The organism is Allobosea spartocytisi, assembly GCF_014764685.1.
In the GTDB taxonomy this organism is placed as follows: Bacteria; Pseudomonadota; Alphaproteobacteria; order Rhizobiales; family Beijerinckiaceae; genus Allobosea; species Allobosea spartocytisi.
Genome location: NZ_JACXWY010000004.1, coordinates 277015 through 333237, shown reverse-complemented (window position 1 = coordinate 333237; position 56223 = coordinate 277015). Strand labels below are relative to the sequence as shown.

The 56223-nt window shown below is 67.6% G+C and carries 52 protein-coding genes and 1 other RNA gene (2 of these 53 cut by a window edge); 21 read left to right on the top strand and 32 right to left on the bottom strand.

Going from position 1 to position 56223, the window contains the following annotated elements; genetic code table 11:
* On the bottom strand, window positions 1–967 hold the 5' portion of the coding sequence (locus IED13_RS09105) for an ABC transporter permease (protein WP_191123974.1). The gene continues 785 nt to the left of window position 1, outside the view; the window shows 967 of its 1752 coding nt (coding positions 1–967); it begins with the start codon at window positions 965–967; its stop codon lies beyond the left edge, outside the window.
* Window positions 967–1284, bottom strand: a complete 318-nt coding sequence (locus tag IED13_RS09100) for a hypothetical protein (protein ID WP_133563151.1) — start codon at window positions 1282–1284, stop codon at window positions 967–969. Before IED13_RS09100 ends, IED13_RS09105 begins: the two co-directional genes overlap by 1 nt.
* A 261-nt stretch (window positions 1285–1545) precedes the next feature.
* Between IED13_RS09100 and IED13_RS09095 the strand changes: the two genes are divergently transcribed.
* Both IED13_RS09095 and IED13_RS09090 read left to right on the top strand, forming a co-directional pair.
* A complete protein-coding gene (locus tag IED13_RS09095; RefSeq protein ID WP_191123973.1) occupies window positions 1546–2136 on the top strand; it encodes a TRAP transporter small permease subunit in 591 nt (196 codons plus the stop codon).
* Window positions 2133–3554: a TRAP transporter large permease subunit gene (locus tag IED13_RS09090; protein WP_191123972.1), complete on the top strand. Its 1422-nt coding sequence runs from the start codon at window positions 2133–2135 to the stop codon at window positions 3552–3554. The genes IED13_RS09095 and IED13_RS09090 overlap by 4 nt, the downstream gene beginning before the upstream one ends.
* A 10-nt stretch (window positions 3555–3564) precedes the next feature.
* On the opposite strand, the gene IED13_RS09085 is transcribed toward IED13_RS09090, so the two are convergent.
* The gene (locus IED13_RS09085) at window positions 3565–4467 is read right to left on the bottom strand and encodes a thymidylate synthase (RefSeq protein WP_113252455.1); all 903 of its coding nucleotides are present in this window, start codon (window positions 4465–4467) and stop codon (window positions 3565–3567) included.
* Window positions 4468–4850: 383 nt separating this feature from the next.
* Between IED13_RS09085 and IED13_RS09080 the strand changes: the two genes are divergently transcribed.
* The 7 genes from IED13_RS09080 to IED13_RS09050 all read left to right on the top strand — a co-directional run bounded on the left by IED13_RS09080 (window position 4851) and on the right by IED13_RS09050 (window position 8511).
* Complete coding sequence (locus IED13_RS09080) at window positions 4851–5159, top strand: PepSY domain-containing protein (RefSeq protein WP_191123971.1); 309 nt, start codon at window positions 4851–4853, stop codon at window positions 5157–5159.
* 109 nt (window positions 5160–5268) lie between these two features.
* Window positions 5269–5559: a hypothetical protein gene (locus IED13_RS09075; protein ID WP_191123970.1), complete on the top strand. Its 291-nt coding sequence runs from the start codon at window positions 5269–5271 to the stop codon at window positions 5557–5559.
* Between the two features lie 57 nt (window positions 5560–5616).
* Window positions 5617–5994, top strand: a transfer-messenger RNA (tmRNA) gene (gene ssrA / locus IED13_RS09070).
* Window positions 5995–6050: 56 nt separating this feature from the next.
* Complete coding sequence (locus IED13_RS09065) at window positions 6051–6656, top strand: SspB family protein (RefSeq protein WP_112763995.1); 606 nt, start codon at window positions 6051–6053, stop codon at window positions 6654–6656.
* Between the two features lie 24 nt (window positions 6657–6680).
* Window positions 6681–8075 (top strand): class II fumarate hydratase, encoded by a 1395-nt coding sequence (fumC, locus tag IED13_RS09060; protein WP_038358814.1) that lies wholly within the window; start codon window positions 6681–6683, stop codon window positions 8073–8075.
* Window positions 8076–8089: 14 nt separating this feature from the next.
* The gene (locus tag IED13_RS09055) at window positions 8090–8287 is read left to right on the top strand and encodes a DUF4169 family protein (RefSeq protein WP_191123969.1); all 198 of its coding nucleotides are present in this window, start codon (window positions 8090–8092) and stop codon (window positions 8285–8287) included.
* A complete protein-coding gene (locus tag IED13_RS09050; protein ID WP_191123968.1) occupies window positions 8284–8511 on the top strand; it encodes a ribbon-helix-helix domain-containing protein in 228 nt (75 codons plus the stop codon). Before IED13_RS09055 ends, IED13_RS09050 begins: the two co-directional genes overlap by 4 nt.
* Before the next feature lie 71 nt (window positions 8512–8582).
* Here the strand turns inward: IED13_RS09050 and IED13_RS09045 are convergent, their stop codons facing one another.
* Complete coding sequence (locus IED13_RS09045; protein WP_191123967.1) at window positions 8583–12149, bottom strand: AsmA family protein; 3567 nt, start codon at window positions 12147–12149, stop codon at window positions 8583–8585.
* Between the two features lie 151 nt (window positions 12150–12300).
* On the bottom strand, window positions 12301–13740 hold the full coding sequence (locus tag IED13_RS09040; RefSeq protein WP_191123966.1) for an FAD-binding oxidoreductase: 1440 nt from the start codon (window positions 13738–13740) through the stop codon (window positions 12301–12303).
* A gap of 211 nt (window positions 13741–13951) precedes the next feature.
* On the opposite strand from IED13_RS09040, the gene IED13_RS09035 reads away from it, so the two are divergent.
* The gene (locus IED13_RS09035) at window positions 13952–14509 is read left to right on the top strand and encodes a thioesterase family protein (RefSeq protein ID WP_038360011.1); all 558 of its coding nucleotides are present in this window, start codon (window positions 13952–13954) and stop codon (window positions 14507–14509) included.
* A gap of 16 nt (window positions 14510–14525) precedes the next feature.
* On the opposite strand, the gene IED13_RS09030 is transcribed toward IED13_RS09035, so the two are convergent.
* From IED13_RS09030 to IED13_RS09020, 3 genes are all read right to left on the bottom strand, one after another.
* A complete protein-coding gene (locus tag IED13_RS09030; protein ID WP_191123965.1) occupies window positions 14526–15323 on the bottom strand; it encodes a potassium channel family protein in 798 nt (265 codons plus the stop codon).
* 166 nt (window positions 15324–15489) lie between these two features.
* Window positions 15490–16119, bottom strand: coding sequence for a class I SAM-dependent methyltransferase (locus IED13_RS09025; protein WP_191124037.1), 630 nt, complete (start codon window positions 16117–16119; stop codon window positions 15490–15492).
* A 35-nt stretch (window positions 16120–16154) separates the two neighbouring features.
* On the bottom strand, window positions 16155–17408 hold the full coding sequence (locus IED13_RS09020) for a BtaA family protein (RefSeq protein ID WP_260368407.1): 1254 nt from the start codon (window positions 17406–17408) through the stop codon (window positions 16155–16157).
* Between the two features lie 194 nt (window positions 17409–17602).
* On the opposite strand from IED13_RS09020, the gene msrB reads away from it, so the two are divergent.
* The gene (msrB, locus tag IED13_RS09015; protein ID WP_112763987.1) at window positions 17603–18043 is read left to right on the top strand and encodes a peptide-methionine (R)-S-oxide reductase MsrB; all 441 of its coding nucleotides are present in this window, start codon (window positions 17603–17605) and stop codon (window positions 18041–18043) included.
* Window positions 18044–18132: 89 nt separating this feature from the next.
* Here the strand turns inward: msrB and IED13_RS09010 are convergent, their stop codons facing one another.
* On the bottom strand, window positions 18133–19779 hold the full coding sequence (locus IED13_RS09010) for an acyl-CoA dehydrogenase family protein (protein ID WP_191123964.1): 1647 nt from the start codon (window positions 19777–19779) through the stop codon (window positions 18133–18135).
* Between the two features lie 115 nt (window positions 19780–19894).
* Between IED13_RS09010 and IED13_RS09005 the strand changes: the two genes are divergently transcribed.
* From IED13_RS09005 to IED13_RS08995, 3 genes are all read left to right on the top strand, one after another.
* Window positions 19895–22276, top strand: coding sequence for an ATP-dependent helicase (locus IED13_RS09005; RefSeq protein ID WP_210323552.1), 2382 nt, complete (start codon window positions 19895–19897; stop codon window positions 22274–22276).
* Window positions 22277–22337: 61 nt separating this feature from the next.
* Complete coding sequence (locus tag IED13_RS09000) at window positions 22338–22922, top strand: TetR/AcrR family transcriptional regulator (RefSeq protein WP_038358831.1); 585 nt, start codon at window positions 22338–22340, stop codon at window positions 22920–22922.
* Between the two features lie 135 nt (window positions 22923–23057).
* Window positions 23058–23543: a hypothetical protein gene (locus tag IED13_RS08995; RefSeq protein WP_191123963.1), complete on the top strand. Its 486-nt coding sequence runs from the start codon at window positions 23058–23060 to the stop codon at window positions 23541–23543.
* Window positions 23544–23579: 36 nt separating this feature from the next.
* On the opposite strand, the gene IED13_RS08990 is transcribed toward IED13_RS08995, so the two are convergent.
* Window positions 23580–23999, bottom strand: coding sequence for a winged helix-turn-helix transcriptional regulator (locus IED13_RS08990; protein WP_191123962.1), 420 nt, complete (start codon window positions 23997–23999; stop codon window positions 23580–23582).
* 103 nt (window positions 24000–24102) lie between these two features.
* Between IED13_RS08990 and IED13_RS08985 the strand changes: the two genes are divergently transcribed.
* Window positions 24103–24858: an SDR family oxidoreductase gene (locus tag IED13_RS08985; RefSeq protein WP_191123961.1), complete on the top strand. Its 756-nt coding sequence runs from the start codon at window positions 24103–24105 to the stop codon at window positions 24856–24858.
* Window positions 24859–24870: 12 nt separating this feature from the next.
* Here the strand turns inward: IED13_RS08985 and IED13_RS08980 are convergent, their stop codons facing one another.
* Complete coding sequence (locus tag IED13_RS08980) at window positions 24871–25263, bottom strand: VOC family protein (protein WP_133563125.1); 393 nt, start codon at window positions 25261–25263, stop codon at window positions 24871–24873.
* 87 nt (window positions 25264–25350) lie between these two features.
* Here IED13_RS08980 and IED13_RS08975 point away from each other — a divergent pair, with 87 nt between their 5' ends.
* Window positions 25351–26298, top strand: coding sequence for a 50S ribosomal protein L11 methyltransferase (locus IED13_RS08975; protein ID WP_191123960.1), 948 nt, complete (start codon window positions 25351–25353; stop codon window positions 26296–26298).
* A 55-nt stretch (window positions 26299–26353) separates the two neighbouring features.
* Here IED13_RS08975 and IED13_RS29085 read toward each other — a convergent pair whose 3' ends face one another.
* Window positions 26354–26482, bottom strand: coding sequence for a hypothetical protein (locus IED13_RS29085; protein ID WP_260368406.1), 129 nt, complete (start codon window positions 26480–26482; stop codon window positions 26354–26356).
* A 47-nt stretch (window positions 26483–26529) separates the two neighbouring features.
* Complete coding sequence (locus IED13_RS08970) at window positions 26530–26772, bottom strand: hypothetical protein (RefSeq protein ID WP_112763979.1); 243 nt, start codon at window positions 26770–26772, stop codon at window positions 26530–26532.
* A gap of 297 nt (window positions 26773–27069) precedes the next feature.
* On the opposite strand from IED13_RS08970, the gene IED13_RS08965 reads away from it, so the two are divergent.
* Window positions 27070–28905, top strand: a complete 1836-nt coding sequence (locus IED13_RS08965) for an aminopeptidase P family protein (RefSeq protein ID WP_210323551.1) — start codon at window positions 27070–27072, stop codon at window positions 28903–28905.
* A gap of 214 nt (window positions 28906–29119) precedes the next feature.
* Here IED13_RS08965 and IED13_RS08960 read toward each other — a convergent pair whose 3' ends face one another.
* The 4 genes from IED13_RS08960 to IED13_RS08945 form a co-directional block, all read right to left on the bottom strand.
* The gene (locus IED13_RS08960) at window positions 29120–29419 is read right to left on the bottom strand and encodes an AzlD family protein (RefSeq protein WP_038358841.1); all 300 of its coding nucleotides are present in this window, start codon (window positions 29417–29419) and stop codon (window positions 29120–29122) included.
* Window positions 29416–30132, bottom strand: coding sequence for an AzlC family ABC transporter permease (locus tag IED13_RS08955; protein WP_142021811.1), 717 nt, complete (start codon window positions 30130–30132; stop codon window positions 29416–29418). Before IED13_RS08955 ends, IED13_RS08960 begins: the two co-directional genes overlap by 4 nt.
* Before the next feature lie 26 nt (window positions 30133–30158).
* Window positions 30159–31022, bottom strand: a complete 864-nt coding sequence (locus tag IED13_RS08950; protein ID WP_191123959.1) for an AraC family transcriptional regulator — start codon at window positions 31020–31022, stop codon at window positions 30159–30161.
* 98 nt (window positions 31023–31120) lie between these two features.
* A complete protein-coding gene (locus IED13_RS08945) occupies window positions 31121–32365 on the bottom strand; it encodes an MFS transporter (RefSeq protein ID WP_191123958.1) in 1245 nt (414 codons plus the stop codon).
* 68 nt (window positions 32366–32433) lie between these two features.
* Here IED13_RS08945 and IED13_RS08940 point away from each other — a divergent pair, with 68 nt between their 5' ends.
* Complete coding sequence (locus IED13_RS08940; RefSeq protein WP_191123957.1) at window positions 32434–33426, top strand: AraC family transcriptional regulator; 993 nt, start codon at window positions 32434–32436, stop codon at window positions 33424–33426.
* 140 nt (window positions 33427–33566) lie between these two features.
* Here IED13_RS08940 and ligA read toward each other — a convergent pair whose 3' ends face one another.
* Entirely contained in the window at window positions 33567–35747 is a 2181-nt protein-coding gene (gene ligA, locus IED13_RS08935; protein ID WP_191123956.1) for an NAD-dependent DNA ligase LigA, read from the bottom strand.
* Window positions 35748–35984: 237 nt separating this feature from the next.
* Between ligA and IED13_RS08930 the strand changes: the two genes are divergently transcribed.
* The gene (locus tag IED13_RS08930) at window positions 35985–36776 is read left to right on the top strand and encodes a DUF2189 domain-containing protein (RefSeq protein WP_038358853.1); all 792 of its coding nucleotides are present in this window, start codon (window positions 35985–35987) and stop codon (window positions 36774–36776) included.
* Between the two features lie 397 nt (window positions 36777–37173).
* Here the strand turns inward: IED13_RS08930 and IED13_RS08925 are convergent, their stop codons facing one another.
* Window positions 37174–39282 (bottom strand): DEAD/DEAH box helicase, encoded by a 2109-nt coding sequence (locus IED13_RS08925; protein WP_191123955.1) that lies wholly within the window; start codon window positions 39280–39282, stop codon window positions 37174–37176.
* 231 nt (window positions 39283–39513) lie between these two features.
* On the opposite strand from IED13_RS08925, the gene aidB reads away from it, so the two are divergent.
* Window positions 39514–40338: an AidB family quorum-quenching N-acyl homoserine lactonase gene (aidB, locus tag IED13_RS08920; RefSeq protein ID WP_191123954.1), complete on the top strand. Its 825-nt coding sequence runs from the start codon at window positions 39514–39516 to the stop codon at window positions 40336–40338.
* On the opposite strand, the gene recN is transcribed toward aidB, so the two are convergent.
* The 8 genes from recN to IED13_RS08880 all read right to left on the bottom strand — a co-directional run bounded on the left by recN (window position 40339) and on the right by IED13_RS08880 (window position 50205).
* Window positions 40339–42021 (bottom strand): DNA repair protein RecN, encoded by a 1683-nt coding sequence (gene recN / locus IED13_RS08915; protein WP_038358859.1) that lies wholly within the window; start codon window positions 42019–42021, stop codon window positions 40339–40341.
* 58 nt (window positions 42022–42079) lie between these two features.
* Complete coding sequence (locus tag IED13_RS08910; protein WP_051987492.1) at window positions 42080–42943, bottom strand: outer membrane protein assembly factor BamD; 864 nt, start codon at window positions 42941–42943, stop codon at window positions 42080–42082.
* A 290-nt stretch (window positions 42944–43233) separates the two neighbouring features.
* On the bottom strand, window positions 43234–44181 hold the full coding sequence (gene lpxC / locus IED13_RS08905; RefSeq protein WP_038358860.1) for a UDP-3-O-acyl-N-acetylglucosamine deacetylase: 948 nt from the start codon (window positions 44179–44181) through the stop codon (window positions 43234–43236).
* A gap of 299 nt (window positions 44182–44480) precedes the next feature.
* Window positions 44481–46169, bottom strand: a complete 1689-nt coding sequence (gene ftsZ, locus IED13_RS08900; RefSeq protein WP_191123953.1) for a cell division protein FtsZ — start codon at window positions 46167–46169, stop codon at window positions 44481–44483.
* Between the two features lie 163 nt (window positions 46170–46332).
* Window positions 46333–47628 carry a cell division protein FtsA gene (ftsA, locus tag IED13_RS08895; RefSeq protein ID WP_038360020.1) on the bottom strand — a complete coding sequence of 432 codons (1296 nt, stop codon included), beginning with the start codon at window positions 47626–47628 and terminating at the stop codon, window positions 46333–46335.
* Window positions 47629–47660: 32 nt separating this feature from the next.
* Complete coding sequence (locus tag IED13_RS08890; protein ID WP_248311085.1) at window positions 47661–48590, bottom strand: cell division protein FtsQ/DivIB; 930 nt, start codon at window positions 48588–48590, stop codon at window positions 47661–47663.
* A gap of 5 nt (window positions 48591–48595) precedes the next feature.
* Entirely contained in the window at window positions 48596–49510 is a 915-nt protein-coding gene (locus tag IED13_RS08885; RefSeq protein WP_133563103.1) for a D-alanine--D-alanine ligase, read from the bottom strand.
* Window positions 49511–49743: 233 nt separating this feature from the next.
* A complete protein-coding gene (locus tag IED13_RS08880; RefSeq protein WP_133563101.1) occupies window positions 49744–50205 on the bottom strand; it encodes a MarR family winged helix-turn-helix transcriptional regulator in 462 nt (153 codons plus the stop codon).
* Window positions 50206–50356: 151 nt separating this feature from the next.
* On the opposite strand from IED13_RS08880, the gene IED13_RS08875 reads away from it, so the two are divergent.
* Window positions 50357–51247 carry an EamA family transporter gene (locus IED13_RS08875; RefSeq protein WP_191123952.1) on the top strand — a complete coding sequence of 297 codons (891 nt, stop codon included), beginning with the start codon at window positions 50357–50359 and terminating at the stop codon, window positions 51245–51247.
* Here IED13_RS08875 and murB read toward each other — a convergent pair.
* From murB to IED13_RS08850, 5 genes are all read right to left on the bottom strand, one after another.
* Window positions 51222–52148, bottom strand: a complete 927-nt coding sequence (gene murB, locus IED13_RS08870) for a UDP-N-acetylmuramate dehydrogenase (RefSeq protein ID WP_191123951.1) — start codon at window positions 52146–52148, stop codon at window positions 51222–51224. The two genes, IED13_RS08875 and murB, sit on opposite strands and share 26 nt — an antisense overlap.
* Window positions 52149–52186: 38 nt before the next feature.
* Window positions 52187–53593 carry a UDP-N-acetylmuramate--L-alanine ligase gene (gene murC / locus IED13_RS08865; RefSeq protein ID WP_038358871.1) on the bottom strand — a complete coding sequence of 469 codons (1407 nt, stop codon included), beginning with the start codon at window positions 53591–53593 and terminating at the stop codon, window positions 52187–52189.
* Window positions 53594–53609: 16 nt separating this feature from the next.
* Window positions 53610–54713: an undecaprenyldiphospho-muramoylpentapeptide beta-N-acetylglucosaminyltransferase gene (gene murG / locus IED13_RS08860; RefSeq protein WP_191123950.1), complete on the bottom strand. Its 1104-nt coding sequence runs from the start codon at window positions 54711–54713 to the stop codon at window positions 53610–53612.
* Window position 54714: 1 nt separating this feature from the next.
* Window positions 54715–55848, bottom strand: coding sequence for an FtsW/RodA/SpoVE family cell cycle protein (locus IED13_RS08855; RefSeq protein ID WP_038358876.1), 1134 nt, complete (start codon window positions 55846–55848; stop codon window positions 54715–54717).
* A 142-nt stretch (window positions 55849–55990) separates the two neighbouring features.
* Window positions 55991–56223, bottom strand: partial view of a TetR/AcrR family transcriptional regulator gene (locus IED13_RS08850; RefSeq protein WP_051987493.1) — the final stretch only. It continues 391 nt past the right edge of the window; only the last 233 of its 624 coding nucleotides appear in the window; the start codon falls outside the window, past its right edge; the stop codon is at window positions 55991–55993.

Below are 56223 nucleotides of genomic sequence, written 5' to 3'. Positions count from 1 at the left end.
GCCGAAGCCGCAGCAGCATGAGCCGGCCGCCGAGCCAGGCGAAGGGAACCATCAGGCGCTTCAGCAGGCGGGTGCGGCGCGCCAGGCCATAGACCCATGAGCGGGGCTTCCGCTGCCCCGCCGTCTGCTCGAAGCGGAACTTGTCGGCCCAGGCGACGATCGGGCGGAACAGGAGCTGGTCGTAGAGGCCGATCACCACGGCCATGGCGAGCACGGCCCAGCCCACGGCCAGGAAGTCCTGCTCCTTGATGGCGAGCGCGAGCCAGGAGCCGAGCCCCGGAAGCTGGACCGTCGTGTCGCCGACCGTGATCGCCTCCGAGGCGACGACGAAGAACCAGCCGCCCGACATCGACATCATGGTGTTCCACACCAGGCCGGGCATCGCGAACGGGGCCTCCAGCCGGCAGAAGCGCTGCCAGGAGGACAGGCCGAAGCCACGGCTGACCTCGTCCAGATCGCGCGGCACGGTCCGCAGCGACTGATAGAAGGAGAAGGCCATGTTCCAGGCCTGGCTGGTGAAGATCGCGAAGATCGAGGCGCATTCGGCGCCGAGCTGGCTGCCGGGGAACAGCCCCATGAAGAAGGTGACGGTGAAGGTCAGAAAGCCGAGCACCGGCACCGATTGAAGGATATCGAGCGCCGGAATGATCAGCATTTCGGCGCGGCGGCTCTTGGCCGCCAGGGTCGCGACGACGAAGGTGAAGATCAACGAGGCGATGATCGCCGCGAACATCCGCATCGTCGTGCGCAGCGCGTATTCCGGCAGCAACGCCGGATCGAGCGCGATGGGCGCGCTGGAAAGGCCGGCGAGCGGCGCATGCATCGCCGCCGCGCCATGGAACGTCAGCACCGCGAGTGTGGCGAGCAGCGCGAAGGCGGCGAGGTCGTAGAGATTGGGCAGCACCCGCTCGCGGGCGAGAGCGGCAAGGGCGCTGCCCCGCTCGGGATTGTTGGACAGGAACGGCATCACGGAACCTCGGCTGAATAACGACCGGCATGGCCGATGGAGAGCGCCGTGCCGCCGCGCGCCAGCAGCCCGGCATGGGGCAGGAAGACCCTGCAGCGCCTGCTGGCGCGAGATCGTCGGGCACCCTCCTCCCCACCTTCCGGCAGCCAGCAGCATTCCAGACGCCCGTCCACCTCGCTGACCCGCCATGCGGCCACGAGGCGCGAACGCCCGGCCCTCATGCGCGGCGCGAAGCGCAGAACCTGGGAAGAGACAGGCCGCGCCGGGCCGGGTCCGGCGGGAGCCACCGACCGGGGAAAGGCGAGGATATCGTTCATGACGTATCTCCTTCGACCCGCTCGAAGTCGTCCTTGGCGCCGGGCGACGTCCGGCGCGCTCCTGCATCGCAGGCGTGCGAGATCGCAAAGCGCCGCCGCAGCGGCCCGACGCGATCTCTCCCTCCTCGAAGAAGGGCCGTGCGATGTGAAAGGGCGCCGCCTCGTTGCGGCGACGTCACGCTGTTTGCGCGCTGTCGGGGGCGGGATCAATCGGACGAAGGCATCGCCAACTATACCTGGGTATAGAGGCCGCATCGCAGCTTGAAGCGCCTCGACAGCCCGGGCGGTTCGACAGGTGTCGATATCGCCCCGGCGCAGGCTTACTCGCGTCGCGGAATGATGTTTGATGGATGCCCGTTCCGGAGCGATTCCATGCAGGCTCTCGTTGACGCGCTCGATCGGGGCCTGGGCGCGATCTGCCTGACGGCCCGATGGCTCGCCTTGCCTCTCGTGCTTCTGCTGTTCCTGCAATGGCCGCTGCGCGATCTCTACAAGGGCTGGTCGCGTGAGGCGAACGATCTCGGGCAATGCGTATTCGCCCTTTACGTCGCGGTATCGCTGACGGCGGCCACCCGTTCCGGCGCCCATCTGGCCAGCGATGCCCTGGCGCATCGGCACGGGGAGAGGCTGCGTCGGGCACTGGAGGCCGGCCTCATCGCGCTGGGGCTTGTGCCCTGGTCGCTGTTTCTGCTGATCGTCGGCTGGCCTGCCCTGCTGACCAGCCTTCGCGGCCTCGAGGCCTTCCCGGATACCGGCAATCCCGGCTATTTCCTCATCCGCGCCTCGGGCTTCCTCCTGGCGGCCCTTGTCTTCATCTCTGGCCTGCTCGGTTTGCTGCGGAGGCGCGCGTGAACCAGTGGATCGGCCTGGCCATGCTCGCCGGGGTCGCGCTGGGCGCGATCGCGACGGGGTTGCCCGTCTGGGGCGTCCTGATCGGCCTTGCGACGATAGGCGCTGCCGCATCGACCGTGCTCGACCCGTCCAGCGCGGCGCTCTTCGCGGCGCTGCCGAGCCGCCTCGTCGGCCTGCTGGAATCGGATCTGCTGCAGGCCCTGCCGCTTTTCGTCTTCATGGGCGCGCTGCTGAACCGGCTGCCGCTCGCCCGCATCCTGTTTCGCGCGGGCTTGCGCCCCTTCGGCGGCGCACGCGGAGCGACGCTGGCGCTCGGCGCCATCCTGGGGCCGATGAACGGTTCCGTCAGCGCCAATGCGATCGCCCTGACGCGCGCGATCGAGCCGGCATTGGCCGAGCATGAGGTGACGCCCGCCGAGAGTGTCGCGTTGCTGACGGTGGCGAGCACGCTCGGCGTGCTCGTGCCGCCTTCCCTCGTCCTGATCCTGCTCGGCGATGCGATGATGACGGCTCACACCATCGCCCTGAATGCCACCGGCCGGGTCGATCGCATCGTCAACACGCAGGATGTTTTCCGCGGCGCGATGCTGCCGGCGGGGCTGTTTCTCGCGGCCTGCCTCGCCCTGGCGTTCCTGCGCCGGGAACCCGGCAAGCGCCTTCCCGCCCCAACGCTGAAGGAAGCGCTGCTGGCGCTCGTGACGGTCGGATTCATCGGCGGGCTCCTGCTGGGCGTCGCGCTCGGCTATTTCTACGCGGTCGAGGCGGCGGCGATGGGGGCCGTCGGCCTGCTCGGCGCGGGCTTGCTCAGCCGTCGACTGGACGGCGCGACGCTGAAGGCGGTTCTGGACGATACGCTGGCGATGACCGGCGCGCTGATGGCCCTGCTGGTCGCGGCGACGACCTTCACGCTCGTCTTCCGCGTGCTCGGGAGCGACCGGCTGGTCGCCAGCTGGATGGAGGCGGTGCCCGGCGGTCCTCTGGGAATTCTGTGCGCCGGCCTCATCCTGATTTTCATCGCGGCCTTCGTTCTCGACGCCTTCGAGATCATCTTCGTGCTGGTGCCGATCCTGCTGCCGCCGATCCTGATGCGGGTCGAGGATGCGCAATGGGTCGCGGTCCTGACCCTGCTCGTCCTGCAGACGAGCTTCCTGCTCCCGCCGCTCGGCTATGCGCTGACGATGACGCGGGCGGCGTCGAGCCGGCGCGCGCCGTTGCGGGCCGCCATGGCGTCGCTTGCCCCCTTCATCCTCGTGCAGCTCTTCGTGACGGCGGCGGTCGTCTGCTGGCCGCGCCTGGCGCATCTGGGCCAGCCGCCCGCGGCGGCCGTCGCGGCCCCATCCGAAGCCGACGCCGCCCGCCGCCTGCACGACATCACCCCTCCCGCCGACCTGCTGGAGATCGCGCCGCCGAAGTTTTGACTGGCCGAGATCAGACCGCGACGTCGGCCTTGATGGCCGCGTGAGGCGAATAGCCCTCGACCTCGAAATCCTCGATCCGGTAATCGTCGATGCTGGCGGCGTGCCGCGTCAGGCGCATCTTCGGGAAGGGACGCGGATCGCGGCTCAACTGCTCGCGAGCCTGATCAAGGTGGTTCAGGTAGAGATGCACATCGCCTCCGAACCAGACGAAATCGCCCAGCTTCAATCCCGCCTGCTGCGCGATCATCAATTGAAGCGCGCAGCAGTTCACCCAGTTGAACCCGACGCCGAGGAGCAGATCCGCGGATCTCTGGAAACAGAGGGAATTCAGCCGCCCATCCGAAGTAACGTGGTACTGATAGACCATATGGCAGGGCGGAAGAGCCATTTGGCCCAATTCAGCGACATTCCAGCCATGGAACAGCATGCGGCGGCTTGATGGATTGCTGCGCAGGGTGTCGATCAGATCCTTGATCTGATCGTGCTCGCGACCATCGGCCCCCAGCCATCGGCGCCATTGCTTGCCGTAGACGGGCCCAAGCTCGCCCCACCGCGCGGCAAAATCATCGTCTTCGGCAATGCGCTTCTCGAACTCCGCCTGGCCGATCTCCTCGCCGGTTTCGCGACGGTAGGTCGCGAGCGGCCAGTCGGTCCAGATCCGCACATTCTCGCGGACCAACGGCTGGATATTGGTCTGTCCGGTCAGAAACCAGAGCATCTCCTTGACCGCCGTCTTCCAGTAGACGCGCTTGGTCGTCAGGATAGGCACCGTCCCGTCCGAGAGGTCGAAGCGCGCCATGGCGCCGAAAATGGACCGCGTACCGACGCCGGTCCGGTCGAGCCGCTCGTCACCCCGTTCCAGCACATCGGAAAGAAGGTCGAGATATTGGTGTTCCGGGTGCCTGCGGCTCATTCCTGCCTCCTGAGATTGCGCGACGCCGAGCGCGGCAATCCTATACTTCCTGAGCGCCGTGCCGCGCCGGACGCAGCGTCCCGGCCGTGACTGACCGAGCCTCTTCCGACAGGTCGAGGCCCAGCCGATGCCCGGCAATGGCGCGCATGCCGGAGCGACATTCCTTGCGGATGCCTCGGGTCGGGCCGCGTTGGAGCCGGTCGTGACATGGGTGCATGACGAATCTCTGAGAAGCGGGCCACCATAGCCGGTCGCGGCGCCGCTGGCCCCGCCTCGCCGGCAAGCTTCCCCAACCTTTGCAGCATGTCGTGACAAGCCGTGTCCGGAACAATGCCCGGCGGCGACGGTTCCCTCATGGGCTGCCTGAACAGGGAGAGATGCGCATGCTCTCACGACGATCGATGGCGCTGGCCGCCATGGCCACGCTCGCGCTCTCGGCGCGGGCCATGGCCCAACCTTCCGGAACGCCGCCCAAACCGTCCGACAGGACGATCTCGATGGAGGATGCCCGCCGCATCGCCACCGAAAACGGCGTCGCCCGCATCGAGGAGATCAAGTTCGACGACGGCCACTGGATGGTCGAGGGCCGCGACAGTCTCGGCTCGGAGATCGAGATCAGGCTCAGGGCCAGCGACGGCGCCGTGCTGAAGCTGGAGCGGGAGCGACCCGCCTCCGCGAAGGCCGGCAACTGACGATCTGACGGGCTCACGGGATCGCGACCGGCCGTGAAGGCTCCTGTCCGAAACTTGCCTCAATCCACGCTACTCATCCCGCCTCCGATTCACGAGGTTCGATACGCGGATGAATGGCGCAGCTCGCCTGCTTGCGGTGGCTTTGTTCACGAGCGTGGTTGCCTTGCCGGGTCATGGCTCGCAGGCGGCGGCCCAAATCGTCGCCTTCGATAACGACCGGACGATTCCTGAAAGCACGATCTCGGAAAGCCGGGCGCGCGAGATTGCCTGGAGCGCCGGCCTCGTCCATGTCGAGGAGATCACGCGGACCAGCGACCGCTGGGAGCTGGCGGGGCGCACGGTCGATGACGACGAGATGATCCTCGACATCGACGTCAGAGATGGTCGAATTCTCAATTGAGGCCGGAAAGCCTCACTGCTCGGCCTTATCGATCCTTCCTGTCGAAATCGAGCCGGCGGTCTTTCCCCGCGCCGCGGCTATGCCTATATTCACGGTGCCGCTCGCAAGAGCGGCTATGGCGATAAACGGATTTCGGAATAAGCCTTTCGGACCCGGGGGCGGTACCCGGCGCCTCCACCAAAGCCCTGGCGACAGGGAGCCTTGCCGCAAGCGCGCAGGGCTTTGGCGGGGGCGAAATAGGATCGACGAGGGTGTAAAGGACTTCCTTTTGCTCGGCATGGTTCCGCCGTTATCGGGCCAAAAGCATAGTTGCCAACGACAACAATGCTCGGGTTGCTGTCGCCGCGTAATGCGGTGCTGGTTCCCAAACCAAAGCCCTTGCGTTTAGCCGCGTAAGGCGGGGCTCGGAGGCGCCTGGCAACAGAAGCCTCCACTTTCATTTTGGCCTGCCGGCTGTTCCCGCCGGGGAGTGAAGCGGAAACGTCGACGCAATGTCCAAGGATGTCCTTCGTTACGATCTGATGGTTCAGGAGGCGCTCAAGGGCGTCGTCCGCAAGATCCTGTCGGAGGCTGCGCGCGACGGGTTGCCGGGCGAGCATCATTTCTACATCACCTTCCGCACGGGGGCTCCGGGCGTGCGCCTGTCGCAGCGCCTGCGGGAGAAGCATCCCGAGGAGATGACCATCGTCCTCCAGCACCAGTTCTGGGATCTGAGCGCCAGCGACCATTCCTTCGAGGTCGGCCTGTCCTTCTCCGGCGTGCCGGAGCGGCTGCTCGTGCCCTTCGACGCGGTGACGACTTTCTTCGATCCTTCCGTCCAGTTCGGCCTGAAATTCGAGACGCAGGACACGCCCGAGGAGGCCGCTCCACCGGCCGAGGCCGAAACGGCCGATGCACCGGCCCCGCTGCCGGCCAAGCTCGTGCCGGCCGGCGTCCCCGTCCTCAAATCCAAGGCGGCCGAAGCGGAAACCGCCAAGGGCGGAACCAAGGACGGCGACGACAAGGCCGACGCGGCGACTGCGGCGAGCGAAGGCGAGGACGACAATCGCGGCACCGCCGAAGTCGTCAGCCTGGATTCCTTCCGGAAGAAGACCTGACGACCGAGCTGACGGACTGATCCCATGACCGAGACGCGCACCGAAACCGATTCCTTCGGCCCCATCGCCGTGCCGGCGGATCGCTACTGGGGCGCGCAGACACAGCGCTCGCTCGAGAATTTCAGGATCGGCGGCGAGAGCGAACGCATGCCGCTGCCGCTGGTGCATGCCTTGGTCCTGGTGAAAAAGACGGCGGCGCATGTCAACGCCCGGCTCGGCCTGCTCGACCAGCGCGTCGCCGGCGCGATCGGCCAGGCCGCCGACGAGGCGCTCGCCGGCAAGTTCGACGGGCATTTCCCGCTGGTGATCTGGCAGACCGGCTCCGGCACTCAGTCGAACATGAACGCCAACGAGGTTCTGGCGAACCGCGCCAACGAATTGCTCGGCGCCGGCCTCGGCGCCAAGAGCCCGGTGCATCCCAACGACCACGTCAATCGCGGCCAGTCCTCCAACGACGCCTTCCCGACCGCGATGCACATCGCCGCGGCGCTGGAGATCACGCGCAGGCTGCTGCCTGCCCTGCGCGGCCTCGAAAAGGCGCTGGACGCCAAGGCCGAAGCCTTCAAGAACCTGGTCAAGATCGGCCGCACCCATCTGCAGGACGCCACGCCCGTCACGCTCGGCCAGGAATTCTCCGGCTATGCGATGCAGCTCCATCTCGGCATCGGCCGTATCGAGGCCGCGCTCGGCGGGCTCTACGCACTGGCGCAGGGCGGCACGGCCGTCGGCACCGGCCTCAACACCCATCCCGATTTCGCCGTGCTCTTTGCCAAGGAAGCCGCGGCGCTGACCGGCCTGCCCTTCCGCAGCGCCGACAATAAGTTCGAGGCGCTCGCCAGCCATGGCGCGCTCGCCGCCGCTCATGGCGCGCTGGCGGCGCTGGCCTCCGACCTGTTCAAGATCGCCAACGACATCCGCCTGATGGGCTCCGGCCCGCGCTCGGGCCTCGGCGAGATCAGCCTGCCGGAGAACGAGCCGGGATCCTCGATCATGCCTGGCAAGGTCAACCCGACCCAGGCCGAGGCGCTGACCATGGTCGCGACCCAGGTCCACGGCAACCAGGCGACGATCGGCTTCGCCGCGAGCCAGGGCCATTTCGAGCTCAACGTCTTCAAGCCGGTGATCGCCGCCGCGTTTCTGCAATCCGTGCGGCTCCTGGCCGACGCGGCCGAGAGCTTCCGCGTCAACTGCGTCGAGGGCATCGAGGCCAATGAGGGCCAGCTCAAGGAATTGCTCGCGCGCTCGCTGATGCTGGTGACGGCGCTGGCCCCGGCGATCGGCTACGACAAGGCGGCCGGCATCGCCAAGGCGGCCCATCACAACGGCACGACGCTGCGCGAGGAAGCGCTGAAGGCGGGCGTCGCCGCGGACCTGTTCGACAAAACGGTCAAGCCCGAGAAGATGCTGCAGCCCGCCTGAACGGAGGCTTCGCCATGGCCGAGATCGTCAACCTCCGTCGCTTCCGCAAGCAGAAGGCGCGCGAGGATGCGGAAAAGACGGCCGAGCAGAACCGCATCGGCTTCGGCCGCAGCAAGGCCGAGCGCAACCTGAGCGAGGCCGAGCGCGAGAAGGCGAGGCGCCATGTCGAAGGCCATCGCCTCTCGCGTGACGACGAGCCGGAGCCGGCATGAATCCCGAGCGCAAGCGCTCGCTCAGCATCGCCGGCCACCGCACCAGCGTCTCGCTCGAGGATGAATTCTGGGATGCGCTGAAAGAGATCGCGGCGGGCGAAGGACGCAGCCTCGCCGCCCTGATCGCCGAGATCGACACCGCACGCGGCGACATCAATCTCTCGGCAGCCCTGCGGCTGCACACCCTCGCGCATTTCCGCCGGCTGGCCGAAAGCTCCGTCTGAGCGATTGCGAGCCATTTCAACGGCTTGATGAAGAACCTGGAATCAGCGCGCGAAGCGGCTGAATCGGTTTCTCAATTCAACGGCACGCTGCGCGGCGGTGGCACGGGCGCAATCTGGAAGGGTGGTGGAAGCGCCGAAGCCCCCTGCCCGGGCGGCGTCTGCACGGTGCCCTCCGGAGAGCTGGCGCGCGGCGCGCTCGGCAGCAGCAGTGGTCCAGGCTGCTGCGGCGCCGGGGCCGGTTGCGCCGCCGCCCGCTCGGCGGCAGCCCTGGCGCGGTCCTCGGCCTCGGCACGGCGCCGCGACTCCTGCTCTGCCTTCGCCTGTTCGATCTGTCGGCGCTGTTCCTCCGCCCGCCGCGCGTCTTCCTGGCGCTTCTCCTCCGCGATGCGCGCCTCCTCCTGCGCCTTCAGGAAGAGATTGAGCTGCCGCTCGTTCTCGCGCATCTCGCGTTCGGCCCGCAGGCGGCGCATATGCATCGACCGCTCGCGCGCATCCGCCTCGAAGGCCTCGACCCGTTCGATCTCGCGTGCCAGCGCCCGCGCCGCCACCGTGTTCGAGAGCGCGCTGACGTCGCTCTCTCGCTTAAGGTCGGAGAGCGGCCCGCGCCAGGCGATCCCGATCTGCGGCACATCGCCCGGCCAGCCTTTCGGCAACGGCCCGACCGGCTTCAGCCCGAGCCTGAGATCGGCGGTGAGCCCCCTGAGATCGACGGTGCCGCTCGCCTCGGCCTTCATCCCGTTGCGCTCGAAACCGAAGGGTTGCAGCCGGACAAGGCCGCCGGCGAGCGTAAAGGGCAGCGTCACATCGCCCAGCGTCCAGGCGTCGCGGTCGAGCGCCTCGGCCAGACGGTCGCGCAGGCGCGAGGCATCACTCTCGGAAGCGTCCTCGCCGGTCGCCGCGATGATGCGTTCATAGGCTTTGGGATCGAAGCGTGCGAGGCGCGTGCCGGCAAGCGACAGGCTGCCCGCGCCGCTCAGGCCCGCGATGAGCCGCGCCGGCGTCTCGCCCGAGCCGCCGAGTTCGAACAGCCCCGAGGCCTTGCCGGAGACCGCCCCTTTCGTCAGCCCCGCGAGATCGACGCCGGCCAGATTGATCCGGCCGTTAAGCTGGCCGAGACCGCCGTCGCGCCGCAGCCCGAGCCGCCCGGAGAGCTGCCCGCCGCCATAGCCTCCCGCAATGTCCTCGACCCTGAGTCCGTCCTGATCGGCTTTCAGCATGAAGCGGGCCTTTTGCAGGACGACCCCGTCGAGCAGCGTCAGCGTGCCGGCCTCGACCGAGAGTTCCATCTCCGGCAGTTCCGCCACGCGCCCGAAGCGCGCCGTCGACCAGAGCGAGCCCGCTGTCGGAGCGACCTGACCCAGCGCCGCGCCGATCAGTCCGCGCAGATCGGCTCCAGGCACGACGAAGCGCCCGCTATAGCGCCCCTCGCGCGGCAGCGTGAGCGAACCCGTAGCGGAGGCGCCTCCCAGATTCGTGGCGATGTCGTCGAGCCTGACGGCCTCGCCCGTCATCGCCAGCCGGGCATGGGCATCGAGCACGCCGTCCGGCAGCAATCGCGCCGGCCCTTCGGCGAGGATCTGGCCGGGCCCATCCGCCTGCACGGTGAGTTGCCGCCCGCCTGCGCCATCCTCGACGACGACCGAAAGCCCGGGCCCCGCCAGCGAACCGACCGCACGGCCACCGCTCAGATCGATCGTGAGCTTGCCCGGCCCGCCCTGCATCGGCGCCGGCAAACCGAGGGCCGTAAAGGCCTGCCTCCGGTCGGCGAGATCGAAGCCGAGCGTCGCCCGCTGCCATGTCCCGGCCCGGTCGAGTCGCCCGTCGATGGCGATTTTACCGGCATTCGCCGTACCCTGGGCCGAAAGACTGGTTTCGCCGGAGGCCGCCCGCGTCAGCCGAAAACCGGTGTCGAGCCGCGACAGCCCGTCTCCGACACGGCCGAGCACCTGGCTCACGCTGTCCGGCAGCAGCGGCCCGGCGAGCGCGGCCAATGTCTCGAAGCGCGGCGCCCGCACTCGCCCGGAAATATCCCCGCCCTCGGCGAGCAGCGCGCCGGAACCCGCCACGCTGACGCCACCGAAGCCATCCACCGAAAGCCGGCTCAACCGCCAGATCTCGCCCTCGCGCTTGAGATCGAGCGAAGCGGAGCCCGGAGGGGCATTTCTGAAACGCACATTGGCCAGGGACAGGTCGAGCGCGATATCGCGCGCTCCGAACGGCCCGGCGAGGCTCGCCCCGGGCGGCAGGCTGTTGAGGTCGAGCCCGTTCACCGTCGCCTTCGCGGCAAGCTTTGCATCCGTGATCTCGCCCGCGGCCTCCAGGCGCAACCCCGACGAGCCGGCGACCAGCAGCCGCTGGAAGGCGAGGCCGGAGGCGCTCCAGCTCCCGGCCGCATCGGCGTCGATCCGCCCGAGCCGGGCAACGAACTCGGCCAGTGCGGGATCGAGGCCATTGCGCGACAGCACCAGCGCGACGCGGCGCGCATCATCGGCCTTGACCGTCAGCCGCGCGGAAACCTCCGTTTCGCTCGCGCTGCCGCTGGCGCCGACCAGCGCGCCCGCAACGCGCAGCGAGGCGGTGGCGTCGGAGAGGCCCTGATCGTGCAGCTTCCCGCGTAGAGCGAGAGCCGAGAAATCCTCGCCGCGCCAGATCATCTGGTCGAGGTCGAGGCTGATGTCGAGGCTGCCCGGCAGGCCCTGCAGCGCCTGCATGAAGCCCTTGCGCTCGGCCAGCGCCGTCGCCAGCGCATCGGCATCGAGCCGCCGGGCCCTGAGCGCGAGCGAGCCCGTGCCGCCGGGCGGGAGATATTGCCCCTCGCCTTCCAGCCGCGCCGCGCCGCCGGCAAGGTCCAGCGTCAGCCCGGAGAGGTCGAGCTGGCGGCTGCCGCCACGCAGCCGGCCGGAAAGCGCGACCGCCCCGCCGGGCGACAGGTTGAACAGCCCGTCCGCCTCGGCTCCGACGCTGCCGCCGCCTTGGCGTGGAAAGAGCAGCGCCCCGTCGAAATTGAACTGCAGATTGTCGCCGGTGAGGAACGCTTTGGCCCGGAGCCGGCCGCCCTCATCCATCTCGCCAGTGGTGATGCGCAGCGAGTTGCCCGCCACCTCGCCCTCGAAGCGCCAGGGCCCGACGAGGCTCACCGCCGAAACCTCCGCCGCCACGGGAGCGATCGTCACCGGCGCCTTGCCCGGATCGCGCCAGATCACCGCCGAGCGGCTGATCGTCAATCGCTCAAGGCTGGCCTGTGCCGGCAAGCCGGCGCCGCTGCGCTCCGGCAGGCGGATCGCGCCGTTCGGATCGAGCGACAGGGACAATATGGCGCCGTCGAAGCGCGCTTCCGAGAAATGGAACTCGCCCCGCGCCAGCGAGGCCAGAGCGAGCTCGACAGTGGCGTTCTCGACCGTCGCCGAACTCGCCTCGCCCGGCGCGCCGATCCGCAGATCTCCCAGCGTGATCCGCGGCGAGGGCAAGAGGCGCAGGCGGATATCGCCCCCGACACGCGTCTCGACGCCGAGCGCCTCGCTCAGCCGTGCCTCGACCTGCGAGCGATAGACGCGCCAGTCGACGAAGCCGGGGCCGACCAGGGCCGCCAGCAGCGCCAGCACCAGCAAGGCGGCGAGAACTGTCAGAGTTTCACGCAACGTCCGCTTTCTGCCCCTTTCGCAACCAGCGGGCGGTGCCGGCCGAACCGGCGCCGCCATGCACGATCAAGCTGTCAGCAGAATGACGGCAAGTCGCGGCGAGATCACGACATTTCGGCGAAGCCCGCGGGCGGCGCAAGCGGCGGCGATGTCACAGAACGACGATTTTGCCGGGATTGAGGATGTTCTGCGGGTCGAGCGCACGCTTGATCGTGCGCATCACCGCGACCGCCTCCGGCCCATGCTCCTGCTCGAGATACTTGATCTTCTTCTGGCCGACACCGTGCTCGCCCGTGCAGGTCCCGCCCATCGCCAGCGCACGCTTCACCAGCCGATCGATGAAGGCTTGCACCCGCTCGACCTCGGCCTTGTCGTTGAGATCGACCAGCGGCTGCGTGTGGAAATTGCCGTCGCCGACATGGCCGGCGATCGGCGCGATCAGCCCGGATTCCTCGATGTCCCGCTTGGTCTCCTCGACGCATTCGGCCAGTCGCGAGATCGGCACGCAGACATCGGTCGCAACCGAGTCGAAGCCGGGCCGAAGCGCCTTCGCCGCCCAATAGGCATCATGGCGCGCCTGCCAGAGCTTGGAGCGGTCCTCGGCCTTGGTCGCCCACTCGAAGGGACCGCCGCCATATTCCGCCGCGATCTCGCCGAAGCGCTCAGACTGCTCGGCAACGCCCGCTTCCGTGCCATGGAACTCGACGAAGAGCATCGTCGTCTCCGGCAGGCCGAGCTTGGCGTGCAGGTTGACGCCGCGGATCATCACATCGTCGAGCAATTCGATGCGCGCGACCGGCAGGCCGGTCTGGATGGTCAGGATCGTCGCATCGCAGGCGGCCTTCACCGACGGGAACGGGCAGACGCCCGCCGCGATCGCCTCCGGGATGCCGTGCAGCTTCAGCGTCACCTCGGTGATGATGCCGAGCGTGCCTTCCGAGCCGACGAGAAGCCGGGTGAGGTCGTAGCCGGCCGAGGTCTTGCGGGCCCGCGTCGAGCTCTGGACGATCGAGCCGTCGGCCATCACCGCCTTCAGCGCCAGCACATTGTCCTTCATCGTGCCGTAGCGCACCGCATTGGTGCCGGAGGCGCGCGTCGCCGCCATGCCGCCGATGGAGGCGTCGGCGCCGGGATCGATCGGGAACATCAGGCCTTGGTCGCGCAGATGCTCGTTGAGCTCCTTGCGGGTAACACCCGCCTCGACCACCACGTCGAGATCCTCCGCATGGACGGCGACGATCCGCTTCATCTGCGACATGTCGATGCAGACGCCACCGAAGGGCGCGTTGACATGGCCTTCCAGCGAAGTGCCGGTACCGAAGGCGATGACCGGCACGCCATGCGCGGCGCAGAGCCTCACGATCTCCGAAACCTCTTCCGTGCTCTGCGGAAACACCACCGCGTCCGGCGCCTGGTTCGGAATCCAGGTCAGCGTATGGCCGTGCTGCTGGCGCACCGCGAGACTGGTCACCAACCGGTTGCCGAAGCGCGCGGCGAGCGCCCGCGTCACGGTCTCGACGGCTTCCCGCGAGGGAGGCAGCACGGCGGCGGCGCTGAAGGTTTCGGGAAGCGACGCGGCGGGCAGGCTCATTGTCAACATCCGGTTTTGGCGCTTAGAATTGGAACAGATCGGTTTCGCCACCGGTTACGATTACGAGATCGTTCCGGTGTGGTCGCTTTCTGCCCGCGCCAGACTCCTGGCACCGGGCAGGGCCGATGCACAGTAGAACACGCAACCGCCGGATGGGCAGTACAAATTACGCTGCCATGCCTTGAACGAAGCGCTGGACAGGGAGGCGCGGATGAAAAACGAGACGCGCGCCCCGGCGCTGTTCTTCGCACCCTTCGTCTCGTCGGCCATGCGCGTCGAGCCGCAATGGATCGACTATAACGGCCATCTCAACATGGCCTATTACCATGTGCTGTTCGACCGGGCGGTGGACGAGGTTTTCTCGCTCGTGGGCCTGACCCGCGACTATGTCGAGACGCGCCATGCCTCGACCTTCACGGCCGAATGCCACGTCCTCTACAAGCGCGAGCTGACCGAGGGCGATTTCGTCCGCGTCACGGCCCAGCTCATCGCCTTCGACGACAAGCGGCTGCATTACTATCTCGAGATGCGCCACGCCAATGAAGGCTGGCTCGCCGCCACCAGCGAGAACATGTCGCTGCATGTCGACATGGTCCATCGCCGGGTGACGCCCTTCCCGCCCGACATCCTCGCCAATCTCGCCCTGATGAAGGCGGCTCACAGCATGATGCCGCTGCCGGCCACGATCGGCCGCATCATCGGCATGCCGGAAAAGCGTGCGATCCAGGTCGAGGATCAGGCCGAGCCCGAGACCGAAACCCGGCATTGAACGGCGCGGGCAGCGCTCAGTCGCTGTCGTCGGGAATCTTGAGCTTGTGACCGCAGGCCTTGCAGTAGACCGCGTCCAGCTCATGCCGTTGCAGCGCGCATTCAGGGCATGGGAAGGTCACCTTGTTGGGCCTCACCAGCGCCTGCGCCAGCTTCACGAACAGGGAAATCCCGACGATCATCACGATGATCGAGGTCAGCTTGCCTGCGGTGCCCGGCAAGGTGATGTCGCCGAAGCCAGTGGTCGTCACCGTCGCGACGGTAAAGTAGAGCGCATCGACATAGCCCGCCAGACCGCCGGCTTCGCGGAAGAAGAAGGTGAAGACGAAGCCCGTGACCACGAAGAGAAAGGTCAGGATGTTGATCAGCGCGCGGGCGACGTTCTCCCAGTCGCGGTAGGGAGTCCTGCGCAATTGCGCCCAGATGACCCCCTTCTGTGAAAGCGACCACAGCCGCAGGATGCGCAGAAAGCCGAAATTCTCCAGCCACTGGGGTGCCAGCAGCGTCACCAGAATGAACAGGTCGAGAATGACCGCCGGCTGGCGCAGGAGCCGCAGCATGTTCGAGGACGCCAGGAACCGCGCGGCGATTTCCAGAGCCACGATGACGGCGACCGAATAGTCGATCCAGAGGAACGTCGAGGCGTCCCGCAGGACCGGCGTCGCGATAAAGAAAGCGATGATCAGGAGATCGACGATCGTCACCGCAAGCCGGAAGCGCAGCCCGGTCGGCGAGCGGCCGTGATAGAGCTGGCGCAGCCGGTCTCGGAATGTATCGAACCGGCTCTCGGGCCGTCGGGGATCGGCGCTTTCCATTCCAGGGACGATAGCGGGTCGCGAAGCCAGCCGCCAAGAACCCTCGTCATTGCGCGCGCAGGGCAGCAATCCCGGGGGATTGGGTGGAACGGCTCGGCCCAGCCCCTGGATCGCTTCGTCGCTTCGCTCCTCGCGATGACGCTGGTCCGGCCAGACGCGAAATGCCCTAGCCGCGCGGCATCTCCGCAACCGCATGCACCGCATAGCCGCGATAGGGCGCGCTCACCCGGCAATCGGCCCCGGCCGCTTGCGCCAGCTCGCGCATCACCGCCGGCAGGTCCTCCCGCGGCGCGACATGGAACAGCGCGAGCCAGCGCGACAGCACGTTCTTGAACGCGCTCGGCAAACCGGCCTGGTCGCCGAAATCGACGACATGCAGCGAACCGCCCGGAGCGAGCCGCCGCAGCGCCTCTGCCACCACCGGCTGCCAGGGCGGGATCATCGACAACGCATAGGAAATGACGATGCGGTCGAAGCCCGGCCGCCCGAACAGCGCCTGCGGGTCGAAATCGGTCGCGTCGGCCTGCGCCAGCCTAATCCGGCCGGTGAGCCCGGCGCGCGCGACGGAAGCCCGGGCCGTCGCCAGCATCTCGGCGGAGACGTCGAGCCCGTAGCACTCACAGTCCGGATAGCGCCGGGCGATCTTGATCAGGTTGCGCCCGGTGCCGCAGCCGATCTCCAGGATCGACGCGCCGGCCGGGGGCGCGAGCCCCTCGATCAGCTGGTCGCGGCCAAGCAGGTAGAATTTGCGGCTGGCGTCGTAGAAGTGACGTTGATGCCGGTAGATCTGGTCCATCAGCCCAGCGGCCGAGCCCGTCTCCCCGAACGCGCTCACGCCGCCTGCCCTGGCAGGGTGTAGAGATGGAAGCCGCCATAGATCGCGGAGCGGTCCTGGCGACAGAGATCGCGGCTGCGGGCCTCGTCATAGCGCCATTGGTCGAGGATCGCGGCCGGGACGCGGCCCGGCAGCAATCGCTCATCGGCCGCGGTCCGGAAGATCACCCTTGCGCCCGGCTTGGCCGTGCGCGTGATCTGCGACCACAGCGCCGTGAGGTCGGCATCGTTCATCCAGTCCTGCGCATCGAGCAGCACATAGGCGTCGCAGCTCTTCGCCGGCTGGTCTTCCAGGAAGGCCGTGATCGCGCTCTGGCGATAGCCGACCGCACCGGCCCGGGCCTTCACGGTCTCGAAATTCTGCGGCTGGAGATAGGGTGGCAGCGCCGCATCCGCCCCTTCGCCGTAGCGGCGTCCGAAGGCCTGCTGCGCGAAATAATTGTCCTTCAGGTCGAAACCGCAGGCGAGGCGCTCGAGCCTGAGCCGCAGCGCGCCGAGAATGCCGTCCTCGCCATCGGCCGCGAGTGCCTTGTACTGGGCCGGCGGAATGCCGAGGCCATAGAGCGAGGCCGGCTGGCGCACCAGCCAGCGCACCAGCCTGCGCTCGAACATCGGCGCGAGATGCCGGTCGTAAAGCTGCCGCTGCTCGGCGAGATCGCGCGCGGCCAACATCGCGCGGGGATTGCCGCCGAGCAATCGCGCCAGCAGATGGCCGGTGCCGATGAAGCGGCCGAGCAGCCCGTAGCGGTAGAAGCCGTTGGCGAAGAGGTTGATCCGGCGGCGCCCGCCGAGGCCGCGCCCCTCCCAGTAGCCGCGCGAGACAGCGTCGAGATGCGGCGCGATCTCGCCATCGTAGAAGGCGACGTTCTCGCGGCGGTCGGCCGCGCCGAAGAAGCGGCGGAAGGTCGAGTAATCCGTCATGCGCCCCAGCGCCGCGAGCTTCAGCCGCCCCAGCGCGATATGGGCACCGTTGAGATCGACCGCGCTGACGCGGATCGGCGCCGCGGTCAGATAGGAAAGGACGTTGCAGGAGCCGGACGCGATCGCGACGACATGATCGTCCGCCTTGAGCGCAAGCGCCGCCATGTCGACGACAGGGTCTTCCCATATCTGCGGATAGACGAGCCCCGAGAAGGCGCGGGTGAACATCCATTCCAGCAGGCCCGCCTTGGAGAGCCGTTTGCTGCGCTGGACCGCCGTGCTGAGGCCCAGCGTTGTCGTCCGCCGAACCGTCCGTGCCGATTGCGTCACTGGTTCCCGCCTCCCCTTTCAAGGTGGCGAGCCGACTAGAGGAGTCGCATGACGGTCCGGTGACGGGGCCCGCGCTGCCGCTATCGTGAAACAAGGTCCAGCGCCGAGGGGGCTGAAAATCGGCGGCCGAAAAGCCATATTGGGCCGGACCGAGCCGATGGCATCGCGAGCCATCCGCCGAGAAGGAGATCATCATGGGTCTGACGAGCATGTTCGGCGCCGAGAAGAAGCAGGCCGAAACCTTCCCCTTCCAGCTCAGCGATGCCGAATGGCGTGCGCGCCTGACACCCGAGCAGTATCGCATCCTGCGCGGCCACGGCACCGAGCGGGCGGGTTCCTGCGCGCTCAACTACGAGAAGCGCGCCGGCACCTTCTCCTGCGCCGGCTGCGGCCAGAAGCTGTTCAAATCGGGCAAGAAATTCGAGAGTGGCACCGGCTGGCCGAGCTTCGACCAACCGCTGGAAGGTGCGGTCGGCGCCAGCGAGGATCACAGCCACGGCATGCATCGGGTCGAGGTCCATTGCGCCAATTGCGGCGGCCATCTCGGCCACGTTTTCCCGGACGGCCCGCCCCCGACCGGCCTGCGCTACTGCATCAATGGCGAGGCGATGACGTTCGAGCCGGAAGCAGCTTGAGGCATTCGCGTCATGCCCGGGCTTGACCCGAGCATCTCGTGACGGAAAAGCGATGAAGAGATGCCCGGGTCAAGCCCGGGCATGACGTTTCAAGCAGCCGGTACCGCCCGCCGCGCCAGCGCCGCAGCGTCGACGCCCGGCGGCAGATCGCCGAACTGTCCCGACCAGCCACCATCCAGCCGCGTCGCGATGAAGGCATCCGCCACCGCGGCCGGCGCGAAACGCAACAGCAACGAGCCCTGCAGCATCAACGCCAGCTTCTCGGTCAATCGCCGCGCCTGCCCCTCATTGCGCATCATCTCCGGCAACTCGCCTTCCAGCCGTTTTAAAGCCGCATCGTAGCCCCGGTCCGCGCCCGCAGCCGCCATCAACTCCGCCCGCAATACATCGACAGCGCCCTCCTCGCGCGCCAGCGAACGCAGCACGTCCAGGCAGATGACATTGCCCGAGCCCTCCCAGATCGCGTTGAGCGGCGCCTCCCTGTAGAGCCGCGCCATCGGATTCTCCTCGATGAAGCCGTTGCCGCCATGGCATTCCAGCGCCTCGGTGACGACGGCCGGCGCGCGCCGCGTGATCCAGTATTTCGCGATCGGCGCCCCGACCCGCGCCAGCAGGCGCTCGCTCGGGGACTCATCTTGCCGGTCGAGCGCCGCGAACAGCCGGAAGGCGAGCCAGGCCGCGGCTTCCGCCTCGATGGCAATGTCGGCGAGCACGTTCTGCATGATCGGCTGGTCGATCAACGCCTTCTGGAAGGCGCGGCGATGCTGCGCGTGATGCGCCGCCAGCGAGACCGCCATCCGCATCAATCCGGACGACGCCGCCGCGATGTCGAGCCGCGAATTGTGGTTCATCGACAGGCCCGTGCGGATGCCCCGACCCGGCTTGCCGATGAGATGGCCGATCGCGCCCCTGAACTCGACCTCGGAGGAAGCATTCGAGCGGTTGCCGACCTTGTCCTTCAAGCGTTGGATCGCGACGCCGTTGCGCGATCCGTCCGGCAGCCAGCCCGGCACGACAAAGCAGGAAATGCCCTCGCCCGTGCGCGCCAGCGTCAGGAACACGTCCGAATGCGGCACCGAGAAGAACCATTTCCGTCCATGCAGCGACCATGTGCCGTCGCGATTATCCTCCGCATGCGTCTGCGTCTGCCGCAGATCCGAGCCGCCCTGCGTCTCCGTCATCGCCGTGCCGACGGTCGCGCCCGTCTTCAGATGCGCCGGCCCCTGCCGCGGATCGTAGCGGTTCGACGTGACGAGCACCCCCCACTGCGCCCACCGCCCCGCATCCTGCTTCAGCACCGGCACGGCGGCATAGGTCATGCTGATCGGGCAGCAGATGCCGCTCTCGGCCCCGTACCAGAGATATTGCAGGGCCGCCCGAGCCACTTGCGCACCAGGCTCCGGCCGGTTCCAGGCGAGCGCGTGCGTCTCCTGCCCGATGGCGAGCCCCATCAATTCGTGCCAGGCCGGGTGGAAGGCGATCTCGTCGATCCGGTTGCCGAAGCGATCGAAGGCCCGGAGTTCCGGCGTGTAACGATTGGCGAGATAGGCCAGCTCCTGCACCCGCGCCGAGCCCACGGTCCGCCCCGCTTCGTGCAGCCGCTCGCGCGCCCAATCGGCCCCGAAGGCCGAGACGATCCCAGGCAGCACCGGATCGGCGGCGAAGGCATCGTACTCGGCCAGCGCCGGCACCTGATTGCTGACCTCCCAGCTTTCCGCTCCGCCCTGTCCGGTCATTGCTGCCACCTCCCTGTGGAACAGGATATAAAATGATCGCTCCGGCAGGGCGCAATCCTGACATCGACGCCCTATATTCGCCGGAGAACGAATCACGCACGAGCAGCTTAGACCCTTGTCCGAGACCGACGCCTTTTCCGCTCCCCTGCCCCGCCCCGGCGGGCTGGCCGCGCGCGCCGCGGCACAGCCTGCGGCCGGCTATCTCGCGGGGCTGAACCCGGAGCAGCGCCAGGCGGTCGAGGCGACGGAGGGCCCGGTGCTCGTGCTCGCCGGCGCCGGCACCGGCAAGACGCGCGTGCTGACCACCCGCATCGGCCATCTGATCTCGACCAGCCGCGCCTATCCGTCCCAGATCCTCGCCGTCACCTTCACCAACAAGGCGGCGCGCGAGATGAAGGAGCGCGTCGCCCATCTCGTCGGCCCCGTCGCCGAGGGCATGCCCTGGCTCGGCACCTTCCACTCGATCTCGGCCAAGCTCCTGCGCCGCCATGCCGAACTGCTCGACCTGCGCAGCGACTTCACCATCCTCGACACCGACGACCAGATCCGCCTGATGAAGCAGGTGATCCAGGCCGAGGGAATCGACGAGAAGCGCTGGCCCGGCCGCATGCTGGCGGGCTTCATCGATAGCTGGAAGAACCGTGGCCTCTCCCCCAAGGACGTTCCCGCAGGCGAGGCCGCCGTCTTCGCCAACGGCAAGGGCGGCAAGCTCTACGCCGCCTATCAGGAGCGCCTGACCGCATTGAACGCCGTCGATTTCGGCGATCTGCTGCTGCACTGCCTGACGCTGTTCCGCGACTATCCGGACGTGCTCCAGACCTATCACGACCGCTTCCGCTATATCCTTGTCGACGAGTACCAGGACACCAACACGGCGCAGTATCTCTGGCTGCGCCTGCTGGCCCAGGGCCGCCGCAACATCTGCTGCGTCGGCGACGACGACCAGTCGATCTATGGCTGGCGCGGCGCCGAAGTCGACAACATCCTGCGTTTCGAGCACGATTTTCCGGGTGCGACCGTGATCCGGCTGGAGCGCAACTACCGCTCGACCGGCCATATCCTCGCCACCGCCTCCAAGCTGATCGCCCGCAACGAAGGCCGTCTCGGCAAGACCTTGCGTACCGAGGATGCACTCGGCGAGAAGGTCACCATCACCGGCGCCTGGGACAGCCAGGAGGAGGCCCGCCTGATCTCCGACGAGATCGAGGCGATGCAATCGAAGAAGCACAACCTCGCCGAGGTCGCGGTGCTCGTGCGCATCTCCGCCCAGATGCGCGAGATCGAGGAGCGCTTCGTCCAGGCCGGCGTGCCCTATCGCGTCATCGGCGGCCCGCGCTTCTACGAGCGCGCCGAAATCCGCGACGCGCTCGCCTATCTGCGCTGCGTCGTTTCGCCGACCGACGATCTCGCCTTCGAGCGCATCGTCAACGTGCCCAAGCGCGGCCTGGGCGATGCCACCGTCCAGCTTCTGCACAACCATGCCCGCGCCACCGGCTTCTCGCTGATGCAATCGGCCCGCGCCGCGGTCGAGAGCGACGAGTTGAAGCCCAAGGCCCGCACGGCGCTGCGCGAGCTGGTCGATGCCTTCGGCCGCTGGTCCGCCCGCGCCGAGCATATGCCGCAGGGCGAGCTCGCCGAGCTGGTTCTGGAGGAATCCGGCTATACCGAGATGTGGAAGAAGGACCGCTCGGCCGACGCCGCCGGGCGGCTGGAAAACCTCAAGGAACTCGTGCGCTCGCTCGACGAATTCCCCGACCTGCCGGCCTTCCTCGAACACGTCTCGCTGGTCATGGACGTCGGAGACGGCGAGGCCGAGGCGCGCGTCTCGATCATGACGCTGCATGCCGCCAAGGGACTGGAATTCGACACGGTCTTCCTGCCCGGCTGGGAGGAAGGGCTGTTCCCGAACCAGCGCGCGCTCGACGAGAGCGGCCGCGCCGGGCTGGAAGAAGAGCGCCGCCTCGCCCATGTCGGCCTCACCCGCGCCCGCAAGAAGCTGAAGCTCTATTTCGCCTCGAACCGCCGCATCCACGGCCTCTGGCAGACCAGCTTGCCCTCGCGCTTCATCGACGAATTGCCGGAGGAGCATGTCGAGGTCGAGCAGGCCCCGACCAGCTATTCGCAGGGCGGCTACGGCGCCTCGCGTTTCGACCGGATGGAAAGCTTTGGCTCCAGCTACAACACGCCGGGCTGGCAGCGCGCGCAAGAGAACCGAGCGAAGAACAGCGGCGGCGGCAGCGGCTTCTCGGAAAGCGGTCGCGGCTTTGGCTCGGGCGGCTTCGGCGGCTCGTCGCGCCAGCGCGGTCCACTGCTGATCGAGGGCGAGCTGACGGCGAAATCATCCGGCGAATCCGCCTATGGCGAGGGCGCCCGCGTCTTCCACGTCAAGTTCGGCCCCGGCTCCGTCGCCAGCGTCGACGGCAACAAGCTGACGGTCGATTTCGACAAGGCGGGCCGGAAGATGGTGCTGGATTCCTTCGTGCAGAAGGCGGGGTGATTTCTCCCCGCCGGGAGCGACGCCGCCTTGACGATCTACTTACTAGTAGGTAGAAAGCCGCATGGCCGCTTCGGGAACGACATCCGACGAAATCCTGCGTTGTGCCCGCTCCCTGCTGATCGAGGGCGGATATAACGGGTTCAGCTATGCCGACATCGCGAAGGTGGTCGGCATTCGCAATGCGAGCATTCACCACCACTTCCCCAGCAAATCCGACCTCGTCCGCACGCTCGTCGCACGATACCGGGAAGAGGCGGAGGCTGGGATTGCCGCTCTCGAACGCCAACTCCCTGACCCAGCCCAGCAATTGCGCGCCTATACGGGCTATTGGGAGGCCTGCATCGCCGATGCGAGCGCTCCATTCTGCCTCTGCGCGCTCCTCGCGAGCCAGATCCCGGTGCTTCCGCAGGAGATCGTCGTCGAGGTGCGCGCCCATTTCCGGGCTCTGTCCGCCTGGTTGACCTCGGTTCTCGAGCGCGGTGCCAAGCAGGGCAGCCTGCGTTTCGCAGGCACGAGCAAGGCCGAGGCGGAAGCCTTCATGGCCAGCGTGCACGGCGCAATGCTCTCGGCCCGCGCCTATGGCGACCCCAAAATATTCGGTGTCATCACACACCCGCTGTTGGAGCGCCTCACAGCACGACACTGAAGCCAACCGCCCCGGGGCGGCGCAAGACCGCGCGCTTAGGCCTACCGATTAGTAGATAGACATGACTTTCCATTCCCTGTCGCCATCGCGTTCTGACGCACGAGCAACCTCACCTCCCCATGAAAAGGGCACTCCATGTTCGGCATTTCATCTCTCGGCTGGGTGCATACGCTGGGCAGCCTGCCGGCCATTCCGGCGGCGGCTTACATGTTCACGGTCCATGGCCGGATCGTGCCGCGCTCGAAAGCGGGCGCGGTATATTTTGTTGCGATGCTGATCGGCGCAGCGACGGTTTTCCTCGTCGCGCATCAGCCCGTCAGTTACGGCGTCGGCGCAGTCACGCTCGTACTGCTCATCGTTGGCTATAGCGTCGGCCGCTTACCGATCTCCGGACGGGTCGCGACATACGTCGAAACAATCGCTCTCAGCCTGACGGCCTTCCTGCTCATGCTGCCGACCGTGACCGAAATCCTGCGTCGCGTCCCGGACGGCCACCCATTCGTCACCGACCTGAAATCCCCGCTCCTTCTCGGCGCGCAGGGCAGCATTCTCGCCGCACTCGTTATCGGATTGACCGTCCAGATCATCTCCCTGCGCAGGCAAGGCAAGACCGCCGCGTGAAGTCCCCGGCGATCCGGCAGCGCCGAGGCGAGGGCCTTACGCCCCGCCCTCCCGCTCGCGAAAAGCCTTCCGCGCCGCCGAAACCTCGGCATAATACGTCTCGGCCCAGACCCAGACGCCGCAGAAGGCGGCGCTGAGCTCCCGCCCCAGCTCGGTCAGCGTGTAATCGACATGGGGCGGGATCACCGGATGGACGGTGCGGATGACGAGCCCGTCCCGCTCCATCTCGCGCAGCGTCTTGGTCAACATCTTCTGGCTGATGCCGCCGACCATGCGGCCGATCTCGGTGAAGCGCAGCGTGCCGTGCTCCTCGAGCGCTTCCAGCACCAGCATGGTCCATTTGTCCGCCACCTGCGCGATCACCTGGCGCACCAGCGACTCCACCGCCGGGCTCACCGGCGGCAGCGCGCTGCTCCTGGCGTGCATCGCGCCCATGGCGCTTCGGATCGCCTGCATCCCACACTCTCCTTTTAGTGCGTATGGCACTTTCTGGCGCCTTCTTTCTTTTGAAGAGTACTGATGCCACCTCGTGAAGCGCAACCATTCAGAGGGCTTTGCGATGAACATCTCCGGAAACACCATCCTGATCACCGGCGGCGGCTCGGGCATCGGCCGCGCGCTGGCCGAGGCCCTTCACGCCAGGGGCAATCAGATCATCATTGCCGGGCGCCGCGAAGGCGTGCTCGATGAGGTCACCGCCGCCAATCCCGGCATGGCCTCGACGCTGCTCGACATCCAGGACAAGGCCGATATCGAGGCCTTCGCCCGGCAAGTCGTCGAGCGTTTCCCCAAGCTCAATGCCGTCCTCAACAATGCCGGCATCATGAAGCCCGAAAACGTCCCGGCCGCCGACAACCTCTCCATCGCCGAGGAGACGATCGCGACCAATCTGCTTGGCCCGATCCGCCTGACGACCGCGCTGCTGCCGCATCTCCTGAAGCAGCCGCGCGCCACGGTCCTGACCGTCTCTTCCGGCCTCGCCTTCGTGCCGCTGGCAGTGACCCCGACCTATAGCGCGACCAAGGCGGCGATCCATTCCTGGTCGACCGGCCTGCGCGAGCAGCTCAAGCACACCTCGGTCGAGGTCATCGAGATCGCCCCTCCCTATGTGCAGACCGAACTGATGGGCGCACAGCAGGCGGTCGATCCCGCCGCCATGCCGCTGGCCGATTTCACCAGCGAAGTGATGACGATCCTCGAAACGCAGCCCGAGGCCGGCGAAGTCATCGTCGAACGCTGCAAGCCTCTGCGTTATGCCGAGGCGACCGGCAGTTTCGCGCAGGTCTTCGCCGGGCTGAACGCACAGCACGCCTGACCAGCAGGCAGCCTATTCCGCACGATGGCAGCAGACGCAGAGCTTGTTGCCGTCAGGGTCGCGGACATAGGCGCCATAATAATCGGGGTGATAATGCGCTCTCAGCCCCGGCGGCCCCTCGCAGGTGCCGCCGGAGGCGAGGGCCACCGCGTGGCAGCGATCGACCTCGGCCCGGCTCGCGGCCAGAAGCGCTGTCATCGGCCCGTTGCCGGGAACGGCTGGCGAACCGTCGAACGGCCGGGTCAGGAAAAACAGCGGGCGCTCGGCTCCCTTGGGTTGCCAGGCCGCGGCCGCATGATCGGGATCGCGGAAGCGCAGCGGATGCCCCAGCACGTCGAACACGGCCGTATAGAAGGCCTCCGCCCGGCGGAAGTCGTTGGTTCCGACACAGATATGCGAAAACATCGGCTGTTCCCCCGCTCTGCCTCGGCATCAGCCTAGCCCGTCGATGACAGCCATGACATCCCTCATCCGCCCTGCTATGGGCAGCGCATGCGCGAAGGCCTTCTGCCAGCGACGGTCGCGACCGTCTTCGAACTCTCCACCTCGGGCGAGAAGGCCCGGGCCCTGACCGAATTGCTCGGCGAGATCTTCGATCCGACCGAGACCGCGATCTCGGCCTTCGAGATCGAGGAAGGTGTCACCACGCTTTCGCTCAACGCGCCGTGGAAGGTCGAGATCTATTTCGCCAACCACCCGGACGAAGCGGCGGTGCGCGACCTGCTGCGGCCGATCGTCGGCGATCTCGTCGACGAGACCCCGTTCAGCACCGTGAATACGCAGGACTGGGTGGCCAACAGCCTCGACGGGCTGAAGCCCGTGCGCGCCGGCCGCGTCCTCGTCCATGGCGCGCATGATCGGGATGTCGTGCGCATCAACGACGTATCGATCGAGATCGAGGCGGCACTCGCCTTCGGCACCGGCCATCACGGCACCACCGCCGGCTGCCTGCTGGCTCTGGATGCCGAGTTGAAGAAGCGTCGCCCGCGCCACGGGCTCGATGTCGGCACCGGCACGGGCATCCTGGCGCTGGCGCTCGCCAAGCAGATCAAGCGCAAGGTCGTTGCCGGCGACATCGACGCGATCGCGGTCGAGGTCTCCGCCCATAACGCCCGCCTCAACCACGCGCCGCACGCGCTCGATCTCTATGTCGCGCCAGGCTTGCGCCATGCCAAGGCGAACCGCACAGGCCATTTCGACCTGATCTTCGCCAACATCCTCGCCTGGCCGCTGAAGCGCCTCGCCCCCTCGATCGCCCGGGCCCTGTCACCGGACGGGACGCTCATCCTGTCGGGGCTGCTCGCGATGGATGTCGCCGGCGTGGCCTCGGCCTACCGGCACCAGAGCATCTACCTCGTCAGCCAATCGCTGCGCGAAGGCTGGGCGACGCTGACCATGAAAAAAGGCGGCGCAGCCCCGAGGCCCCGCCGCCCTGCCTGACCTCCGGCGCCGCGAGCTTCAGCAGCCCGGCGGCGCGCGGTCGTCAGCGTCGATCTCAGAAGTCGATACGGCCGTATTTGGCCTCGGCCTCAGCCTGCAGGCTGCGGGCGTCATGCCAGACGGCGACGGCGAACTTCGCCGCGTCGGCGATCTGTTCGGCGACATGCCTGATGAGGGCGATCATGCTGTGGCTCCGTTCGGTTGCGGCGCAGCGAGAGGCGCGCCGAAGATTCAGCGGTTGAAGGGCAGCGACCGGTCGTTGGACAGGCTCGCGAACGGAATCCCGCCGAGCACGATCCCCGCCTCATCGATGAGAAGATTGCGGGCCCGCAGCTCGCGAGCCGCCGAGCGCATGCGGCTTTCGATCATCGCGGCGTGGAGCCGGCGCAGCAGGCCGGGCTTTTCCGAGCGCGTCGTCGTCCCGGCCACCACGGGCACGGGCAATACGTCGGCATTGTTCAACACGTAGGTCATGGGTCCATCTCCGAAAAACGAAGGACAGTCCCGGTCGCTTCCTCGTTCTCTTATGCGACTAAAATGGGCTCATTTCGCACTTGCGAGAAGATGTGTTCGCATATGCGAGATATGCACAAAACGCATGCAACAAGTCCGATCTCGTTAATATTTGCGTAGATTGCATAACGAAATGGCACAATGCGGATCGGCGAGGCAGCGCGGTCCTACGGAAGAGGCATCGCCACGCCGACGCATTTGCACTGGTGCTTTCGCCGATGGAGCGCGACGATGGCGCACGCTATGCCGGACCCCGCCATGACCGAATCGATCATCCCGACCTGCCGCTTCCAGTCCTTCACCGAGCCGAGCGACCCGGCGCAGGTCGCCGGCCGTGTCGCCGCGCTGCGGCTGGCCCTGGCCGCGCAAGGCCTCGACGGCTTCGTCGTGCCGCGCGCCGACGAGCACCAGGGCGAATATGTGCCGGGCCATATGGCCCGCCTCGCCTGGCTAACCGGTTTCACCGGCTCGGCCGGCAATGCCGTGGTGCTGGCCGAGAAGGCGGCGCTGATCGTCGACGGGCGCTACACCATCCAATCGGCCGAACAGACCGATACCGAGGTCGTCACGCCCGTCCGCATGGAAGAGACACCGCTGGAGCGCTGGATCGAGCAGAACCTGCCGGCTGGGGGCAAGCTCGGCTACGATCCCTGGCTTCACACCACCGATGGCGTCGCGAAGCTGGAAAAGGCCGTCGCGGCCGCCGGCGGCACGCTCGTTCCCGTCGCGAGAAACCCGATCGACGCGCTCTGGAGCGACCGCCCTGCCCCGCCGGCCGCCCCCGTCAAGGCGCATCGCGCCGACTATGCCGGCGAGGACACGGCTTCCAAGCTCGCCCGCATCCAGAAGGCGCTGACCGAGGCCAAGGTCGATGCGCTCGTCGTCTCAGACCCGCATGCCCTGGCCTGGACCTTCAACATCCGCGGCGGCGATGTCGAGCACACGCCTTTGCCGCTGGGCTATGCCATCGTGCCGCGCGAAGGCCGCCCAACCGTCTTCCTCGCGCCCGAGAAGATCACCAACGAGGCCGGCGATGCCATCGGCGCGGTCGGCGAGATCGCGCCGCCGGCCGAACTCGAGCGGCAGTTGCAGAAGCTCGGCGCCGCCAAGGCCAAGGTCAGGCTCGATGCTTCGACCGCCGCCTCGGCGCTGGCGACGCTCATCCGCGAGGCCGGCGGCACGCCCGATGCCGGCGCCGACCCCATCGCCCTGATGAAGGCCCGCAAGAACGCGGCGGAACTCGCCGGCAGCCGCGCCGCCCATCTGCGCGACGGCGCGGTGATGACGAACTACCTGTCCTGGCTCGCCCGCGAGGCGCCGAAGGGCGGCCTCACCGAGATCGACGCGGTCGCGGCGCTGGAAAACGAGCGGCTGAAAACCGGCCTGCTCAAGGACGTCTCCTTCACCACCATCGCCGGCGCCGGCCCCAATGCGGCACTGCCGCATTATCGCGTCACGGCGTCCAGCAACCGGCGCATCGAGCCCGGCATCTTCCTGGTCGATTCCGGCGGGCAGTACGAGGACGGCACCACCGACATCACCCGCACCATCGCCGTCGGCGAGCCCACCGCCGAGATGCGCGACCGCTACACCCGCGTGCTCAAGGGCCATGTCGCGATTTCCCGGCTGGTCTTCGTCAAGGGCACTTCGGGTGCGCAGCTCGACGCCTTCGCGCGGCTGCCGCTCTGGCAGGGCGGCTTCGATTTCGACCATGGCACCGGCCATGGCGTGGGCAGCTATCTCTCGGTGCATGAGGGACCGCAGCGCCTCTCCAAGCTCGGCACCACGCCGCTGGAGCCGGGCATGATCCTCTCCAATGAGCCCGGCTACTATAAGGAAGGCCATTACGGCATCCGCATCGAGAACCTGATCGTCGTCGAGGAGCGCCATATCCCCGGCGCCGAGCGCACGATCTACGGCTTCGAGACGATCACCTGGTGCCCCTATGAGCGGGCGCTGATTGACAAGAACATGCTCGACGACGGCGAGATCGCCTGGATCGACGACTACCACGCCAAGGTCTGGGAAAAGCTTTCGCCGCTGGTCGCGGGCGAGGCCAGGGATTGGTTGGAGGCGGCCTGCCGGGCTTTGTAATCGGCTCTGTCATTCTCGGGCGAAGCACAGCTTCGACCCGAGAATCTCCAAACCGGCAGAGCGTCATTCCGGACAAGCCGCGAAGCGGCGCCGATCCGGAATCCATCGGAGTGCTCAGCACCCTATGATGGATTCCGGTTCTCCCTTCGGTCGCCCGGAATGACGAAGCGGGTCCTGAGATGCTCGGGCCAAGCCCGAGCATGACGACGGTGGATCAGATCACCATGCGGAATCCGACCACCGCAACCACGCCAACAGCCACCACTCCGAGCAGCGGCAGCCGCGTCGCGGCCAGCGCCGTGATCGCCGCCGCCGCCGTCTCGGCCCAGCCGGTGGCAAGCGCGCTGGGCGCGATCACCGCAATCAGCACGGCGGGCGGAATTGCGTCGAAGGCAGCCTGCGCGCGTGGCGAGAGATTCAGGCGTCCGACGAGCGCAAGCCCCGCCACACGGGTGGCGTAGGTCACGATCGCCATGCCGAGGAAGGCGAGGAGATTGATCGGATCGACACTCACGCCTCGGCCTCCTCGATCGCCACATTCCGAGGCTCGCTGCCCGCGGCGAGCCAGGCCGCCAGCAGGCCAAAGACCGCCCCCGCAGCGACATGCCAGGGCGGGCCAGCCAACCGATAGGTGACGGCCGAAGCGATGCCGGCGGCGGCCACCGTCCAGAAGGTCACCCGCCCCTTCCAGAAGGCGGCGACGAGGGCGATGAACAGCGCCGTGAAGGCGAAATCGGCGCCGAGCCGCTTGGGGTCGCCCAGCACCGCGCCGATCATCGCGCCGAGCGTCGAGTTGATCAGCCAGCCCGAGACGAAGGGGATGACCATCGCGAACCAATAGGCCGGCGTCAGGCGATGGGTGCGAGCACGCTTCTCGGCCAGCGCCCAGTTCTCATCGGCCATGTAGTAGAGCCCGAGGAATTTCTGCCAGCGGCTGAAGCCCTGGAGCTTGGGCGCGAGCGAAGCGCCCATCAGCACATGGCGGGCATTGATCAGCAGCGTCGAGAAGACCAGCGCGGCGACCGGCGCCGGGTTCGCCCAGAGCTCGATCGCGGCGAATTGCGCGCCACCGGCGAAGACCATGATGCTCATCAGGAAGACTTCGAACGGCGACAGCCCCTTGCTCGCCGCCACCGCCCCGAAGAGCAGGCCGATCGGCGCTGCTGCCACCGCGGCCGGCCAGATATCGCTCAGGCCGCGCCTGATATCGTCGCGCATCGTGGACATGGAGGTTTTCTTTCGAAGAGCCGGCTTCAGCCGGCATGCGCCGCCCGGAAGGCCCCGGGCGTGACGCCGAAGCGGGCCTTGAAGGCGCGGGTCAGATGCGGCTGGTCGCAGAAGCCGGTCGCCGCTGCGACATCGCCCGGCATCTCGCCGCGCCGCAGCCGCTCGCGCGCCCGCCTGACACGGACATCGACGAGATAGGCGTGAGGGGTGAGCCCGGTTTCCCGCCGGAAAGCGCGGATCAGGTGATGGCGCGGCAGGCCGGTCAGGCGCGCCAGATCGGCCAGCGACAGGTCCTCCTCGTAGCGCGCCTCGAACAATTCGCGCGCCTTGGCGACAGGCCCCTCCTCCGCACCGACGGCCCGAACCGTCAGATCGGCATGACGGGCCAGGCAATGCGCATAGAAACGCAGCAGCATCTCCTCGCCCGCCAGCAGGTCCTTGCCATCCTCGATCGCGCGATGCGCGACGGCGAAGAGCGCAGCGCCTTCCGCATCCTCGACGAGAGGCTCCGGAAAGAACGGCGTCCCGGTCGTCTCACGGCCGCTGAGCGAAGCCGCGACCTCGCGCATCAACCCGGTCTCGGGATAGGTCATGCGATAGCTGTAGCCAGGCCCATAGGGCTCGCCGTCATGGGTTTCCAGCGGATTGACGAAGGTGATCAGCCCCGGCCGCGCATAGTACCGCGCGCCACGCACACGGAAGGTCTCGCAGCCGGCCTCGATGGTGCCGATCACATAGCTTTCATGCTGGTGCGGCGCATAGGCATGGCGGCGGAAGGTCGCCGCGAGACAATCCAGCCCGCCGAAACGCTCGGCCGGAAACAGCTTCGCCCGCTCGCCGGCGACGAGCGGTTCGAGGCAGAGTGTCTCGCCCTGTGTGACTGCTTCCATGGCGCCAGCATAAACCCTCCCGCTGCGCCGCTGTCTTGAAGAAAAGTGATCGGGCACATCAACGCGCCCGATCTGTTTCGTTGCCGCGAGACAGAGCCTCAGATGGCGTGGGCGGCGGCTTTACCCCCGACGCGCTCGGGACTCTTGGCACCGAGCAGCAGCACGCCGAGCCCGCCGACCAAGGTCGCTATCGTGGCATAGGTGATGACGCCGAGCGTCCCGAAACCATCGACGAGCAGGCCGCCGAAGACCGCTCCGCTCGCGATCGCGACCTGGAAGGCGGCGACGAGCAGGCCGCCGGCCGATTCGGCTTCCTCCTCCGGCGCGACGCGGACCAGCCAGGTCTGGAAGCCGACCGGCAATGCGCCGAAAGCGAAGCCCCAGAGCCCGACGGCGACGGCCGAGGCAATCGGCGACGTGCCGGCGAACAGGAGGCTTGCGCCCATCAGCGCGATCAACAGCGCGCCGAAGATCACGGAAGCCTTGGCGCTACGGGCGGTGATCGCCCCGCCGAGGAAATTCCCGAAGAAGCCGCCGACGCCATAGGCCAGCAGCACCAGCGAGATCGCCTCGACCGACAGCTTCGGAATCTGTTCGAGGAACGGCCGGACATAGGTGAAACCGGCGAAATGCCCGGAAATCACCACGACGATGCCCACCAGCACCAGCGCGATGCTCGGCTGGCCGAGCAAGCGGAACAGCGTGCGGATATCGGGTGAACCGCGAGCCGGCAGACGGGGCAGCACGGCCATCTGGATCACCAGCGTCGCGACGCCGACCAGCGCCGCGAGCCAGAACACGACGCGCCAGCCCATGAGATTGCCGACATAGGCGCCGATCGGCGCCGCGCTGACGGTCGCGATGGAAACGCCGGTGAAGATCAGCGACATCGCCTTGGGCAAGGCGCTCGGCGGCACGAGCCGCATCGCGGTCGCCGCCACCATCGACCAGAAGGCGCCGAGCCCGATGCCGAGCAGGACGCGGGCGAAGAGCAGCGTCGGCAGATTGGTTGCGACGGCGGCGAGCGCGCTCGACAGGATCAGCAGGCCGGTCAGCGACCAGATCACGATGCGCCGGTCAACACCGCGCGTCACGATGGCCGCCGCAAGGCCGGCGATGGCGCCGACCACGGCGGTTGCGGTCACGGCCTGCCCGGCGGCGCCGACCGAGACGCCGATATCGGCGGCCATCGGCGTCAGCAGGCTGGCGGGCAGGAACTCGGCCGTGACAAGGCCGAAGACGCCGAAGGTCAGCGAGACGATCGCCGCCCAGGCCGGTTTTCCGCGCGCATCCTCGATAGGATCATCGAGGTCGAGCGCGGTGACGGAAAGGGAATCTGACATGGGAGTCTCCATGAGGAGGCCGGAAGATGGGCGTGGCTCTCTGGAGTTTCCATGCTATATTGTCTGGAATGAATGACCTTTCGTCCAAATATGTTGCATCGCACTCTGCCGACCATCTCACCGAGATGTTGCGCGGGCTCAGGCTCGACGGCGTCGACTACAATCGCTGCCAGATGGCCTCGCCCTGGGCCATCGCCTTCCCGCCTTGCCGCGCCGCGCGCTTCTACTTCATTGCCCAGCGCGGCTGCTGGCTGAAGATGCCGACAGGCGACTGGCTGGAGCTGCGCGACGGCGACGCCTTGCTCCTGCCGCGCGGGGGCGCGCATGTGCTGGCGAGCGCGCCGGCTGTGACGCCCTCGCCGCCTTGCGACTGCGCGGTGAAGCAGCATTGTGGCGATATCACCGAACTCGAGGGCGGCGGCAGCGACGGCGAGCCCATGCTGCTCTTCAGCGGCAGCATGACCTTCAACGTCGATGCCGACCATCCACTGCTGCGGCTGATGCCCGACGTGATGCGGATGTATGATTTCGCCGCCAACGAGCCCGGCATACCGCATTTGCTCGAGGCGATGGGCCGCGAGGTCTGCATGGACCGCGTCGGCGCCGGCGGCATCCTCGCCCGGCTCGCGGACGTCATCGCCGCCACCATCATCCGCGGCTGGGTCGAGAACGGCTGCGGCGAGGACAAGGGCTGGATCGCGGCGGCGCGCTGCCCGCAGATCGGCCGGGTGCTGGCGGCGATCCATGCCCATCCTGAAGCGGACTGGAGGGTGGAAAGCCTCGCCGAACTGATGGGCGCCTCCCGCTCCGGCTTCGCCGAGCGCTTCGCCAGCGTGGTGGGCGAGACGCCGGCCCGCTATGTCGCCCAGGTCCGCATGCATCAGGCCCGGCAATGGCTGGCGCGGGACAGGATGCGCATCGCCGTGGTGGCGCAGCGGCTCGGCTACGAATCGGAAGCCTCGTTCAGCCGCGCCTTCAAGCGCATCACCGGTTCGGCCCCGAGCCAGGTGCGGGCAGCGGGCGCCCCGCCGCCGGCGATCTTCACGGCGGCGGCTGAGTAGTCGGCGGGCGATCCAGTCTCCGTCATGCTCGCCCTTGTGGCGAGCATCCACGCCTTGAACACGACCTTCGACCAGCGAAGACGTGGATGGTCGGGACAAGCCCGACCATGACGGCAAACGTTACGGTCATGATTTCGGGCTCAGGCTCCGCCGCCTCCACCGATCAGCTCGAACCAGCCGGCCTCGTCGATCACCTCGACGCCGTGCTTGGCCGCGTCCTTGAGCTTCGAGCCCGCGCCCGGCCCCGCGACCAGCAGATCGGTCTTCGACGACACCGAGCCGGCCACCTTCGCGCCGAGTCGCTCCGCCATCGCCTTCGCCTCGTCGCGGGTCATCCGCTCCAGCGCGCCGGTGAAGACCACCGTCTTGCCCGCGACCGGGCTCGTCGTGGCGACAGCCTCCAGCGGCTGCGGCTGAACCTGCTCCAGCAAGCGGTCGAGCAGGTCCTGATTGTGCGGCTCGCCGAAGAACTGCAGCAGCGCCTCGACCACGGTCGGGCCGACGCCGTCGATGGCGTCGAGTTCCTGCCGTTGCGGCGAGGCCGGATCGGCCGCGGCGGCAAGCGTCTCGCGCAGCGCTTCGAAGGAGCCGTAATGGCGCGCAAGCAGCCGCGCATTGGTCTCGCCGACATGGCGGATGCCGAGCCCAAAGATCAGCCGGTTGAGCGGCGGCGTCCGCGCTGCCTCGATCGCCTCGAACAGCTTCTTCGCGCTGACCGCGCCGAAACCTTCCTTGTCCTTGAGCTTCTTGAAATTGGCCTCGTCGCGCCGGGCGAGCGTGAAGATGTCGGCCGGCTCCTTCACCGGCAGATCGGGGTCGCTGTGAAAGAACTCGATCTGCTTGTCGCCGAGCCCGTCGATGTCGAGCGCATCGCGCGAGACGAAATGCTTCAGCCGCTCCATCGTCTGCGCCGGGCAGATCAAGCCCCCGGTGCAGCGGCGCACCGCATCCTCCTTGCCGGAGCGCGGATTATGCTCGCGCACGGCATGGCTGCCGCAGGCCGGGCAGAGCGTCGGGAATTCATAAGGCTTGGAATCCGCCGGCCGCTTCGACAGATCCACGGCCTCGACGCGCGGGATGACGTCGCCGGCCCGCTTTACCGTCACCGTGTCGCCAATGCGGATATCGGTGCCGTCGCGGATCGGCAGCCCCTTGGAATCGAAGCCCTTGATGTAGTCCTCGTTGTGCAGCGTCGCGTTCGTCACCACGACGCCGCCGACCGTGACCGGCTTGAGCCGCGCCACCGGCGAGAGCGCGCCGGTACGACCGACCTGAATGTCGATGGCCTCCAGGATCGTGGTCGCCAGCTCCGCCGGGAATTTATGCGCGATCGCCCAGCGCGGCGCCCGCGAGACGAAGCCGAGGCGCGCCTGCAAGGCGAGATCGTCGACCTTGTAAACCACCCCGTCGATATCGTAGCCGAGCGTGGCGCGCTGGCTCTCGATCAGCCGGTACTGCGCCACCAGCTCGGCGACGCTCTCGCAGCGCTTCATCAGCGGGTTGGTGCGAAAGCCCCAGCGCTTGAAGGCCTCGACCACGCCCATCTGGGTCGGCGCCGGCAGCACCGGCATCTCGCCCCAGGCATAGGCGAAGAAACGCAAGGGTCGCGAGGCGGTAACGCTGACATCCAGCTGCCGCAGCGAGCCGGCGGCGGCGTTGCGCGGATTGGCGAATTCGGGCAGCCCCTTCTCGCGCTGACGCTCGTTGATCCCCGCGAAATCGGCATGGCCGAGATAGACCTCGCCGCGCACCTCGGCGATCTCCGGCACATCCGGCCCGGCGAGCGCCCCGGGAATTTCGGAAATGGTGCGGGCATTGACCGTGACGTCCTCGCCCTCCTCGCCATCGCCGCGCGTCGCCGCCGCGACCAGCTCGCCCTTCTCGTAGCGCAGCGAGAGCGAGAGCCCGTCGATCTTCGGCTCGGCGGTGAAGGCGATGCCGCCCGCCTCTTCCTTGCGGCCGAGGAAGCGATAGACGCGCTGGGCGAACTCCGCGACGGCCTCGTCCGAGAAGGCATTGTCGAGCGAGAGCATCGGCACGCGATGCCGGATCTTGGCGAATTTGCCGGATGGCCTGGCGCCGACCTTGCTGCTGACGCCGCCGCTCTCCTTCAGCTCGGGAAAGGCCTCCTCCAGCGCCACGAGCCGGCGACGCTTCGCGTCATAGGCCGCGTCGTCCATGATCGGCTGGTCGTCCTGGAAATAGGCGTCGTTTGCCGCCTGCACCTCGGCGGCGAGCCGCTTGTGCTCGAGCCTGGCCCGGCGCGGCGTCAGCTCGGCGACGGGCGTTTCGGAAGGGGCGTTGTCGTCTGTGTCGCTCATGCGGGAAGCATTAGGCGAGAAGGCGCTGTCGAGAAAGGGCAGCAGCGATCCCGGTGACTGCCGCCCATCCCCGGACCCCTTATCTCGTCACATCCGCGCGACGGCTTGCAACAAAACCCGCTTCGGCGTGTATTATCCGTGAACTGGGAATTGGAAGCTCGACGCCTGAAGGCCGTTGACGCCAAGGAACATGTCGACGGCTTTTTGGCGAACCGGGCCGGAACCGGGAGATACGCCATGGCCAATCTTGACGGCACCGTTCATCACCTCGGCAGAGCGGTGGAGCCACATGTCCACACCATCACGACGATGGATCTGCGCGATGCGCTCTGGCGCGGCTGGGAGGATTTCAAAGCGCAGCCGAGCCATCTCGTCTTCGTCGCGCTGATCTATCCGGTCGCCGGCGTGCTGCTCGCGCAGCTCACCGTCACCTACAACATCTTCCCCCTGCTCTTCCCGCTGCTCGGCGGCTTCGCCCTGCTCGGCCCCTTCGCGGCGATCGGTCTCTACGAGATCAGCCGGCGCCGCGAGCAAGGGCAGGATTCGTCCTGGCGCCACGCCTTCGACGTGCTGCAATCGCCGGCGATCGGGCAGATCGTGCTGCTCGGCGTGTTGCTGACCGGGCTCTTCCTTGCCTGGCTCGCCTGCGCCTGGCTGATCTACCGCGCCCAGCTCGGCCTGCCCGCCGATGTCTCGACGGCGGATTTCCTGCGCGCCACCTTCACCACCTTCGACGGCTGGATCATGATCATCGTCGGCAATTCGGTCGGCCTGCTCTTCGCCATCCTCGCCTTCTCGATCTCGGTGGTGGCCTTCCCGCTCATCATCGACCGCCATGTCGACATGCCGACGGCGGTCCGCACCTCGATCGCGGCGGTCGAGGCCAATCCACGCGTGATGATGTATTGGGGCCTGATCGTCACCGGGCTTCTGGTGCTCGGCTGTCTGCCCGTGCTGGTCGGCCTCATCGTGGTGATGCCGGTTCTCGGCCACGCGACCTGGCATCTCTACCGCAAGGTGGTGGCCTGAGCGGTCGGCCGTCCGACGCCTATGAGTCGGGAACGCGACGCGTCATCCCGGGCGTGCCGCCTTTGGCGGCGCCGATCCGGGATTCATGCCGGAGCCTTTCCGATCAAGGTTCAGGCGTGGATCCCGGATCTCCGCTTCGCTTCGTCCGGGATGACGCGCGTTTCGTGACCGTGGCTCCCGATTTTCCAGCGGGAACCTTTCACCCCTGAATACGGTTCATTTCCGTAGATCGGGCCTCACGGCCCACTTCAGTCAGGGGGCTTTCGTGAACAATATCATCTACCTCGTCGGCCTGATCGTCGTCGTCCTCGCCATCCTCTCCTTCCTCGGCCTGCGCTGAGCGGAGAGGTGCCGCCGGGGCTGAACGAGCCAGCCCCGTTGCGGGCGATGATGGCGATCAGCCGCGATCGTCGCGCCGGGGCTTCTTGCTCTTGAACGGCTTGCCGGCCGGCCCGCGCGCACCGGGCCCATCGTTCCTGACTCCGCCGGGCTTCCCAGAGAAAGCGGGCTTCTTGCCGGCATAGGGTTTTCCGCCATGCGGCTTGCCGGTCTCCGACCAGGGTGCGCGCGGCTCCGCCGACGGATCGCGGTCGCTGCGGACGGGATCGTAGGATTTCGATCCGCCGAAGGACTTGCCCGCTGCGGGCTTGCCGGCGAACGGCCTATCCGCGAAGGGTTTGCCCTTGCCCTCATAAGGCTTTTTGGCGAACGGCTTCTTCTCATAGCCACGCGCCTCGCGAGGCTCCCCGGCCACGCCTTCGTCTCGCGCCTTGCGCTGATAGGGGGCCGGAGCATGGCTCGCCTTCTCGGCGAAGGGCTTCGCAGGACGGCGCTCGTCCTCGCCCGTCACAGGCTCGATCATGACCTTGTCACGATCCACCGCCTTGGCGAGCTCGTAGAAGCGCTCCGCTACATCGGCATCGATCTCGACCTTGGTCTCGCGGTCGAAAATGCGGATCGCGCCGACCTCGTCGCGCGTGATCTTGCCGCGCCGGCACAGCATCGGCAGCAACTGACGCGGATCGGCGCCATCCCTGCGCCCGACATTGAGGCGGAACCAGACCGTGTCGCCACGCGGGCCGCCCTTGCGCGGCCCGTCGGCGCGGGGGCTGTCCTCGCGTCCGGCGGCGAAGCGCTCGCGCGGCGTCGCGTAATCGTCATGGCTGCGCACCGGCCGGCGCTCGTCGCGGCCGAAACCGGGATCGCCCGCCTCCTCGGCCGCCGGCAGGCGCGAACGATAGAGCCTGACCAGCGCCGCCGCGATCTCGCGCGCCTCGCGGCCGGCCATCAGCGCCTCGACCATGCCGGCATCATCCTCGCCCTCGTCGCCCGAGAGCATCGGATCCTTGAGCAGCCGCTCCTGATCGAGCGCGCGAATCTCCTCCGGCGTCGGCGGGCCGATCCACTCGGCCTCGACCTTGCCTTCCATCAGCAGCCGCTCGGCCTTGCGCCGGCGTGACTGCGGCACCAGCACGACGCTGGTGCCCTTCTTGCCGGCGCGCCCGGTCCGGCCCGAGCGATGCTGCATCACCTCGGCGTCGTTGGGCAGTTCGGCATGGATGACGAGGTCGAGCCCCGGCAGGTCGATGCCGCGCGCGGCGACATCGGTCGCGACGCAGACCCGTGCCCGCCCGTCGCGCAGCGCCTGCAGGGCGGCATTGCGCTCGTTCTGGCCGAGCTCTCCCGACAGGGCGACGGCGGCGAAGCCGCGCTCAAGCAGGATGGCTTCGAGATGGCGCACGGCATTGCGCGTGTTGCAGAAGACCAGCGCCACCGGCGCGTCGTGGAACCGCAGCAGGTTGACGACCGCGAGCTCCGCCTCCTTGGGATAGACGCGCACGGCCTTGTAGGCGATGTCGGCATGGCCGCGCCGCGCCGCTTCCACCTCGATGCGCAGCGCATCGTGCTGGTAGCTCTGCGCGAGCTGGACGATGGCCTTCGGGAAGGTCGCCGAGAACAGCAGGCTGCGGCGCCCCTCGGGGGTCGTCTTCAGGATGAATTCGAGATCGTCGCGGAAGCCGAGATCGAGCATCTCGTCGGCCTCGTCGAGCACCACGGCCTTGAGCGCCGAGACGTCGAGACGGCGACGCTCGATATGGTCGCGCAGGCGGCCGGGCGTGCCGACGACGATATGCGCGCCCTCGTCGAGCAGCATCGCCTCGCGGCGCGGGTCCATGCCGCCGACGCAGGAGATCACCCGCGCTCCCGCATGTTCGTAGAGCCAGGCCAGTTCCCGCTGCACCTGGAGGGCCAGTTCGCGGGTCGGCGCGATGATCAGCGCGAGGGGCGCTGCGGCCCGGCCGAGCTTTTCGCCGTCGCCCAGCAGGGTCTCGCCGATGGCAAGCCCGTAGGCGATGGTCTTGCCCGAACCGGTCTGCGAGGAAACCAGCAGGTCGCGGCCGCGCGCGGCCTCCTCCAGCACAGCGTTCTGCACCGGCGTCGGTTCGGAGTAATTGCGTTCGGCGAGCGCACGCGCGAGCGGCGGGCTCGTGAGGGAGAAGGACATGTGGAAGGCCTAAATCTGAGGCTCGAAACGCGAGAGGTCGCGAAACTGGGGGTGACGGGAAAGCGGCGCGGACAGCACCTGCAAGCCGTCAATCGAAAACGGCTCATAAAGCAAGACGCGCCAAAAGGAAATGGAGGATTCGCGCGCCCGGTGCAGGGCTGCTCCCTGCCGGGCAACATTGCCGCCCCCCGGTGCCGGCGGCTAGGCCAGCATCGGACAGGAGACACTGCGATGAGTGCGCAAGCCCACCGTTTCGGCGGATACGACGTCATCACCTTGCTCGACGGCATTTTCGAAGCGCCGTCGGACGTCATGATCCATCAGGCCGGCGAGTCCGCCCGCAGCGAAGCCATCGCCCGCTTTGGCAAGCCCAAAATCAGCATCGACGTGAACTGCTTCGTGCTGCGCGGCAAGGACGGCATCGCCCTCGTCGACGCCGGCACCGGCTCCGCCTGGGGCCCGGCGCTCGGCCATGCGCGCGCCGCGCTGGTCGCCGCCGGCATCCAGCCGGAGGAGGTCGATCGCGTCCTGATCACCCATCTCCATGGCGACCATGCGCTTGGCCTGTTCGATGGCGAGCAGCCCTGGCTGCCACGAGCCGAAATCATCGTTCCGCAGGCCGATCTCGGCTATTACAGCGACGAAACGAAGCGGGCCGGCACGCCGGACAACAAGCGCGGCGCCTTCGACATCACCGCGACCTTGCAGCGCCTCTATGCCGGCCGCATCCGGCCGGCAGCGCCCGGCGAGGTCCTTCCCGGCATCGAGCTGATCGCGCTGCCTGGCCACAGCTTCGGGCATAGTGGCTACCTCATCGGCGATGAAGCGCGCGCCCTGCTGCTCTGGGGCGACGCGCTGCATCTGGCCGAGGAGCAGGCAGCCGATCCCGATCTCGGAATCGTCTATGATCTCGACGCGGCGCAGGCCGCCCGCTCGCGCCGCACGATTCTGGAGCGTGCTGCGGCGACCGGCTGGACCGTCTCGGGCGGGCATGTCACCGGCTTCCGGCAGGTCAGGCGGCAAGGAGCCGGCTTCAAGCTCGTAGCGGCCGGCTGATCAGCCGCGCAGGCCCGCCGCCTCGAGCAGGCGCCCTGCCGCAGCCCGCGCCTCCTCGGTGATCGAGGCGCCGGCGAGCATCCGGGCGATTTCCTCGCGCCGCGTCTGGTCGACGAGCGCGGTGACGCGGGTGACGGTGCGCGAAGCCTCGCCCTCCCCCGCCGATTTCGCGATCAGGAAATGCTGCCCGGCCTTGGCCGCGACCTGCGGCGCATGGGTCACCGAGATCACCTGGACCCGGTCGGCGAGCCGTGCCAGCCGCTCGCCGATGGCATCCGCCACCGCCCCGCCGACACCGGTGTCGATCTCGTCGAAGACGAGCGTCGGCGCCGAGCCGCGTTCCGCCAGCACCACCTTCAGCGCCAGCATGAAGCGCGAGAGCTCGCCGCCGGAGGCCACCTTCATCATCGGCCCCGGCCGCGTGCCCGGATTGGTCTCGACCCAGAACTCGACGCGGTCGAAACCCTCCGGTCCGCGCGCGCTCTCGTCACTCTCGATGCGGGTGATGAAGCGGGCGCGTTCCAGCTTGAGCGGCGGCAACTCCGCCTTCACCGCCGAATCGAGCCGCGCTGCAGCCGTCTTCCGGGCCTCCGACAGCGCCTTGGCCTGCTTGGTGAAACCGTCCTCCGCCTGCCTCACCTCCGCCTCGAGCCGGCCGAGCGAGGTTTCGCTCTCGTCCAGCGCCGCGAGGTCGCTCGCCATGGTCGCCGCAAGCACGGACAAGCCATCGACCGGCACATCATATTTGCGCCCGGCCGCCCGCAGCGCGAAGAGCCGTTCCTCGATGCGCTCCTGCTCGCGCGGATCGTATTCCGCCGCGCGCATCGCAGCCCCGAGCGCCTCGCCGGCCTCTTCCAGCGCGACGATGGCGGTATTGAGCGCGGCGAGCGAGGGATCGACCAGCTCCGGCGCCTGCCCGGCCCGGCGTTCGAGCCGGCGCAGCACCGCCGCGAGCATCGGCACGGGCGAGCCCTGGCCGCCGACCGCCTCATAGGCTTCGTTGAGATCGCGCGCGACCTTCTCGGCCTGCATCATCGTCTGGCGCGTGGCGGCGAGTTCGTCCTCCTCGCCGGGCTTCGGCGCAAGCTTGCCGAGCTCCTCGACCGCATGGCGCAGGAAATCGGCCTCCTTGCGCGCGGCCTCGACGCGCAGGCGCTGGGCCTGCAAGGCCTGCCGCGCCCGCTTCAGCGTTTCGCTGGCTTGGGCGACAGCCTGCGCCTGGCTTTCCAGCCCGCCGAAACCGTCGAGCAGCGCCCGGTGCTGGGCCGGGTCGGTCAGCGCGCGGTCGTCATGCTGGCCGTGGATCTCGACGATCGCCGCGCCGACCATGCGCAGGATCTGAACCGAAACCGGCTGGTCGTTGATGAAAGCGCGGGTGCGCCCATCGGCATATTGCACGCGCCGCAGGATCAGATCGCCGTCGGTATCGATCTCCTGCGCCTGCGCGAGCTTGCGCGCCTCATGGGCGAGCGGCAGGTCGAAGACGGCGCTGACCTGCCCTTGCGCCTCGCCATGGCGCACGAGCGATCCGTCGCCGCGCCCGCCGAGCGCCAGCGCGAAACCGTCGAGCAGGATCGACTTGCCCGCGCCGGTTTCGCCGGTGAGCACGCTCAGCCCGTCATGGAAGCTCAGATCGAGCCTGTCGATCAGGACGATGTCACGGATGGAGAGCTGCGCCAGCATCGGCGTTCAGCGCGCGTTTCGGAGCCGGCAGGGTCGCCTCTGGCTCATGCGAGCTCCGTCAGAGGGAACCCAGCCCGACGATGCCGCCTACAGCCTTCTGGAAGCCGTCGAAGGCGCGGCTGATATAGGAGCCACGGTCCTCGCGCGGTTCCAGGCCGCCGCTCTGCAGCAGCTTGTAGGCGTCCTTGTACCACGGGCTGTCCGGGAAGTTATGCCCGAGCACGGCGGCGGCGGTCTGCGCTTCGTTGGTGATGCCCAGCGCCATATAGGCCTCAGTCAGGCGCTCCAGCGCCTCTTCGACATGGCGGGTGGTCTGGTACTTGATGATGACCTCGCGGAAGCGGTTCACCGCTGCGGTGTAATTGCGCTTCTCGAGATAATAGCGGCCGACATTCATCTCCTTGCCGGCGAGCTGGTCGCGCGCCACCAGGAGCTTCTCCTTGGCGTCGAGCACGTATTCCGACTTGGGATAGCGGGCGACGAGCTCCTCGAAAGCCTGGATCGCCTGCCGTGTCCGCTCCTGATCGCGGGTCGTGTCCGGGATCTGGTTATAATAGGACATCGCCATCAGGTACTGGGCATAGGCCGCATCGGGGCTCGCCGGGTTCTGGGCGATGAAGCGCTTGGAAGCGGTGATCGTCTCTTCCCATTTCGAGGCCTGGAAATTGGTGTAGGCCGTCATCAGCAGGCCCTTGCGGGCGTAGGGCGAGAACGGCGCCGACTTGTCGATGTCCTCGAACTTCTTGGACGCGCCTTCGCTGTCGCCGTTCTGCAGGCGCGCCAGACCCTCATTGTAGAGCTTGTCGGCCGGCGTTGTGGGGGTCAGGTCGGGCTTGTAGACCTCGGGCCTGTCGAAGGGGTTGAGCGAGGACAGCGTATCGCAGCCGCCGAGCAGCATGGCAGCGCCGAGCGCCAGGGCCATGCCCTTGCGCGGAGATACGCCGCGATGGATTGCCGGTAGGCTTTGCCGCGTCACGCTCACGTCGTCTTCCTCTTTCGATCGTCCCCGCCTGCGGGAAGCATGCCTTACCTCAGACGCCTCCCGCGCGCCACTGCCGAAAGCCGGTTAAGGCTCGATTCCGCAGCACTGCGGCATCTCGGACAAAAAGCGGGCGAAGGAAAGGCGAAACGACGCTGATCGACGCGACCAAGGCATTTCTTCGACAGAAAAACGCTACCGCTTTTCGGCGAAGCGCTCCGGCTCGCGTGATTTCAGTGGAGATCGGGCGCGTAGGCGGCCGGAGCAACCGCCGACATCTGCACGGCGCGGGCCGGCGCGAAGACCGGCTGGGATTCGACGATCGCGAAATTCGCGCGGTCGGCGAAAAGCGCCTCGAGGATGCGGACATTCATCCGGTGACCGCCGCAATAGGAGCGGAACTCGCCGATGATCGGATAGCCCGCCAGCGCCAGATCGCCGATGGCGTCGAGCACCTTGTGGCGCACGAACTCGTCGCCATAGCGCAGCCCCTCGGGATTGATGACCTTGTCGTCGCCGATCGCGACCGTGTTGTCGAGCGAGGCGCCGAGCGCGAAGCCGGCCTTCCAGAGCTGCTCGACATCACGCATGAAGCCGAAGGTGCGCGCCTTGGAGATCTCGCTGGCATAGGCCTTGGCGTCGAGATCGAAGATCTTGCGCTGGCGGCCGATCACGGCGGTATCGAAATCGATCTCGACATCGAGGCGGAAGCCCTGCTCGGCCGGCATCAGCTCGGCGAAGGCACGGCCCTGCTCGATCCGAACCGGCTGGAGAACCTTGAGGTAGCGGCGCGGCGCAGCGAGGGTCACGAGGCCGGTGGCCTCGATCGCGGCGACGAACTCCCTGGCGCTGCCGTCCATGATCGGCATCTCCGGCCCGTCGATCTCGACCAGCACGTTGTCGACGCCGAGGCCCGCGCAGGCCGACATCAGATGCTCGATCGTCGAGACCGAGGCCGGGCCGCGGTCGCCGATCACGGTGCAGAGCTCGGTGGCGCTGACCTTGGTGTGCTTGGCGTGGATGAGCTGGGGCGGCATGCCCTCGATGCCCGTCCGCAGGAAGACGACGCCGGAATTCGCGCTGGAGGGCTTGAGGCAGATGCTCGCGGGAGCGCCGGAATGCACGCCGATCCCGCTCAGGGTCACCGCAGCCCGCAAAGTCGTCTGCCGATCGAAGTTCATTCCGGTATCCAATCCTGATCGCTACGACCGATGTCCGCTGCCCATGCAGCGATCGCCGGCGGCGACATTCCCGAAGTCGGCATCGAGCCGGCTACCGGTAGGCCAATCTCTTGGTGCGGCCGCAACATAAGCCTTAGAGGCGGCCTCTCAAAATCACGCTTTCTTTCGCTGTGTTACAGCCGGAAAGCTTTGAGGGCGGAACAATAACAGACTGAAAGATAACGATTTTTTAACAGCGAAAATCCCGCCGCGCAGCCTGCGCGACGGGATTGGTTACAAGGCCGCGACGGGCCGGGAGATCAGTTCGCCTGGCGGCGCAGGAAAGCCGGAATCTCCAGCTGGTCTTCTTCGCTGTTGCGAGTCGGCGCGGCACGGCCATGCGGATCGAGCTGGCCCTGGGCCGGGCGCGAGGCCGGCGGCGCCGGGCGACGCATATACTCGGCATGGGCAGCGCTCGGCGCGGCCGCCTGCGGCATGGCCGGGGCCTGGCGCGCCGGAACAGGCGCCGGCGCGGCGTGCTGCTCCTCCTCGTCCTTGCGGCCGAAACCGACCGAGGCAAGGCGCTGCATCAGCGACATGCGCTTCTGCTCGACGGCGCTCGGCGCCTGCGGCACGGGCTGCGCGCCGCGCTGGGCGTGGAGCTGGGCCTGGCCCGGAGCCGGCAGATCCTCGATCCGCGGCATGCGGGTCGGGCGCACCGCGCGCTCCGGCGCCGGCGGAATGAAGCTCTCGTCGAAATGCAGGCTCGGCTCGGCCGGGGCGTGCGGCTCGGGCGCCGGAGCAGCGACCATCATCGCACGCGGCTGCATCGGCTCGATGCGGATGTCCTGCGTGACCTGCGCGGCGGGAACCGGCTCGGCGAGCGGAGCGGCACGAGCCGTCTCGATCACCGGCGCGGGCTGCTGGGTGGGACGGGGCGCCTGCGTCGCGGCATTGCTGCGCAGGCGGGCCTCCTGCTTCAGGCGCTCGGCCACCTGGGCAATGCGGGCTTCGGTCTCGTCGGACTCGCCGACATGCGAGAGCGGCTTGTCGATGCCGGTCGCGACGACCGAGACGCGCACCGTGCCCTCGAGCGATTCGTCGAAGGTGGCGCCGACGATGATGTTGGCCTCGGAATCGACCTCCTCGCGGATGCGGGTGGCAGCCTCGTCGACCTCGTACAGCTTCATGTCGCGCCCGCCGGTGATCGAGATCAGCAGGCCGCGCGCACCCTTCATCGAGATGTCGTCGAGCAGCGGGTTGTTGATCGCGGCCTGGGCTGCGGTCAGCGCGCGCTTCTCGCCCTGCGCCTCGCCGGTGCCCATCATCGCCTTGCCCATGCCGCGCATCACTGCGCGCACGTCGGCGAAGTCGAGGTTGATGAGGCCGGGACGGACCATCAGGTCGGTGATGCAGGCGACGCCCGAATAGAGCACCTGGTCGGCCATGCCGAAGGCGTCGGCGAAGCCGGTCGTCTCGTTGGCGACGCGGAACAGGTTCTGGTTCGGGATGACGATCAGCGTATCGACCGCCTCGTTGAGCTCGGAGATGCCGGCTTCCGCCATGCGCATGCGGCGCTGGCCCTCGAACTGGAAGGGCTTGGTGACGACGCCGACGGTCAGGATCCCCATGTCGCGGGCGACGCGGGCGATGGCCGGGGCAGCGCCCGTGCCGGTGCCGCCGCCCATGCCGGCGGTGATGAAGACCATATGTGCGCCCGCCAGGTGATCGCGAATCTCGTCGATGACTTCCTCGGCCGCGGCCCGCCCGACTTCCGGCTGCGAGCCGGCGCCGAGGCCCTCGGTGACCTGGAGGCCCATCTGGATGATGCGCGAGGAGCGCGAGAGCGCCAGCGCCTGCGCGTCCGTGTTGGCGCAGACGAAGTCGACGCCGTCGAGACCGGCCTCGATCATGTTGTTGACCGCATTGCCGCCCGCACCACCGACACCGAAGACCGTGATCCGGGGCTTGAGTTCCCGGATGTCCGGGGCTTGCAGATTCATCGCCATGATTGCCTCTTTTGATCCCTTTGACCGGCGCCTGGCGGGAGCCGTCGATTGCTACGTTTGACGCCGTGCCCGCTGACGCGGGCGGTACTCACTCAATTCTGGAACTTGGCCGGTCTTGCAGTAGTGATCCGGGAAAACCCGTTTCCGCTTTTCCGCGCCAAGTTCAGAAACTGTCCTTCAGCCACCGCCCGACGCGCGAGAAATAGCCGTCCGTCCCGGTCGCGAAATAGCGCCCGCCGGCGGCGCGTGGTTCGAAATGCTCGACATGCGCGACCTGCGGATAGACCAGCAGGCCGACCGCCGCCGCAAAGGCCGGCCCCTTGCCGGCTTCGGGCAATCCCTTGATGCCGAGCGGGCGACCGGTGCGAACTTGGCCCCCGAGAATGCGCCGCGCCACCTCGGGCAGGCCGGTGAGCTGGCAGGCTCCGCCGGTCAGCACGACGCGGCGCCCGGCCTGGGCCGAGAAGCCGGCATTGTTCAGCCGATCGCGGACCAGTTCGAGAATCTCCTCGACCCGCGGCTTGATGATGCGCACCAGGTGCGACTTGGCGAGATGGTTCGGCATGTCGCGCTCGTCGTCGTCGACCTGCGGCACCGCGATCATGTCGCGTTCGTCGGAGGCGCTGGCGATGCAGGAGCCGTGCAGCGTCTTCAGCCGCTCGGCCGCCGAGACACGGGTGGAGAGCCCGCGCGCCACGTCCATGGTGATATGGTTGCCGCCGACCGCGATGGCGTCGGCATGCATCAGATGGCCGCCGGCGAAGACGCCGAGGCTCGTCGAGCCGCCGCCGAGATCGACGACGACCACGCCCATCTCCGCCTCGTCATCGACCAGGACCGAAAGGCCGGAGGCATAGGGCGTCGCGACGACCGCCTCGACCTCGAGATGGCAGCGCTCGACCGCCAGCATGACGTTGCGCGCAGCCGCCGCCTCGCTGGCGACGACATGCATGTCGACGGAGAGCTTGCCGCCGATCAGCCCGCGCGGATCGAGCACGCCCGGCACGCCGTCGAGCGCATAGCCGGTCGGCAGGGCATGGAGCACAGCCTTGCCGGGGCGGATCGCATGGGTCGCGGCGGTGGCGAGGACGCGCTTGACGTCGGCATCTCCGACCGAGCCGGAGCGCAGATCGACGCCGGCCGCATAGTGCTGCGAGCCGATGCGCCCGCCGGTCAGATTGACGATGACCGACTGCACCTCGACCTTGGCCATGCGCTCGGCCGCATCGACGGCGGCGCGGATGGCGCGCTCGGCACTTTCGAGATCGATGATCGCGCCGCCTTTGAGGCCGAGCGAGCGCTGATGGCCGATGCCGATGATACGCGCGACATGGGTGCGCCCGCGCAGCCGCTCATTGGCCTCGGCCGGGTTCAGCTCGGCGATCAGGCAGACGACCTTGCTCGTGCCGATATCGAGGATCGACAGCGTCGCACTCTTGCGCGCCGAGAGCGGACGCATGCGCGGGGTCAGGCCTTGGGAGGTGAAGTGGTTCACGCCTCCCCTCCCTTCTTCTTGGTCTTGGCGCGGTTCTTCAGCATCTCGGCACGGGCGGCGGCAGCCTCCTCGGAGAGCCGCATCACCACACGGTCCGGCTGGCGCAGGTCGATGGCGAGGACGTCCTTGTCGAGGATGCGGTCGTTGCTCTCCAGCGAAGCGAGCCGCCCGATCGCGGCCTCCGGCTTCGCCTCGGGCAAGCGCACATCCATGCCGTTATCGAGCTTGAGGTCCCAGCGACGGTCGGACACCAGCATGCCGGCGCGGATATGCTCCGCCAGCGGACCGGCCTCCTTGCGCAGCGCCAGATATTCGCTCGCGCGGATATTGGCATTCTTGCCCACGACCAGCGGCAGGAAGGCGAAGCGGCCATCATCCATCTTGTCGATCACCGTGCCATCAGCCGCGATCACGAAAAGCTCGCCCTTGACCTGCCAGAGCGCATAGGGCTCGCGCTCGGTCAGCGAGATCGAGATCTCGCCCGGATAGAGCTTGCGCACCTGCGCCTCGCGGATCAGCGGGTTGGCCTCGAGCTGCCGGCGCGCCTCGTCGGCGTCGAAGAACATCAGCGAGGTCTTCGAATCGATGCCGGCGGCAACGAGCACCTCCTGCTCCGACAGCCCCCAGAGGCCCGAGATCGTGACGCGGTCGATGCCGAAGCCGAGCATGCGCGCGATCATGTGCTGCGGCGCGCCATTGGCGTCCTGCATCGCCTGATACTGGCCACCGATGACGAAACCGCTGCCGAGGCTGAGCGCGAGGTAGCCGAGCGCGAGCCAGGAGCCGATGCCGCGCGGGATGCGCTCGGCCAGGGGCGTGGCCGAGCGGCGCGGGCGCCGCATCCAGCGTCCCTGTCGCTCACTGCCGATCAGCAGTTGCGGGCCGGTAGCCGCGACCGGCTGGCGCGAGGAGGTTTTCGCCGTCATCGCTTTCACCGATCGAGGGAGGCGTCCTGCACCATCCATTTGACGAGCTCACCGAAATTCAGGCCCGCATGGGCAGCCAGTTCGGGCACCAGGCTGGTCTCGGTCATCCCGGGCTGCGTATTGACTTCCAGCCAGACGAGCGTGTCGCTCTCGTCGTCGTAGCGGAAATCAGATCGGCTGACGCCCCGGCATCCGATTGCTTGATGCGCCGTTAACGCACACTCTTCGATCTGCTGGTAAATTTTCGGTAAAATTTGAGCCGGACAGATGTGGATCGAGCCACCTTTTGCGTACTTCGCGTCATAGTCGTAGAATTCACCAGTTGCGGCTTGTATTTCGGTCACACCCAGCGACCGGCCGCCCATCACGGCGCAGGTCAGCTCGCGCCCGGCGATGAAGGTCTCCGCCAGCAGCATCTCGCCGCAAGGCCAGTCCGGCCGGGCGATCTCCTGCGGCGGGTGCTCCCGCCCCTTCTTGACGATCACGACGCCGACGGAGGAGCCCTCGTCGACCGGCTTCAGCACATAGGGCGGCGGCAGGACATGGCTCTTCGCGGCCGCGAATCGCGAGACGTTGACGCCATGCGCGACCGGGACGCCAGCCGCCTTCACCACTGTCTTCGCCCGGTCCTTGCGGATCGCCAGCGCCGAGGCCAGCACGCCGGAATGGGTATAGGGAATGCGCAGGATCTCGAGCACGCCCTGTATCGTACCGTCCTCGCCGAAGCGGCCATGCAGGGCATTGAAGGCGACATCCGGCTTCAGCTTCGCCAGCACCTCGGCGATATCGCGCTGCACGTCGACGCGGGTGACGCGATAGCCCTGCCCTTCGAGGGCGCGGGCGCAGGCCGCACCGCTGTTGAGGCTGACCTCCCGCTCGACGGACCATCCCCCCATCAGCACTGCAACATGTTCGATCATCGGAGCCCCGCGCCGCTGCGTTGGGTCCAACCTCGTTAAACTTGGTTAACAGCTCGTTAACCAAGACGAACGCGGCGTTAAGGGGCGGCATCGGCGTTTTGGAGCAAGACCCTGCGGAACCCATTCGCGGCGGGATCGAGCACATGTGTTTTCAATGAAACGCGGGTCATCCCGGCTGGAGCGAAGCGAAGCCCCGGGATGACGGCAGTGCTTCTTCTGAGAATCAGCAGCCGCTAGCCGATCTTCGCGAGCAGCCGCCTCAGCTCCGCCCGCTCCTCCTCTGAAAGCGCGCTGACCAATCGTTCCTCGGTCGCGACATGGCTGACGACGATTCGCTCCGCCAGCGCGAAGCCGGCCTCGGTCAGCACGACGCGCAGCGCCCGCCGATCCTCCGGGTCCGCGAGCCGGTCGATCAGCCCCCGCTTCTGCAACCGATCGAGACGGTTCGTCATCGCAGAGGTCGAGATCATCATGTCCTGGGCGAGCTCGGACGGCGACAGGGCCTGCCCCTTCCCCTGCCGGCGCAGGGTCAGCAGCACGTCGAAACCAGCAAGATCGAGATCATCGGCCGCGAGATTGGCAGCAACCCCATCGCGCACCCGGTCCGCAGCACGCCACAGGTCGCCGCAAACAGCCATGACGCTCGTGTCGAGGTCAGGCCGCTCGCGCCGCCACTGTGCGAGGATCGAATCCATCGCACCACCCTGAGGCCCGGGTCGATCCCGCTCCATCTTCGCTCCTTGCAAATATTTTCACGTGATATATTTTGATATCGAAATATATCACGTCGAACAAAGATAGCGTCGGCGCATGCGGAAGCCAAGCTCTGCGGCACCGGAGGTCGCCATGTCGCTCAACCTGAACAGAACCCTGCTGACCACCATTCTCGTGCCTTGCCTCTGGGGTTCGACCTATATCGTCTTCACCCAGACGCTTCCGGTCGATCACCCACTGCTTGTCGGCGCGTTGCGGGCGCTGCCGGCCGGCCTGCTGCTGATGGCCCTCGGCCCCGGCCTGCCGCCACGCGACAAGCTGTTGCCGCTGTCCGCTCTGGGTCTCGCGAATATCGGCATCTTCTTCGCACTGCTTTTCGTCAGCGCCGCGCGCCTCCCCGGAGGGCTCGCCGCGACGGTCGGGTCGACGCAGCCGCTGATCGTCGGCCTGCTGGCCTGGCCCCTGCTCGGCCGGCGCCCAGGCCGCGGGCAGATCCTCGCAGCGCTCGCCGGCCTCATCGGTGTCGCCTTGCTGGTGCTCGATCCGCAAGCGAAGCTGGATGCCGTCGGCATCGTCGCCGGCCTCGCCAGCGCCGCTTCCATGGCGACGGGAACGGTCCTGATCGAGCGCTGGGGCAAGATGGGCTCGCCCCTGGCGCTGGCAGCCTGGCAACTCACCCTGGGCGGGCTGATCCTGCTGCCGGTGGCGCTGTTGGTCGAAGGGCTGCCGCCAACACCGACGATCCTGAACGGAATCGGCCTCGGCTATCTTGTGCTCGTCGGCACGGCCCTCGCCTATTGGCTCTGGGTCAGGGGCATCACCACGCTCGGCGCCAGCGTCGCCTTCCTCGGCCTGCTCAGCCCGACGGTCGCGACCATTCTCGGCGCCGTCCTGCTCGGGCAGTGGCTGGGAGGTGTCCAGCTCCTCGGCATCGCGGTCATCCTGGGCTCGACGATCACGGGCATGCTGCTCTCGCGCCGGGCCGCGGCAGCGGCTGCTAGGCCGCAACCCCGATCCGCTTGATCTCCCACTGCAGCTCGAAGCCGGAATTCTCCTTCACCCGGCGGCGTACCTCCTCGCCGAGCCCTTCGACATCGGCCGCCGTCGCGCCGCCGGTGTTGATCAGGAAATTGCAGTGCATCTCCGACACCTGCGCCCCGCCGATACGCAGGCCGCGGCAGCCGGCGGCGTCGATGAGCTGCCAGGCCTTGCCGCCTTCCGGGTTCTTGAAGGTCGAGCCCCCGGTGCGCTCCTTGATCGGCTGCGCCGCCTCGCGCGCCTGCGTCACCCGGTCCATCTCGGCCTGAATCGCAGCCTGCTCGCCCGGCCGCCCCTGGAACAGAGCGGAGGTGAAGATGATCTCGCGGGTCGCCTCCGCGCTGTTGCGATAGGTGAAGCCCATCTGCGCATGGCTGAGCTTCACGAGCTCGCCCTTGCGGGTGACGCCGCGCGCCTCGACCAGCACATCGGTGGTCTCGCCGCCATGGGCACCGGCATTCATCCGCAGCGCCCCGCCGATCGAGCCGGGGATGCCGCGAAAGAAGGCGAGGCCGTCGAGCGAAGCGTCGGCCGCCGCGCGGGCCACCTTGACGTCCGGCACCGCCGTCCCGGCCCGGAGCCGATCGCCCGGTTCGACAGCGATTTCGGTGAAACCCTTGCCCCCAAGCCGGATGACGAGACCGGGAATCCCGCCGTCGCGTACGATCAGGTTGGAGCCGAGCCCGATCACCGTCACCGAGATATCCGCCGGCAGCTTCGAGAGCAGATAGGCGAGATCGTCTTCGTCGGCCGGCGTGAACAGGAGCTGCGCCGCCCCCCCGACCCGAAACCAGGTCAGGGCGGAGAGATCCTGATTCGGCAGGAGCCGGCCCCGCAGATCGGGAGCCGCGGCACGGATGTCGGAGGAGAGGTCTGCGAAGGGCATGGCGTCGCTTTAGCCTGTCGGGGCTCTGCCGAAAAGGCTCAGCCCTTCAGCGCCGCCAGCTCTCCCGGCAGCGCATAGGCCCATTGCGTGATGTTGCCGGCGCCGAGGCAGACGACGTAGTCGCCCGGCCCCGCCAGCTCCGCCACCATCCCGGCGAGCTTGTCCGAGGACTCTAGCGGCAACGCGTGGCGGTGGCCGCGCGCCTTGATGCCGGCGACCAGCGAATCGCGGTCGGCGCCTGCGATCGGCGCTTCGCCCGCCGCATAGGTGTCGGCCACGATCACCGTGTCGGCATCGTTGAAGCAGGCGGCGAAATCGTCGAACAGGCTCGACAGGCGCGTATAGCGATGCGGCTGCACGATCGCGATCACCTTGTTCTTGGTCGAGGCGCGGGCGGCCTTGAGCACGGCGGCGATCTCGACCGGATGGTGGCCGTAATCGTCGAAGATCAGCGCGCCGTTCCATTCGCCGGTCTTGGTGAAGCGACGCTTGACGCCGCCGAAGCCAGCCAGCGCCTCGCGGATGCGCTGGACCGGGATACCCAGATCATAGGCGACCGCGATCGCGGCGGTGGCGTTCAGCGCGTTGTGATGGCCGGGCATCGGCATCACGAGGTCGCGGATGACCTCGTCCCGACCGGTCTTGCGGTCGCGGATCAGCAGTGTGAACTTCGCCTGCCCGCCCGAGAGATCGATGTCGATCAGCCGGAAATCGGCCTGCGGGTTCTCGCCATAGGTGACGACGCGGCGATCTGTGATCTGGCCGACGAGCCCCTGCACAGTGGGATGGTCGATGCACATCACCGCGAAGCCGTAGAAGGGCAGGTTCTCGACGAAGGAGCGGAAGGCCGCCTTGATCGCGTCGAAGGTGCCGAAATGGTCGAGATGCTCGGGATCGATATTGGTGACGATCGCGACGTCGGCCGGCAGCTTCAGGAAGGTGCCGTCGGACTCGTCGGCCTCGACCACCATCCAGTCGCTCTCGCCCATCCGGGCATTGGTGCCATAGGCGTTGATGATGCCGCCATTGATCACGGTCGGGTCGAGCCCGCCCTTCTCGAGCAGCGTCGCGACCAGCGAGGTCGTGGTCGTCTTGCCATGGGTGCCGGCGATGGCGACACAGCTCTTGAGCCGCATCAGCTCGGCCAGCATCTCGGCCCGGCGCACCACCGGCAGGCGATTCTCGCGCGCGGCCAGAAGCTCCGGATTGTCGCGCTTGATCGCGGTCGAAACGACGACGACCTCGGCCTCGCCCAAATTCTCGGCCTTGTGGCCGACGAAGGTGGTGATGCCCTTCTCGGCGAGGCGCTTGACATTGGCGCCGTCGGAGGCGTCCGAGCCCTGCACCTTGTAGCCGAGATTATGCAGCACCTCGGCGATGCCGGACATGCCGATGCCACCGATGCCGATGAAATGGATGGAGCCGAGCTTCGGCGGCAGCTTCATGGTCCTGCGTGTCCTGTCAGTTCTGTAAGTTGGCCGTCGCGATCACGAGATCGGCAAGGCGGTCGGCGGCATCGGGAATGCCCGCGCTCTTCGCGTTTGCCGCCATGGTCGTCAAGTGCGCCGGCTGGGCGATGAGCTGCGAAAGCTCGCTGGCGAGCCGCCGCGGGGTGAATTCCGGCTGCAGGATCCGCAGCGCCCCACCCACCTTCTCGAGGAAAGCCGCGTTCGCCGCCTGGTCCTGGTCGAGCGAGCCTGGCAGCGGCACGAGGATGCCCGGCCGGCCGATCACCGTGAGTTCCGCCACGGTCGAGGCGCCGCCGCGGGCGATCACGAGCTGCGCCGCCGCCATCTGGGCCGGCATATCCTTGATGAAGGGCATGACCGTCGCGCGAATCCCGAGCTTCTCGTAGATGCCGCGCACGCGCTCGTCGTCTTCCGCCCGCGCCTGCTGGACGATCGTGAGGCGCGCCCGCTCGGCATCGGTCAGAAGCTGGATCGCGGGCGGCACGATATCGGCCATCACCCGCGCGCCCTGGCTGCCGCCGAAGACCAAGAGCCGGATCTTGCCCTCGCCCGGCCAGTCATAGTCGCGATCCGCCACTTCAAGCACCGCCGGCCGCACCGGGTTGCCGACATGGCGGCATTTCGCCTTGAGCGCCTCTGCGATGCCGCCCACCTCGGCGAAGCCGGTCGCGATGGCGGTGGCCCGCCCTGCCAGGAAGCGGTTGGCGCGGCCCATCACGGCGTTCTGCTCGTGGATCACGGTGCGCACGCCCGCAAGTGAAGCGCCGAGCACGGGCGGCACGGTCGGATAGCCGCCGAAGCCGACCACCACGTCCGGCTTGAGCTTGCGGATGATCCCGCGCGCCGCGAGCGTGCCTCTGGCGAGCTTCACCAGCGCAGTGGCCATCTTGAGCGGCGAGCGGCCCGAAGGCGTCGCCGCCGGCACCGCATGGACGGCTTCGGCCGGGAAGCTGCCGGCGTATTCGGCCGCGCGCGTATCCGTCATCAGCACGACGCGCATGCCCTTGGCGTGGAGCGCATGGCTCAGCGCCTCGGCCGGGAAGAGATGGCCGCCCGTTCCCCCGGCGGCCAGCACGATGAGCTTGCCGGTCGCCATCTCAGCCCCTGTACGAACCGAGCTCGGCCGAGCGCGGCCGGCGCCGCGTCAGCGCGAGCAGGAAGCCGGTACCGACGGCGAGCGAAAGCAGCGACGAGCCGCCATAGGAGATGAAGGGCAGCGTCATGCCCTTGGCCGGCATCATGTGCAGGTTGACCATCATGTTGATCGCCGCCTGGATGCCGAAGAGCAGCGCGAGCCCGGTCACGGCGAGCCGCGTGAACGGATCCTCCGATTTCTGCGCCACGAACAGCGAGCGGATCACGATGATCGCGAACAGCAGCACCAGGATCATGCAGACGATCACGCCGAATTCCTCGGCCGTGACGGCGAAGATGAAGTCCGTATGCGCGTCGGGCAGGATGCGCTTCACCGTGCCCTCGCCCGGCCCCTTCCCGAGCCAGCCGCCCTGCGCGAAGCTTTCAAGCGCGGTGTCGACCTGGAACGAGTCGCCCGAGCCCTTGTCCATGAAGCGCTCGATGCGGGCGCGAACGTGGGGAACGAGCTCATAGGCGATGAAGATGCCGGTGGCACCGATACCCCCTAACCCGATCACCCAGAACCAGTGCAGGCCGGCGACGAAGAACAGCCCGGCCCAGACCAGGCTGATCAGCATGGTCTGGCCGAAATCCGGTTGCAGCACCAATGGCGCGATCGAGATCGGCAGGATGAGCATGGCGAGGATCGTGCCCGGCAGGTCCGGCCGGCGCGTTCCCTCGGCGAAGGCCCAGGCGGCGATCACGACGAAGGCCGGCTTCAGGAATTCGGAGGGCTGCACGGAGCCCAGGAGGCCGAGCGTCAGCCAGCGCTTCGCGCCCTTGACCTCGACGCCGAAATAGAGCGTCGCCACCACCATGGCGAGCGAGCCGACATAGAGGATCAGCGCCGCGCGGCGCACCTGCCGGGGCGTCATGAAGGAGACGCTGAGGAAGATCACGATCGCGCCGGCGAGATAGGCCGCCTGCCGATTGACGAAATGGAAGGTCGACAGGCCCAGCCGCTCGGCGACCGGCGGCCCGCCGGCCATCAGCAGCACGACGCCCGACACCATCAGTGCGATGAGTGCGGCAAGGATCAGGCGGTCGATCGACCACCACCAGCGACCGCTGAGGGAAGGTTCGGCGCGGGAGACCATGGCGGGCATTCCATCGACAAGTTCTGCGCGGCCTGACCGCGCCTCGTGGCGAATCACTCTGTCAATGAATGGTTAACCGATTGATTCCGATGCGCCTCATTGCGCGGTTGCACGCCCGCGATCGGCGGGTTGTCCACGGTCGTCAGCGGGACGAGACCGCCGCCGCGAAGATGCGGGCGATGCCGGCAAGCCGCTCCGCATAGGCTTCGCAGCTCGGTGGCGTGCCCGTCTTGGCGCCGGTTGCGGCGAACATCATCCCGGCGATCCACTCATCGACCGATATCGAAGCGCGCGCCATCGCGATCTCGCCTCGGGCTTCCGCTTTCTGAAGCAGCAGGCGCGCGCATCGGGCGAAGATTTGCTCGAAGGCCTGCA

Coding starts and splice junctions, on each gene's coding strand:
- recN (WP_038358859.1), bottom strand. CDS start 42,021: ATGCTGGCGCAGCTCTCCATCCGTGACATCGTCCTGATCGACAGGCTC.
- IED13_RS08990 (WP_191123962.1), bottom strand. CDS start 23,999: ATGCAGGCGATCCGAAGCGCCATGGGCGCGATGCACGCCAGGAGCAGC.
- lpxC (WP_038358860.1), bottom strand. CDS start 44,181: ATGAACTTCGATCGGCAGACGACTTTGCGGGCTGCGGTGACCCTGAGC.
- IED13_RS09050 (WP_191123968.1), top strand. CDS start 8,284: ATGAATCCCGAGCGCAAGCGCTCGCTCAGCATCGCCGGCCACCGCACC.
- IED13_RS09000 (WP_038358831.1), top strand. CDS start 22,338: ATGGCCGCTTCGGGAACGACATCCGACGAAATCCTGCGTTGTGCCCGC.
- IED13_RS09030 (WP_191123965.1), bottom strand. CDS start 15,323: ATGGAAAGCGCCGATCCCCGACGGCCCGAGAGCCGGTTCGATACATTC.
- IED13_RS08875 (WP_191123952.1), top strand. CDS start 50,357: ATGTCGCTCAACCTGAACAGAACCCTGCTGACCACCATTCTCGTGCCT.
- IED13_RS08995 (WP_191123963.1), top strand. CDS start 23,058: ATGTTCGGCATTTCATCTCTCGGCTGGGTGCATACGCTGGGCAGCCTG.
- IED13_RS08950 (WP_191123959.1), bottom strand. CDS start 31,022: ATGGAAGCAGTCACACAGGGCGAGACACTCTGCCTCGAACCGCTCGTC.
- IED13_RS09100 (WP_133563151.1), bottom strand. CDS start 1,284: ATGAACGATATCCTCGCCTTTCCCCGGTCGGTGGCTCCCGCCGGACCC.
- msrB (WP_112763987.1), top strand. CDS start 17,603: ATGGGTCTGACGAGCATGTTCGGCGCCGAGAAGAAGCAGGCCGAAACC.
- IED13_RS08885 (WP_133563103.1), bottom strand. CDS start 49,510: ATGATCGAACATGTTGCAGTGCTGATGGGGGGATGGTCCGTCGAGCGG.
- IED13_RS08945 (WP_191123958.1), bottom strand. CDS start 32,365: ATGTCAGATTCCCTTTCCGTCACCGCGCTCGACCTCGATGATCCTATC.
- IED13_RS09035 (WP_038360011.1), top strand. CDS start 13,952: ATGAAAAACGAGACGCGCGCCCCGGCGCTGTTCTTCGCACCCTTCGTC.
- IED13_RS09040 (WP_191123966.1), bottom strand. CDS start 13,740: ATGAGCCTGCCCGCCGCGTCGCTTCCCGAAACCTTCAGCGCCGCCGCC.
- murG (WP_191123950.1), bottom strand. CDS start 54,713: ATGGCGACCGGCAAGCTCATCGTGCTGGCCGCCGGGGGAACGGGCGGC.
- fumC (WP_038358814.1), top strand. CDS start 6,681: ATGACCGAGACGCGCACCGAAACCGATTCCTTCGGCCCCATCGCCGTG.
- IED13_RS09025 (WP_191124037.1), bottom strand. CDS start 16,119: ATGGACCAGATCTACCGGCATCAACGTCACTTCTACGACGCCAGCCGC.
- IED13_RS09085 (WP_113252455.1), bottom strand. CDS start 4,467: ATGAGCCGCAGGCACCCGGAACACCAATATCTCGACCTTCTTTCCGAT.
- IED13_RS09075 (WP_191123970.1), top strand. CDS start 5,269: ATGAATGGCGCAGCTCGCCTGCTTGCGGTGGCTTTGTTCACGAGCGTG.
- ligA (WP_191123956.1), bottom strand. CDS start 35,747: ATGAGCGACACAGACGACAACGCCCCTTCCGAAACGCCCGTCGCCGAG.
- IED13_RS08985 (WP_191123961.1), top strand. CDS start 24,103: ATGAACATCTCCGGAAACACCATCCTGATCACCGGCGGCGGCTCGGGC.
- IED13_RS08855 (WP_038358876.1), bottom strand. CDS start 55,848: ATGGTCTCCCGCGCCGAACCTTCCCTCAGCGGTCGCTGGTGGTGGTCG.
- IED13_RS08975 (WP_191123960.1), top strand. CDS start 25,351: ATGCGCGAAGGCCTTCTGCCAGCGACGGTCGCGACCGTCTTCGAACTC.
- IED13_RS29085 (WP_260368406.1), bottom strand. CDS start 26,482: ATGATCGCCCTCATCAGGCATGTCGCCGAACAGATCGCCGACGCGGCG.
- IED13_RS08880 (WP_133563101.1), bottom strand. CDS start 50,205: ATGGATTCGATCCTCGCACAGTGGCGGCGCGAGCGGCCTGACCTCGAC.
- IED13_RS08955 (WP_142021811.1), bottom strand. CDS start 30,132: ATGTCCACGATGCGCGACGATATCAGGCGCGGCCTGAGCGATATCTGG.
- IED13_RS09055 (WP_191123969.1), top strand. CDS start 8,090: ATGGCCGAGATCGTCAACCTCCGTCGCTTCCGCAAGCAGAAGGCGCGC.
- IED13_RS08910 (WP_051987492.1), bottom strand. CDS start 42,943: ATGGCCCTGGCGCTCGGCGCTGCCATGCTGCTCGGCGGCTGCGATACG.
- murB (WP_191123951.1), bottom strand. CDS start 52,148: ATGCCCTTCGCAGACCTCTCCTCCGACATCCGTGCCGCGGCTCCCGAT.
- IED13_RS08890 (WP_248311085.1), bottom strand. CDS start 48,590: ATGACGGCGAAAACCTCCTCGCGCCAGCCGGTCGCGGCTACCGGCCCG.
- IED13_RS08970 (WP_112763979.1), bottom strand. CDS start 26,772: ATGACCTACGTGTTGAACAATGCCGACGTATTGCCCGTGCCCGTGGTG.
- IED13_RS09010 (WP_191123964.1), bottom strand. CDS start 19,779: ATGACCGGACAGGGCGGAGCGGAAAGCTGGGAGGTCAGCAATCAGGTG.
- IED13_RS09080 (WP_191123971.1), top strand. CDS start 4,851: ATGCTCTCACGACGATCGATGGCGCTGGCCGCCATGGCCACGCTCGCG.
- IED13_RS08980 (WP_133563125.1), bottom strand. CDS start 25,263: ATGTTTTCGCATATCTGTGTCGGAACCAACGACTTCCGCCGGGCGGAG.
- IED13_RS08965 (WP_210323551.1), top strand. CDS start 27,070: ATGACCGAATCGATCATCCCGACCTGCCGCTTCCAGTCCTTCACCGAG.
- IED13_RS08925 (WP_191123955.1), bottom strand. CDS start 39,282: ATGTCCTTCTCCCTCACGAGCCCGCCGCTCGCGCGTGCGCTCGCCGAA.
- ftsA (WP_038360020.1), bottom strand. CDS start 47,628: ATGCGTCCGCTCTCGGCGCGCAAGAGTGCGACGCTGTCGATCCTCGAT.
- ftsZ (WP_191123953.1), bottom strand. CDS start 46,169: ATGGCGATGAATCTGCAAGCCCCGGACATCCGGGAACTCAAGCCCCGG.
- IED13_RS08940 (WP_191123957.1), top strand. CDS start 32,434: ATGAATGACCTTTCGTCCAAATATGTTGCATCGCACTCTGCCGACCAT.
- IED13_RS09065 (WP_112763995.1), top strand. CDS start 6,051: ATGTCCAAGGATGTCCTTCGTTACGATCTGATGGTTCAGGAGGCGCTC.
- murC (WP_038358871.1), bottom strand. CDS start 53,593: ATGAAGCTGCCGCCGAAGCTCGGCTCCATCCATTTCATCGGCATCGGT.
- aidB (WP_191123954.1), top strand. CDS start 39,514: ATGAGTGCGCAAGCCCACCGTTTCGGCGGATACGACGTCATCACCTTG.
- IED13_RS08930 (WP_038358853.1), top strand. CDS start 35,985: ATGGCCAATCTTGACGGCACCGTTCATCACCTCGGCAGAGCGGTGGAG.